This is a genomic window from Pedobacter sp. NEAU-ZC8 (assembly GCF_059278965.1).
On sequence record NZ_JCAJXC010000016.1, the window covers coordinates 57,672 to 111,058 of the forward strand.

Below are 53,387 nucleotides of genomic sequence, written 5' to 3' on the forward strand. Positions count from 1 at the left end.
CTGGGCATCAAGCTCATACTGCTCTGGAAGTACAGGCTTGCTACTGTTTAGCCGCTCCAAAGCGAGCACAAGCGCACCGCAGCTGTTGGTTAGATGCTGCTGACCAGGACGGCGCATTTCACCAAGCAACCCTTCATCGGTAATACCGATATGGGGACCATAAAAAATAAAGGCATCGCCCCCATCAGGTACGTGATGCGCAAATGCCACCAGACCCGTGATTCCTGCATACGGTAAGCCGCCCAGGCCGCCTAAAGTAAAAGGCCTCGTAAGTACGCGACGGAAGTCCGTTGATACATTGATGTCATCACAGCAGAGCGATGTTGCGAACAAGATCTTGTCCATCTCCGAACCATACTCACCAGAAATAAATTTTAAATAGGTTTCTGTGATTTCAGCGCCAGTTTTGGCGTTTGGAAAATGTTGTTTTATCAGGGGCTCAATCATCATGATTTTCAGTTAAGGTTAGCTTGGCGCACAAATATACGAGCTCACAAAGCAAAATTTAAAAACCCTTGTATACAAAAACAGCCTGTATAAACAGGCTGTGGAGCATTAAGTATCATCACTGCTACTTAGCAGAATTTTTCTTTTCTGTAACCTCGGTACGAATTTCCTGAGCCAAAACTTTTAGATCCTGCATCGCTTTACGAAGCCTGGTACCGGCAGCGTTGTTTCCTGCATTGTAGAACTTTTCTGCATCCGCTTCTACTGAAGCTAATAATTCTTTAACTTTTGTAAACCTCTCCATATTTTAATTATTTAATTATGATTCAAATATATAATATTTGGGAAATAATACTCTAGCATAAAAACCTAAAAATATTGATTAAAATATTATTTAATGAGGTTTAAAACTATTATCCATTAAATTTGGTTTTAAATAAAGGTTAGTCATAAATCGATTTAGATGAATAAACATATACAAATTGTTGAAGACGATGGCGACATCAGATTTATTGTTGAATACATATTAGAAGACGCGAATTACGTTGTTGAATCCTTTGAAAATGCTACCACCTTTATTAACCGGGAACGTGTTGAAGATGTTGACCTCATTATACTTGACGTCATGCTGCCGGATGGAAATGGGATTGATTTATGTAGGAACTTAAAGCTCAGCGAAAAAACCGTTAATATTCCGGTAATAATTATGTCGGCGCATGCTGGTTCGCAATCCGTTCTGGAGGAAGCTTGTGCAGATGATTTTATCAACAAGCCTTTTGATCTGGATAATTTTTTAACAAGGGTTAAAAAGATCCTGAATTAATCCTTTTAACCCCTGTGCTGAGTACTATCCTGTAAACTCATTGCTCCTAAAACCTATCCTATAGAATATACAATTTCGGATTACCCTTTCGCTTAGCCATAATCGGTGAAGTGCTTTTTATATAAGTGGTTTTTGAGTTGGTAGTTTGTTTTGAATTCAAGCTAAAGGTATCCTCCTGGCTGAGAACCGCTTTTTTCTTGCTTGAGACTTCCGGTTGACTTATTAGCGTTTTCATGACATTGAATTTGCTACACAACAACTCATCATTGTTTTGGTTTAGAAAAAATTCTCAAATTTTCATAAAAAGTGTAACATATTGATTTTCAATATGGATTTTTAATCATCAACGTTTCACGTTTGAAGGGCTACCGGCAGGTAACTATAGCAGCAAATGACTCGCTAGTCCGAGTAGAAGAAAAAAGCCAAAGATATCAGTGAAGGTTGTAATGATAATTGACGAAGCAATCGCCGGGTCAATACCCACCCGCTTTAAGAGTAGCGGAATGGCTGCACCGGCAATTCCAGCCACAATCAAGTTACCGGTCATCGCGAGAAAGATGACCAATCCCATAAGATGGTTGCTATCAAAATACAGGGAGAACCCAAATACGATCAGTCCAGTTACCCCGCCGTTAATCAAACCTACGGTGAACTCTTTAAGAACCGTTCTGTATGCTTGCCGGTCCGTAAGATCGTAGAGCGAGATCCTCCTTACGGTAACTGCGAGAGCCTGTGTAGCGGCATTACCACCCATTCCTGCAATGATGGTCATATACGCCGTCAGTACAGCAATCTTTGCTAAGGTGGGCTCATAAAATCGAACAACTGCCGAAGCCAGAAATGCTGTTCCGAGATTGATGATTAGCCATGGCAATCTGGATTTAACAGCATCCAGCCAATTACCACTCAGTTCCTCATCCTCACTTACACCGGAGATCTTCAGAATGTCTTCTGTGTTTTCATCCTCCAGTACATCGATTACGTCATCGAACGTCACCCTGCCCAAGAGCTTCATGTCACTCGTTAACACCGGAATGCTCGTTAAATTATACTGTGAAATTAAGCGCGCTACTTCCTCCTGATCGGTATCAGGACTTACCCAGACAATGTCTGTTTTCACAAGTTCGGAGATATTAAGGTTACCTCGGGCTTTAATAAGGTCTTTCAGTGAAACAATCCCCTGGAAGGTATTGACGTCATCTACTACATAAATGGTGTAGAACTCCTCCATGTCCTCGCTCTGACGGATAATTTCATCAATTGCGTCCTTCTTGGTCAGATTTAAATTGATGCGGATAAACTCCGTATTCATCAAGCCACCAGCGGTGTCTTCCTGATAGCTTAAGAGGTTACGGATGTTTGAGGCGTCATCTTCACTCAAATCGTCCAAAAGCTCTTGCTGCTCATTATGCTCAAGCTGTGCAATGATGTCGGCAGCATCGTCATAGTCAAGCTCTTCGACAATCTCCGTGCGCTTGTCTGGGTGTAACTTCAGCAGGAGTTCTTCCGGGTGCGTTTCCTCATGCATTTCGGATATTACCTCGGAGGCAATTTCAACAGGCAGCAGGTTAATGATGCGTCGGCGGTCTTCATCTCCAAGACGCTCAAAAAGGATTGCGATTTCAGATGCGTGGTATTCCGCAAGTACAGCTTGGAGCTGATTATTGTCGCCGCTAAGCGCCAGTTTTATTTTGGAAAAATCTGTTTTATCGAGCTCGAAGGACTGCATGGCTCGCTAAGGTAGTAAAATATGGCCGAAAGCTGTTCATGCCTACTTAAACCAGCCTTTTTTCTTAAAATATATCAGTTGAATCACAGCAATCAATATCATCAACGCTACCGCATACAAATAGCCGTAAGGTGCGTAAAGTTCCGGCATATTCATCGGCATCGTCTTCCCTGTAATTGGATCCTGCCTGGCGAAGTTCATCCCGTAAATACCGGCAATGAAAGTGAGCGGGATGAATATTGATGAAATAATGGTCAGCACTTTCATGATCTCATTCATCCGGATACTGATCATACTGAGGTACATATCGATATTACTGATGGATATCTCTTTTAAAGAGTCGATCAGGTCAATTGCCTGAATACAATGATCATAAGCATCTTTAATAAACAACTTGGTTTGATCCTGGATAAAGGGGCTGTCGGACCGGATGATGTCATTTAACTTGTCCTTTTCGGGCCAGGCCACCCTCCTGATGCTAATCAGATGGCGTTTTATCATTTGGGTATCGTACATGATGGAACGTTCGGGTTTTTCCATCAACCGGTCTTCAAGTGCATCCAGTTCGTCGGCCCAACTCCCAAGGATCTCAATATAGGTGTCTATAACCACATCCATAATGGCATACATGATGTAACTGGCGCCACCGATCCTGATATTACCCTTGCCTGCTTTTAATCGCTCGCGAACCGGCTGGATGCAATCTTCGTAATTCTCCTGAAAGGTAATCAGCGCATTGCCGATCAGAATAAATGACACCTGCGTATTCTCCAGCTCCCGCTCCGCATTGAAGATTAACATACGGCTGGTTGCAAAGGCATAATTGGCGAACTCCTCGAATTTCGGCCGCTCATGCGTTCTGGTGATATCTTCTAAGGTCAGCTTGTTGATTCCAAATTCCTGCTGCAACAGCTCAAACATTGGGATAGATTTGAAACCCTTTATATCGATCCAGATGATCTTGTCAGTATCATTTACCAGAGGCAGCACCTCGCTCAGACTTGGGATGACCTGGCTGCTATAACTCTCCGCCGAAATGTTATGAAGTGTAATCCGTGGCTCCAGCGAACGTTCATCCAGATATATCGCACCTGGGCTTGAACCGGTATCCGGCTGACATCGTTGATTAACCTCTAATTTCTTGTGGCGCTTGCTCATTACAGATATAATTTGGCCTGAGGACCTTGACTAAACAAGAGATCTACAAAACTCATGTTTGGTAAAAAGCCATTCCGGTCATCAAATACCTGAAAGTAAGGCTTCAGGTTTTGATTATTTTCAGTTTTAAATCGTCCTGCATCCCGGTAGTCTACCGCAGCCGGCAACTCTTTTATATATTCCTGGCTGAATTTAAGATCCGGTTGTTGTTTGATCTGTTTGAAGAGCCATTGCAACAGTTCCAAATTATAGTCGAACAGGTACTTGGTCTGTTTATGATAAAAGGAAGCAATCTCATCTTCGTAGTACTCGAAATAGGCAGAGTTCCTATAGCAGGTCTGCAGGCTCATCCAATGTAACCGCTGCCATTTAAAGTCGTAGCTGATCCGGACATCCTTAATTTTTGTATGATACTTAGATCCTTTTATTACCGGAATAAATAGATTCAATGGGCCATTCGGCGAGGCTACAGTAGCCCGGTTACGAAATGTCTGCTTTGGAAAATGCTCCCACTTTTCAATTTCAAACTCAAAATTAACGGCTTTCAATGCAGAAAAGTAGCTTACCGGCGGAAGATAAAAAAGGGGAAATGTTGCGATACTTTGCATTTGATAAATTATGTTTGCAGTCTCAAGCCACAAATTAATGATAAAAAAAGCGCATTCTTTTACTGAAAAAAAATTCTTGTTTTAAATGGAGCCGAGTGTTGCTGTAGTCATTTTAAATTGGAATGGCCTTTCATTTCTGAAGTCGTTTTTGCCGCAGGTTTTAGGTACTGATTATAATAATCTCCAGGTTATTGTTGGTGACAATGCTTCTACGGATGGTTCTGTGCGCTTCCTTCAGGAAAGCTATCCAGGAATAAGGGTTATACAAAACCCGGTGAACCATGGATTCGCGGGCGGTTACAATCAGGTATTGAGTCAAGTTAACGCGGATTATTATGTGTTGTTAAACTCGGATGTGCAGGTCCCGAAAAACTGGATCAGGCCCATCATTGAGGTTATGGAGAAAGATCCGATGATTGCAGCTGCACAGCCCAAGATCAAGAGTTTCAATGAACCTTTAAAGTTCGAGTACGCAGGCGCGGCAGGCGGCTTTCTGGATAAGTTTGGCTTTCCATTTTGCAGAGGTAGAATATTCGATGTCATTGAAGACGATCAAGGTCAATATGATGATGCGGTTGAAATATTTTGGGCGAGCGGCGCGGCATTGTTTGTAAAGAGCGCCTGCTGGAAACAGGTTGGCGGATTGGATCCCGATTTCTTTGCACACATGGAAGAAATTGATGTTTGTTGGCGACTGAAGAACTTGGGTTACAAAGTCGTTTATTGCCCCTCGGCTGAGGTTTTCCATGTAGGTGGTGGAACCCTCAATTCAACCAATCCGTTTAAAACCTACCTTAACTTCAGGAATAACCTGTACTTACTTCAAAAGAACCTGCCTGCAAAGGAAATGTACACCATGCTTTTTGCCAGAATCTGGATAGACTTCATTGCATGGATACACTTTTTACTGAAGGGCGAATTCAAGTTTGCCTGGGCAATTAACAAAGCACACTTTAACTTTTTTCAGCACTATCGAAAAACAGCAGGTAAACGAACAACACAACAGTTACCTTTTCAAACTCTGACTGGCGTGTACCATGGAAGCATCGTTTGGGCATTCTTTATTAGTAAGATCAAGTTGTTTAATAAGCTTAACTTCCAGACCGCTCCTGTAAAAAAGAAGTGATTGCCAGACGATATCCGTCCATTCCGAATCCTGTGAGCACACCTTTACAATTTTTTCCGGTTAAAGACACATGCCGGTAAGATTCACGGGCATATATATTTGAAATATGAACCTCAATAACAGGTGTCTTAATGGCTGCAATAGCATCTGCAAGCGCAACCGATGTATGCGTGTAACCGCCAGCATTAAGGATGATGCCGTCGTATGAAAATCCCACTTCATGAACTTTGTTAATTAGTTCGCCCTCTACGTTACTTTGGTAGTAGTCTATGGAAAGGTCCGGAAAGTTCTTGCGCAGTTCTTCCAGGTAGCTATCAAAGCCCTGATTTCCATAGATGCCCGGCTCCCGGAGCCCAAGCAGATTTAAGTTGGGGCCGTTTATAATTTGTATCTTCATCGATCAAACTTAAAAGTTAAAACCAATAGTAGAAAATATTTAAGTGATTAAAGCGGCTTATATCAGGGAATATAGTAGGTACCTGCGCCTGGAACGTGGCTTGTCAGGGAATTCCATTAAGGCATACATCAACGATGTAAACAAACTACTGCAGTTCCTGGAACCGGCCGGCAAGCTCCCAGCCAAGGCCACACACCAGGATCTTATTGATTTTATTACCTGGCTTAATGAACTCGGCATGCTACCGAACTCCCAGGCAAGGGTGATCTCTGGATTGAAATCCTACTTTGGGTTTCTGTGCCTGGAGGAGCTTGTGGAAGATGACCCGACTACCTTACTGGAGCTGCCCAAAATCAGCAGAAAGCTCCCGGATGTATTGAGTATTGTGGAGATCGATCAACTCCTGCTTGCCATAGACCTATCCAAGCCTGAAGGTGTTCGAAGCAAGGCCATTATAGAGGTGCTATATGGTTGTGGACTCCGGGTCTCAGAACTGATCTCGCTTAGGATCTCAGATATCCATGCGGATGCTAACTATATTCTGGTTGAAGGGAAAGGCAGCAAACAACGAATTATACCGATTGGCAGTGTTGCGCTAAAGCACCTGACCATTTACCTGAACGAAGTCCGGAACAAACAAAAGATTAAACCGGGTATGGAGGACTATGTATTTCTGAATAAGTTTGGGAGCACGCTTTCACGAATATCCGTTTTCACCATGATTAAATCGCTGGCGGAAAAGGCTTCGTTGCAGAAGTCGATCAGTCCGCATACATTCCGGCACTCCTTTGCAACGCACCTCATTGAAGGTGGAGCAGATCTACGGGCGGTACAGGCTATGCTTGGGCATGTAAGTATTACCACGACCGAGATCTATACCCACTTGGACCGGGAATATCTGCATTCGGTTATCCGGTCATATCATCCGCGTAATTAGTGATTAATGTACACAGCTCAGGATCCGGAGCTTTTGTTGCAGGTCATGGATCAGCTGGATATCGCTGAAACCTTTTTCCGCCATTAATGCCACCATCTCGCGGCCCAGGTATTCGTTAATTTCGAAGTACAGGCGTCCACCTTTAACCAGGTTCTTTAATGCAAAGTCGGCGATTGCTCGATAAAAGATCAAAGGATCTTCGTCAGAGACGAATAATGCGGTGTGTGGTTCGTAGGCCAGAACATTGTGGTGCATGTCCCGGCGCTCCTCGTTCTTCACGTAAGGTGGATTGGAAACGATAATGTCGTATTGTTCTTCGGATTGGTAGGTCAGGATGTCTGCCTGGATAAAGGAGACATCGACAGCATTGATTTTCGCATTCTCTTGAGCCACAGCTAACGCTCCATCTGAGACATCGAGCGCAGAGACCTCAAACTGAGGCAGATTTTTTTTTATTGCTATGGCGATACAGCCGCTGCCGGTGCCAATATCCAGCAAACGTTTCTTTTGCAGACCCATCCCCCGTTCTGTCCTGATGATCAGGTCGACCAGCTCTTCAGTCTCATCACGTGGTATCAGCACATTTGCATTCACTTTGAAGCGTAGCCTGTAGAACCAGGCCTCCTCCAGGATGTACTGAATTGGTTTTCCGGAACAAAGGGCGTCGAGTACCGCTTGCATTGCCTCTCTGGTTTGTGTTGGTACCTCCTGCAGCTGATGTTCCAGAAACTGCATCCTGGTAAAACCGGCGATCTTCTGAAGTGCTATATAGAAGAGCCCGGAGCACTCCTGATCCTGATAAATTTTTTCCAGAGACTGGTTGAACCGTTCCTTCAGCGCCTTGTAATTCATAGCGGGTAAAAGTAACTAAATCGAACAATATAACTACTTTTGCCTCGATGGTTCATGAAGATTATATGCGACGCTGCCTTGAGCTAGCGGAACTCGGGATCAACGATGTTAGTCCAAATCCGATGGTTGGCTGCGTCATTGTTTCAGAGGGTAAAATCATTGGCGAAGGCTTTCACAAGAAAATCGGCACTGCTCATGCGGAGGTAAACGCAGTGAATGATGTAATTGAACGATACGGGGAGCGCGCACCGGCAATGCTGAAGTCGGCAACGGTATACGTAAGCCTGGAGCCTTGTGCACACTTCGGCAAGACGCCTCCCTGTGCCGACCTGCTGATCCGGCATGAAGTGAAAGAAGTCATCATCGGCAATGCGGATCCATTTCCCGCAGTAAACGGCAAAGGAATAGAAAAGCTGAAAGCTGCCGGCATTAGAGTGCAGCAGGGTGTTCTTGAAGAGGAAGGTCGTGTGTTGAACAAACGATTTTTCACCAGAGTAGAGAAGCAACGCCCATATATAATTCTAAAATGGGCGCAAACTGCGAACGGTTACTTTACCCCGCTGATCAATAAAAAACAATGGATCAGTAATCCACTTTCCAAAAAGCTGGTGCACAAGTGGCGCGCCGAAGAAGACGCCATATTGGTGGGCAAGAAAACAGTGATGACGGATAACCCGGAATTAAATACACGGGAATGGCCGGGATCTAATCCGATACGTATCGTCATTGATAAGAAACTAGACATTCCTCAAAGCAGCCATGTTTATAACGATCAGGTTAAAACTATTTTCCTTAATGAGGTAAAAACTGACGTTGAGGGAACCAACCATTTCGTGCAAATGGAAGACATGACCTTTTATCTTCCACAGAAAATTGCATTTCAGCTTTATCTGATGGACATACAATCTGTCATCATCGAAGGTGGGGCAAACATTCTGAATCAATTCATAGCTGCTGGTCTCTGGGACGAGGCTAGGGTAATCAAGTCAAGCACAAACTGGCAGGAAGGGATCACCGCGCCGCAGATTAATGGCTATCTTGAAGAAATAATCCCGCTAAACACGGACACGCTGTTTATACATCAGAATCGCGGATAGTATGATATATGTTCTGATAAGCATTCTCTGCAGTGTAACCGTTGGCGTATTATTTAAACTGGCCGCACGCTACAGCATAAATGTGCAGCAGGCCATCGCCTGGAACTACCTGACAGCGATATTACTGTGTATATTTTTTTTTAAGCCCGACATTCATACGCTTAAACTGCCTGCTTCAGCCCTCTACTACCTGCTTGGTATACTTCTGCCGACCATCTTTTGGATCTTGTCGCGATCAGTAAGGGAAATTGGAATTGCCAAAACTGACATCGCACAGCGTTTATCTCTGGTCCTGCCGTTACTTGCAGCATACCTGATTTTCCAGGAGAGGTTTAGTGCGGTTAAAATTGCAGGACTTCTGCTGGCCTTCGTGTCAGTGTTCCTGATGTTGTTTAACAAAGGCAAAGGTCATCGGAATTCATCCATCTTCTTCCCCTTGATGGTGTTCCTCGGTTTCGGCACGGTCGATATCCTGTTCAAGAAATTAGCGACCGATACAACGATGCCTTATACCAGCATTTTGCTGGTCGTTTTCTGTATCGCTTTTCCGATTGCGATGCTCTCGGCCAGCTACCAGGTTCTTAAATCTAATCAGCGTTTTGCAATCGTTAATCTATTATATGGCATTCTGCTCGGCCTCTTCAATTTTTCAAATATTTTCTTTTACCTGAAAGCGCATAAAGCATTTGCTCAACAGCCCTCAGTCGTATTTGCATCCATGAATATTGGTGTTGTTGTACTTGGTACCCTTCTAGGTTATTTCATGTTCCGGGAAAAGTTAAACAAGCTAAACTTTGTCGGCGTTGCACTTGCCGTTATTGCAATTATTTTGATCACGCTTGCTCAATATTATGGAAGCTAAGGACCAATATAAGACGGTAGAACAGCCTGCAACGGGAATTTTCAGGGATAAGGGCAGTAAGTTCATGGCTTATATATATCCCATTTTAGCTGAAACGGAGATTAAGCCGATCTTGCTGCAGTTGAAGGCTGAACATCCTAAAGCGCGGCACCACTGCTGGGCTTACCGGCTGGGTATGGACACCAGCAATTACAGGCTAAATGATGATGGCGAACCCTCTGGTACTGCAGGGCGCCCAATTTTGAACAGTCTACTATCTACTGAACTGACAAACGTTTTTGTTGTTGTGGTCCGATATTTCGGCGGCACGCTATTGGGTGTTCCCGGATTGATCAATGCCTATAAATCGGCAACCATTGATGCTATTGAAAACAGCAATATCATTGAGAAAACCGAAAATCTGGTTTATAGTGTCAGATGTGATTACCTGCAACTGAACCAGGTAATGCGAATCATTAAAGAAAGCTCGCTAATTGTAAAATCACAAACGTTTGATTTAGAGTGCAGCTTTTTGTTAGAGGTAAGGAAAGCGTTGGCTCAGGAACTCCTTGGGAAACTAGATCAGGTAGATCAAATAAAGATTGAGCAGCTCTGATCAGGAATATTAGTCGGGAATAAACGTACCTTTGCACCGAAAAATTTACTATGTCCCTAATTTCAGAATCCGATCTAATCATCAATCCGGATGGCAGCATTTACCACCTGAACCTACTTCCTGAAGATCTTGCTGATACTGTTATCACCGTAGGCGACCCCGAACGAGTGCCGGAGGTATCCCGCTATTTTGATCACGTAGAATTAAGAAAAGGAAAGCGCGAATTCATCACACATACTGGTTATCTCGGCAAAAAGCGGTTAAGTGTTGTTTCAACCGGCATTGGAACAGACAATATTGATATTGTTTTCAACGAGCTTGATGCATTGAAGAATATCGATTTTGAAACTCGCCAGGTGAAACCAGAACTTAGCGTACTCGACCTCATCAGAATAGGTACTTCAGGTGCCATTCAGCATGATCTTCCGATCGGCACCATTCTGGCCTCCTCCCATGGTTTAGGTTTAGATTCACTGATGAACTTCTATTCAGCTGTCCCGGATGCTGACACGGATCAGCTGTTAACGGCGATCAAAGAACATTTAACAGGAATGGAGGCTGTTCAAGCTTACCTTAGCCCGGCAAGTGCTTCACTGATGCAACAAATTGCAGCTGACCTGCCTCAAGGAATCACAGTCACTGCTCCTGGCTTTTATGCTCCTCAAGGAAGGCAGGTACGTGCTACGGCGAAATTCCCTGACCTCATCACACAACTGGGTAGTTTTAAGAAAGAGAATGTGCGAATTACCAACCTGGAAATGGAAACTGCTGGTATTTACGCATTGGCAAAAATACTTGGACACCGTGCACTGTCAATAAATGCAATCCTTGCCAGCCGCGTGAAACTTGCCTTTAGTAAAAGTCCACAGGTGATCGTGGACCAGGCCATTCAGCACGTATTAGAAAGAATATAAAAACTTAAGAATTCATGAACAACAAGAAATATACTTCCCTTATCTTGATCCTGGGGTCATTGACGGCGTTGGGTCCTTTTTCCATCGATATGTATTTGCCTGCTTTTCCAGTGATCGCAAAAGATCTCCATACCAGCACGGAACAGGTTGCGATATCACTCTCCAGTTTCTTCATTGGGATATCTTTAGGGCAATTGCTTTATGGTCCCCTGCTCGATCGTTTTGGTCGTAAAAAGCCGCTTTGCCTTGGATTAGCATTATACATTCTAGCATCGCTTGGCTGTGTATTTGTTACCTCTTTAAATCAGCTCATCGTACTGCGTGCTGTACAGGCACTTGGTAGTTGCGCAGCAGCTGTTGCCTCCGTGGCGATGGTTCGAGATCTCTTTCCAGTAAAGGATAGCGCCAAGGTTTTCGCCTTATTGATGCTGGTCGTTGGTGTGTCGCCAATGTTGGCCCCTACCGCTGGAAGTTATGTGACGATCCTTTTTGGCTGGCATGCGATCTTTATCGCGCTTATTGCACTTGGTGTATTGAACCTGCTTGCAAGCATTTTCTGGCTGCCGGAGAAGTATCAACCAGATCCAAGTATATCTCTAATGCCTGCGCCAATTATCAAAACCTTTCTGTCAGTAATTGCAGAGCCTTATTTCTATACTTATGCACTTACCGGAGCAATGGCATTTTCCGGTTTATTCGCCTATGTTGCAGGTTCACCGGTCGTGTTTATGGAAGTGTTTGAGGTTAGTACAGAGCTATATGGTTGGATCTTTGCCATCCTGTCCATTGGATTGATTGGCTCGAGTCAGATCAACAGCAGGCTTGTAAAGCGTTATAAAAGCGAGCAGATTGTTTTTGTGGCGCTCAGTGTTCAGTTGGTATTAACCCTTTGTTTTTGCGCAGGCACTTATTTTAACCTGTTGAATTTGTATGAGACCATTGCATTGCTTTTCTTATTCCTCTGCTGTTTAGGGTTTATAAATCCAAATACCTCTGCCTTGTCCCTTTCTCCTTTCAAGAAAAATGCTGGTAGTGCATCCGCATTGATGGGCGCCATACAGATGGGGATTGGTGCACTGGCATCTTCGCTGCTGGGTATGTTCGAAACAAAATCCGCATTTCCAATGGTTGGTGTAATGGCCGGTTCAACGATCATCGCTATGGTTATCCTGCTTAGCGGGCGAATGAAATTAAGTAAAACAATAGCATAATCTGGGTGTTGAAAGGATGATCTAACACCTAAAACCTATGTTTAACAAACTACAACACACTGTTGCCTTAGCTGCAGGCAAAACCATATTAAACGGAACCGATGAGGTGAGGCTAAGTACTGGCAAGCGCATGATCTCAATACTGGCAGGTGCATTCATCTTCAGAAGAGGATTAAAGAACCTCACAAAGAGCCCCATTATTGCAGTACAGGAGCTTGCCTTAGGCGGGTTACTGCTGTATAATGGTGCAACCGGTGAAAATAAGTTAGGCAGTAAAGCGCGACAGCCTTTATACGGCAGCCCATATAAAGCCCTGGAGAATCAATCTATGCCGAATTTGTATCGGGTTAAATGACGCAATCGTCATTTAACCCGATACAAATCTTATAGAAAGCTGCGCCATTTCGCATCTACGAAATTCTTTAGTCGTCCGCTGATCTTTTTTTCGGCTTTATATTTAAGCTGGCGTATACGCTCTTTGCTATAACCCAAGATGGCCGCAATTTCGGCAGCAGTCATTTGGTCCTGACCATGCAGTCCATACGAGTAGCTAATAATTAATGCTTCCCGCTTCGGAAGGGTAGCAACGATGTTTTGGACATTGAGCAGGTTAGAGCCTTTTACGAGTCTTTGTTCCGCATTATCGCTTTCATCAGCCAACTCATTTCGATAATCTACTTCGGTTTCCCCAGAATCGATGGAAATGGTTCTTCCGTGATATTCGAGACCTTTAGCAATTTGCTTTTCAGGCATAGCAACAAGCTCACTTATTTCGGATATCGAAGGAAGACGGTAGTGTTCTTGTTCGAATCTATCAATTCTTGATTCCAGAAGTTTCCTCATTGCAGTCTTATTTCTCGGAATCGTAACAACTGTTCGAAGACTCTTCATGCCCTGCATCTTTTGCTTGATATCCCAGGTTCCCAGAGTATTAAACTTACAACCAAATCGTATGTCAAAACGCATTGCTGCGGAGATCAAGCCGCGATTTCCCTCTGCGATGTAGTCCATCAACTGTGTACGGTCATACGCGAACCGAAGTGCAAGAAAGACCACAAACCGGAGGTTTGCTGTGACCAGTTCCTTGTACGCGCGCGGATCCTTATCGAGAATTCTTTGACCGATCGCTTGTTCTTCCTGCTGAGACAATAACCGGTACTTCTTAGTTTCCCGGATGTAAATGTTAAAAAGTGGATCTTCTGAAAACCACAGTGAGCTTGGCTTGGCAACCATAATGCGTTAATTTATTTGGTTTTTTAATTTATTAGTTAACACAAGATAAACTATGTTTCTTCATAAACAAAAATATTTAATATAATTTTCATCATTTATGTTTCATTTAAATTAGGTAATCTAAAGATTTACTGGTTTGCCTTAAACTTGATTTGCAACCCAATCCTTAAGTTCAGCGTGGATAAACCTATACTATTATTACAAGTTGCTGACTTCCTTAGCTAACACATTCCTTCAAAAACATTTACTTTTGTATCACATTGAATTACTATGAGTAAAAAGGGCAGAATTTTGGTCGCCATGAGTGGTGGAGTGGATAGTTCGGTAGCTGCAGTGATGTTACATGAACAGGGTTATGAAGTTATTGGCTTAACCATGAAGACATGGGATTACGCAACTTCCGGCAGCAGCAGTAAAGAAACTGGTTGCTGCAGCTTAGATAGCATCAATGATGCGCGTACCCTTGCCGTTAATTATGGATTTCCACATTATATATTAGATATCCGGGATGAATTTGGCGATTATGTTATCGACAATTTCGTTGATGAATACCTCGCTGGGCGCACACCAAATCCTTGTGTGCTTTGCAACACCCATATCAAATGGGAAGCTTTGTTAAAAAGAGCGAACAAGCTGGATTGTGAATTTATCGCAACGGGCCACTATGCTAACATCAGACAGCATGATAATGGGCGTTACGTGATATCTAAAGGTAAGGACGAAAACAAGGATCAGTCTTATGTGCTTTGGGGCGTTTCTCAGGAAAACCTCTCCAGAACGCAATTTCCTTTAGGGTCATTTGCTAAATCTGAAATCCGCCAGATGGCACTAGATATGGGACAGGAAGAACTGGCAAAGAAAAGTGAGAGTTACGAAATCTGTTTCGTGCCCGATAATGATTATCGCTCGTTCCTAAGACACAAAGTTGAGGATCTAGAGGATCGTGTAGCTGGAGGAAACTTTATTCTGAGCAATGGTATGGTTGTAGGGCAACATAAAGGTTATCCTTTTTACACCATCGGTCAACGTAAAGGACTTGGTATTGCCTTGGGCGAACCGATGTTCGTTACCCAGATCCTGCCTGAGAGCAATACAGTGGTTTTGGGTCGTGCTGACGAACTGGAACGGCGTGAGGCAATGGTCCGGAACGTGAATCTTTTGAAGTATGAAAGCATCAATGAGCCAATGGAAAATGTAATCACTAAAATCCGTTATAAAGATGCTGGTATGTTAAGTACCATTGTACAGGAAAAAGAAAAGATGCGGGTTGTGTTTGACCACTCCGTTTCTGCAATTGCGCCGGGACAGTCTGCAGTATTCTACGAAGGCAATGACCTTCTTGGTGGTGGCTTTCTGTGCTAGTACCGGATTTCAATTACCATTGAATAAGCATAAATAAAAAGGCCTGCAACGCTGATGTGTTGCAGGCCTTTCTTATGCATGGCTGTTTGTATTAAACTACAGCTTTGCCGTAATCTCCTCGCTAAGTGGCTTAACTTTCGAGCGGAAGCGATGAACCAATTTGCCGTTTTCATCAATGAGAAACTTCTCGAAGTTCCAGTTAATTTCTCCTTTAAAATCTGGATTCTCCTGGCTCGTCAGATAAGCGAATAAAGGATCAATATCACTGCCCTTAACACTCACCTTTTCACTTAACAAAAATGACACACCGAAGTTCGCTTCACAGAATTCTTTGATCTCTGCATTAGAGGCAAGCTCTTGGCCACCGAAATTGCCGGCTGGAAATCCAATTAACACGATTTCTTTGCCATATTGCTGATGTAGTTTTTCCAGCTCCTCATACTGCGGAGTAAAGCCGCACTTCGACGCCGTGTTTACGATAAGAATCTTCTTACCCTTAAATTTCGATAAGGAAATCTCCTTTCCATCTATGGTTTTCATTTTGAAATCATAAACGCTTTTTGGTGGGCTGAAGAACAGTCCGATGAGTACTAATAGTATATTCATTGCTTTTGTTTTTTTAGGTTAACAACATAGGTGGTGGCTCTGTTTCAGACTGAGAACGTAATGTAAAGATACAGGACAAATTACCATTAAATGAAGCCAGAATTTTGAATTCTGTTTTATTTATAGCTTTATTTGCAGAAAAACGTTCTGAATGGCGAAAAATTTATTGATAGTTGAGTCCCCTGCAAAAGCAAAAACCATAGAAGGATATTTAGGCAAAGATTTCCTGGTTAAGTCAAGTTACGGCCACATACGTGATCTAGTGAAAGGTGATATGGCAATAGACATCGAGAACAACTTCACCCAAACCTACGAAGTACCTGCTGACAAAAAGCAGGTCGTGGCGGAACTAAAGAAGCTAGCAAAGAACGCAGAAATGGTATGGCTCGCATCCGATGAGGACCGCGAGGGTGAGGCCATTTCATGGCATCTATTCGAAACCTTGAACCTTAAGGAAGACAAAACCAAAAGAATTGTATTTCATGAAATCACCAAACCTGCCATATTAAGAGCTATTGAAGCACCCCGAACCATCGACTATAATCTTGTCCATGCCCAACAAGCAAGGCGTGTACTTGATCGATTGGTCGGATTTGAACTTTCCCCTGTTTTATGGAAGAAAATCAAGCCTTCATTGTCTGCAGGACGGGTACAATCCGTAGCGGTACGGCTGATTGTTGATCGTGAACGTGAAATCAATAAATTTGCCGCTACTGCGGCGTTCAAAATATCCGCACAGTTCAGTAATGGTAACCCTAAGGAGATTGTGCGTGCAGAGCTACCTCAACGGTTTAGCCAGGAAAGTGAAGCGGAACAGTTCCTGAAGGACTGTATCGATGCAGAATTTAAAGTGGCTTCCCTGGAAACTAAACCAGCCAAAAGAAACCCGGCTGCGCCATTTACAACCTCTACCCTACAGCAGGAAGCGTCCAGAAAATTAGGTTATAGTGTTTCCAGAACGATGCAGATCGCACAGCGGTTGTACGAAAGTGGAAAGATCACCTATATGAGAACCGACTCTGTAAACTTATCAGAAACGGCGGTTCAGGCAGCAGCACAGGAGATCAAATCTGCCTATGGTGAAAAATATCACCAGCCAAGAGTTTATAAGACGAAGTCTGCAGGTGCACAGGAGGCGCATGAGGCCATAAGACCAACATACTTTGATCAACATACCGTTGCGGGTGATAGTTCCGAGCAGCGGCTGTATGAGCTGATATGGAAGCGCGCTATCGCCTCTCAGATGAGCGAAGCACTGTTTGAAAAAACCACCGCACAAATTGCAGTAAGCAGCAGACCTGAACATTTGATTGCGGAAGGCGAAGTCCTAAAGTTTGATGGTTTCCTTAAAGTATATCTCGAATCCAGTGATGATGAGGATAATGAAGAAGGTTCCAACAACAACATGTTGCCTCCAATCAGCAAAGGCCAAATCTTATCACTTCAGCAAATGAATGCCATTGAGCGTTTCTCCAGACCGCCGGCAAGATATACTGAAGCAAGCCTTGTAAAAAAGCTGGAGGAATTGGGTATCGGTAGACCTTCCACCTACGCTCCTACCATCTCCACCATTCAGAACCGTGGATACGTCGTTAAAGAAGACCGCGAAGGCCGCCAACGTACTTTCAATACCATAACCCTATCAAAAAATACACTTAGCAAACAGACCAAGACCGAAGTGACTGGCGCTGAAAAGTCGAAGTTATTTCCAACTGACATCGGCGAAGTCGTTAATGATTTCCTGGTCGAGCATTTTAAAGATATTGTAGATTTCAACTTCACAGCTTCAGTGGAAAAAGAGTTCGACGAAATTGCCCAAGGACTGAAGCAATGGACAAATATGCTTCACGCTTTTTACAAGCCATTTCACGAAGAAGTTCAGGTAACACTGGATACTGCAGATCGTGCGAATGGAGAACGCTTGTTGGGTGTAGATCCAGAAACTGGGAAGAACGTGTATGCGAAGGTCGGTAAGTTTGGGCCGCTTGTTCAGATCGGTCAATTGGATGATGAGGAAAAGCCTAGATATGCCAGCATATCCAAATCCCAAACCGTAGGTACCATTACCCTTGAAGAGGCACTCGAGCAGTTCAGACTACCCTTCCAGTTAGAAGACTACGAAGGCAAAGAGGTTTCTGTAGGTGTAGGCCGATTTGGGCCTTATGTAAAGTGGGGTGATGCTTATATATCTGTACCTAAAAATGAAGATCCTCTAACCATTGATTTTGAACGTGCAACAGAGATCATTCGTGAGAAGGTATCGGCGGATGCTCCGGTAGCGGAACATGAAGGCATGCCGGTTACAAAGGGTACCGGGCGCTTCGGACCATTTATCAAATGGAACAACCTTTTCATCAATGTACCCAAAGCCTACGATTTTGATAATCTGACTAAAAAAGACATCACTGAACTGATCCAAAAGAAAGTGGAGAAAGAAGCAAATCGCTTCATTCAGCAATGGCCGGAGGAAAAGATTGCGATTGAAAATGGTCGTTGGGGACCGTTCATCCGCTTCGGCAAGGAAATGCTGAAGCTTCGGAAAAACCCTGCCTCGAACGATAAATATACACCTGAGGAACTAGCCGCGCTTAGCCTTGAAGATGTTAAAGCCTTGATTAAGGAACAAGTGCCTAATGCATTTGAAAAGAAGGCAAAAGCAACCAAAAAAACCACAGACGCAAAACCTGGCGCAAAGAAAGTAGCGGCACCAAAAAAGGTGGCAGCGAAAAAGCCTGCAGCTAAGAAATAATCGAATTGCGAAGATGAAGAAGGACCTGCCACAGAATATAGTTGAAGATGTTGCCATAGCCGTTGTGCTCATGAACGATACCCCTGAACAAGCCAGCTGGAGCGTTTACCTGGTTAATTACAAGGGCGAGAAGCTGGAGCATGTGCTGGTAAGTTCAAAAGGTTATGGCGAGAAAGATGGGAAGATGGTGAAGACCTCTGTATTGAGGCACTCACTTCGGGACGTCGCTCCGCAGTCTTTCGCTGTGATTGAAGCCATCGACCCGGCAGTGTTCGGCCTGACGAACGAATACCTGCTTAGCTTCTACATCGATGGCACCATCTATGACAAGAAGTTTATCTTTCTGCCAGAAAGCATTGTCGACGCTAATCTGATGCACATTCCGCTGATCAATAAGCCTGGGGTGATGATCAAGTAAGATTACCCTTAAGAGTTTCCTTCCCGATGCAGTAGCGTTCTGGATGCGGCACCGAGGCTGATCAGGTAAAGTCCCGTAAACAGGCTGATAGAATAGATCAACGCCAGGCCCCCAATCGGCTCGGCGAATTTGTGATAGGCAAACAATCCCTCCCCAAACATATACAACAGTACACCAGCAAGTACCATCCAGAAGCTGTTTGAATTTACCCTCAGATTTCTAAAACACGCCATCATAAACATCAGACTGCTGGTAAACACACCAATCATCACGGGCAACTTCAAAATACCAAGATGAGCACGCATGGCAAGATAATACCCCAGGCTGAACAGAAATGCCAGTGTAATTGCAATTCTCGCGCCGCGCTTATCAAGTTCAGGTGCCGAGCGAAAGTCGAGGTAAAAAGCGCTTATAAAGAAGAGCTGTGGAAGCAGGAAGAACAACATGGAGGGAAATAAAACCTCATAGCGATTGCCGGTAAGCGCAAAATAACTGTAACCGACCAAGGTTACGAGCAAAGCTGAGCATATACGCTTATGGAATCTTCCTTTAAGTCTGGAACGCGTGAAAAGGAACACCAGCATTCCCGACAGCGCAGCAATGTTTAAGAAATCCATAAACCCAAAAGCACCTAATGAAAAGAGCCCGATCTGAAGAACGATAAAAAGAAGTATAGGAATTGCTAAGTTACGGACGCTAACTGCCATTGAAGCTGGTAAATTGCTGCATAAAAAAGTCAACCATGCTGTAGCACAATTGACCATTTATTTTGAAAGTTATATGATAACTTAGAAACTTCTTTCTCTGTTGTTGTTACGCTTGAAACCGCCGCCAGCATTTCCACTGTTACCTGGTTTTTCCTGCGCTTCAGCAACCTTAATACGGTTACCATTATAATCTCCGCCATTCATTCTTTTGATCGCTTCTCTTGCCTCATCATCATTCGGCATTTCTACGAAACCAAAACCACGACTCTGACCAGTCTCACGATCTTTGATAATCCTAAGTGACTTAACTGGACCAAAATCGCCGAATACGGCTGTTAATTCTTCTTCCCCTACTTCTAAAGGAAGTCCTGTAATAAATATCTTCATTAATGTTTAAAAATTTACACAAAGGTAATTAAATTAATGCGCTAAATTGCAATTCGATTGTAAGTTATCACAGTATTTTAAGCCCTTTTTCTTTAATAACTGGTTTACTATCTGATTAACTCAAGGTCGCCTCGAGTGTGATCTCTAAATTATATGCTTTACTCACCGGACAGTTTTCTTTTGCCCCCTTCGCAATCTCCTGAAACTGGTCTTCACTAATGTCCGGGATGCTTGCTGTCGTCACCAGGTGTGAACTGGTGATAACCCCATTGTCCAAAGACACCGTAGCCTTAGTTTCCAGGTTTGTTGGTGTAAAACCTGCCTCAGTAAGGTCAGCACTTAATTTCATCGTGAAACATCCAGCATGTGCCGCCGCCATTAGTTCCTCGGGGTTTGTACCCACGCCCTCCTCAAAGCGACTCTTAAATGAGTATTGCGTTTTGTTCAGGGTAGTACTTCCAGTGGTAATCGTTCCGCTACCTTCTTTTATAGTTCCGGTCCAAATTGCAGTTGCATTGCGTTTCATACGTTATCTTAATTTAAGTTTACTGACCATAGATAAACAGCTAAGATTATCAAAGGTTTTCTAATTATAAACTTTTTTAAACTATTTATCCTTCTTCCGGTTGCGGTTCAATTTGATCTTAATTTTCCCGTCTTCCCCATCCACAGCCACCAGATGAAGCACGATCCCGCTCATCCTGTTTTCGAGCTGCTCTTCCCTGGAGCTGCCAAGATCCTTCTTCGGATTTCGTAAGGGTACATCCATGGTGATGTTGGTGCCTTTATTCATCGCGTAAATACCAGCGACATCAAGATTCAGCACACTGGAACTAATCTTCATCGGTCTGATGTTGATCTTCTCTCCCCTTACATCCAGAGCACCGCCGAGATCACTGAAGGTAATATTGTTCAAATCCCGCAATGGGAAGGCGAACTTTCCGACATTGATCAGCGGCTGAAAATTCAACAAGGCACCATTCTTCAGATTGAAAGCAATGAGCCCGCTCAAAGAATTAGGCATCAGCACACCGCGATTGGAGATCCGCCCGTTTAACTTAACCTTTGAAAACAGATTCCCAGAAATGTTCTTATAAGTAATCGATTGAAGACCAAAATTATCAAAACCATAAAACAGGCTCTTTACATTGGCATTCGCGACGATCGCATCGATGGCAAACCGGGTGGCATCGCCGGTCTGATACAGGTTACCTGTTACGTTTATTGACCCATTTGCATGTTTAACCCGCGTATTTTTAATCTGAATACCTTGCTCCGACACATACAACTGCGCAGTTGCATCCGTAGCGAGAAACTTTTTGTAATAGATTTTGTCGACCGCTAAATTCAGGTTTACCTTGCTTTTATTGAAAACGTTGTTCAGATCTCTGCCAAAGGTACCTTTGCCTCTGCTCTTTACCTGAGTTACATTAGGCCGTGCATTTAAAAAGCCCAGGAATTCACCCAAATGAAGCTGAGGGCTTTTAACATTCCAGTTCAGCACAATTTTTTCCGGGGCAGTATAATAGAGGTTTAGAAAGTTCCGGATGCTTCCCTCCATCAACAAAACGCTTTTTCCACTCTGAAGTCGCAAATCACTAATAAACAAATCCGGCCCGGTAAATTTCAAGGATATCCCGGTGTTCTTGAATCGAAGGTTTCGAGGTTTATAGTTTACATCGGCATTCTTGATATTTACATAACCGGTGAAATATGGCTTGCGTAGCATCAGATCAACCAGATCTGCACTATAGGTCAAGTTCAGATCTGCCTGGCCACTGTTGAATTCCAATAACTCCTCCCCCACGATTGCATTCAGTTTAGCAATATCAAACCTGGAACGAACCACGCCCGTAGCTACTGGTGCCTTGAAGTTATTAATGAAGGCGGTATCTATGGTAAATGGGATCTTCTCATATGAACCCTTAAAGTTGTACAGCTTGATCGCTGAATTTTCATCACTTAAGCCTCTACCGGTAAAGAAGTTGTTGGTATACATGCCTCGAAAGCTACAGCTGTCCACGACACCGCCCGGTGTACGCAACACGTTGTTCTGCACATCAGCGATCACACTAATGTTCGGATCACCCCCCGGCCCCATATCGCCTACGATATCACATTTTACATCGATGGGGTTCTTCAGATTAAATTGATCAAGACGTTGTTTGATGTTCGGCGCCAGCAGTGCAGCTGCATTGCGCCAGCTGATCTGGTTCGCACGTATGTTTATTGCGAAAGCCGTAGGATCTTTGCTGGTGTTAAAGGTGGCACCAATAACAAAGTCATTTACCCCAATTTTCAACTTATTGGGCGCCACACGAATGATGGATTTCTCCTCGTCGAAACTTACGTCAAAAGGTCCAGTTAGACGCTGGTCCTTGATAAAGCTTCCTCTTCTCGTATTAAAAGCCAGCGAATTTACCATAACATCAAGGTCTAACCGGGCTTTCCATCCTTCTGAAGGATAATCTACCTTCCCTTCCAGCTTGGTCACGAGAAATTGAAAAAGCTTATTTCCTTTCTCATTGTTCACCACGAGTTTTACGTTCTTGAGCATCATTTTTTTGATCTCCGTGGAAGATTCAGATGATTGTGCTTCAGTTGCAGGCTTCTTTGCTTTTTTCCTGAAAACGGTCGTATTGGTGTATCCCGTCGAATCGGTGTACAAATAAGCGGAGGCATCAGCGATGTCAATTTTGTTAATCTCTACGGCCCCACGAAACAAGGCGAGGGAATTAACCGTAATCCGGATGTCTTTTGCTTGCAGCAAGGTGTGTTTATGCTCATTCCAACGTTTGTCTTTCAATTCAACGTTGTTAAGCCTGAGCGAGATGCCGGGAAGGCCACTAAGTAGTGTGGGTTCCATACTTCCGATTACAAGAAAACCATCCAGGTTCTTGTTAAGCTCCCTTGTAACCGAAGCAAGAATTGAAGCCTTATTGGAGCTGACATAAATGGCCAACGATATAAAGGCGACTATAAATAGGATAATTAAAACTAAAAGCGTTTTTAAAACAGTCTTAAACCAGTTCGGCATATATATCGATATAAATATCAATATAAGGTTTAAACGGTCAAATTGTTCTAAACAACAGGTACTTCAGTTCTTAATTTTAATGCATGTGAAGTTTGCGTTCTCAGCGTTTCCATCAGAACAGGATCCTCACTTAAGGTTTGACCATAAGAAGGAATCATCTGGCTAAGCTTTTTCTGCCATTCCGGTTTTGCAACATATTGTGGAAAGCAGCGTGTCATCAGCGTCAACATGATAGATACTGCAGTCGAAGCACCTGGAGAAGCCCCAAGAAGTGCGGCAATAGAGCCATCGGCAGCAGAAACGACTTCCGTACCGAATTCCAGAATACCGCCGTGTTTGTCATCCTTCTTGATCACCTGAACACGCTGACCAGCAGTTTCAAGTTCCCAGTCTTCCGCTTTCGCAGTAGGCAGATATTCACGCAAGGCCTGCAGGCGGTCGTCTTGCGACTGGCGCACCTGATTAATCAGGTATTTTGTAAGCGGGATGTTATCCAGACCTGCCGCGATCATCGGCATGATGTTATTCGGCTTAATAGATAGTGGTAAATCCAAAAGCGATCCGTTCTTCAAAAATCTTGTAGAGAATCCTGCATACGGGCCAAACAATAAAGCTTTTTTACCGTCGATCATACGAGTATCCAGGTGCGGTACCGACATCGGAGGTGCGCCTACAGATGCTTTGCCGTATACCTTAGCATTGTGTTGTTCAATGACTTCTGGATTGGTACATTTCAGCCACTGACCACTTACCGGGAAGCCGCCAAATCCGTTTCCTTCAGGTATGCCTGATTTTTCAAGTAAAGGCAATGAACCACCACCAGCGCCAATGAACACGAATTTTGCGTATACATTGCGTTTCTCGCCAGTAATCTCATCCTTAACACGAACCTGCCATAATCCATCCTTTTGCTTAAGCTTTTTAACCTCATGGCTAAAGTGCATCTCAACCTTATCTTGCTCCTGCAAGCGATTGAACATCATCCGGGTTAAAGAACCAAAGTTCACGTCAGTGCCAAGCGTCATACGTGTAGCAGCTACCGGCTCTGCAGGATTCCTGTCCTTCATTACCAGGGGCATCCACTCACGCAATTGTTCAGGATCTTCGGAATATTCCATTCCATGAAAAAGCGCGCATTTCTGCAATGCCTCGTAACGTGTTCTCAGAAATCTAACGTTTGCTTCACCCCACACAAAGCTCATGTGTGGAATGCTTCGGATAAAGTGTTCCGGTGAATCTACCAGTTTTGATCGAACCAGGTAGGACCAGAATTGTTTTGATACTTCAAAGGATTCAGCAATTGATACGGCTTTCGAGGTATCAACAGATCCATCAGGCTTCTGCGGTGTGTAGTTCAACTCGCAAAAAGCCGAGTGTCCGGTACCTGCATTATTCCAGGCATCAGAACTTTCCGCCGCAGCGACATCCAGTCTTTCAAAAATTTCAACCGTCAATCCTGGTTCAAGTTCCTTAAGCATTACACCTAAGGTTGCACTCATGATTCCGGCGCCGATTAATACAACATCTACAGTCTTATCAGATTTATTTTTAGTACGGGTCACAGTATTCTTTTTTGAGCAAATTTACAATAAAAACCAGGCCACAAAAACCATTGGTATGTAATTTTAGCTTTATAGAACAAGCGATCAGAGATTTTACACTTTTAATATTTAATTTATCCATTACATAACGCAATTAGCTTTTTTAGCTGTAATCTTGCAGATTCTTAGCGAAAAAAGAATTATTAAGCAAAATGGAAGTAAAAGATAGCAACGGAAATCTCCTTAAGGACGGAGATTCAGTCATTCTAATCAAGAGTTTACCGGTAAAAGGAACTTCTATCACCTTAAAAAAGGGAATGGTCATTGAAAATATCCGTCTTACCGACGATGATGCTGAAGTTGAATGCAAGGCAGAAAAAATGCGGGTGGTATTGAAGACTGCTTTTTTGAAAAAAGGCTAACCAATGGTGTTTATCCAGGTTAAGCATATTACTACTTTAACCTTCCTGCTGATTCTCTTTTCCGGAAGCCTCTTTTCCCAAACTACAAAGGTTTCAGGAACGGTCACAGAAGCTTCTACAGGTCGGCCTATGCCCTACGTAACCGTATCCCTTACTGGAACACCGGCAGCAACAAAGACAAACAACCAGGGCAAATACGAGATCGCCGGACCATCTACAGCAGCTAAAGTTCAATTTCACTATATTGGATATAAAAGCCTAAGTATCAATATCAAGCCTGGCACCGAGCAGGTCGTTAACATCCGCTTAGCTGAAGATACGCAAAGCCTTAACCAGGTAGACATTACTACCGCAAAACACGGGCGCTACCGTAATAAGGATAACCCGGCCGTGGAGCTCATCCAGAAGGTGATCGCGCATAAAGATCTTAACCGGATGGAAAACTTTCCGCAACTTAGTTATAGACATTATGACCGGTTACAGGTATCCTTAAGCAACCTCAACGCAAACTACCGGAACAAGAAGATCTTCCGAAACTACCAATATCTATTTCAAACACAAGATTCCAGTCGCATCGGCGGAAAGTTGTTGCTGCCGATTTACCTCCAGGAGAAGCTCAGTCAGAAATACCAGCACAAAAATCCAGACCTGGACAAAACTGTACTGTTGGCCAATAAGCAGGTTAAGTTCGACAGCCTTGTGATCGATAACCAGGGGCTCGCAAACTACCTGGAAAGAATGTATGAGGATGTAGATCTTTACGACAATAATATATTGATTGCAACGACCCAGTTTCTGAGTCCAATTGCATCCTTAGCACCCTCGTTCTATAAATTCTTTATTACAGACACCATAAACACCGCTACATCAAGGCTAATTGAATTATCCTTTATGCCAAGAAACCCTGCCGACCTACTACTGAATGGGAAGCTGTATATTGCGGATGACGGCAGCTATGCTTTAAGTAAAGCATTCATCACCATCAGCAACAAGGCGAACCTGAATTTCGTTCGCGGTGTGGAGCTTAGTCAGGAATTCAGTCAAATGCCGGATCGGAAATATTACCTGCATAAAAGCAATATGATCGTGGATTTTGGCATCAGCCAGCAAAGAGGCCGCGGATTTACCGGACAGCGAACGCAAGTGATCGATCAACTTGAAACCCAAATTCCTAACACGGACAGTGTTTTCTCCGGAAAAAAGCTCGCCGTAGCTCCCGGGGCGTATAATCGGTCGGATGTCTTTTGGTCTCAAAACCGCTTAGAGCAGGTACCCGATTCAACCTTAAAGATATACCGAAACATTGATTCTCTTGGGAAGAGTAAACCTTTCAAAAGAGTGATGACCGTTGCCGGCATTCTGTTCAATGGCTATTATAATGCCGGCTTGTTCGAAGTTGGTCCGATTTATACCTTTTACGGTTTCAACAGCTTAGAAGGTTTGAAGCTACGTCTTGGCGGACGAACAACCACGGCATTCAGCACACGGTACTTCCTGGAAGGTTATGTCGGTTATGGATTTAATGACGAACGCTGGAAAGGACTTGCAAGTGTTGCCTATTCACTGAACAATAAATCAATTTACACCTATCCACAGAGCTTCTTGCGTGCAAGCGTCCAGCGCGACACCTATGCGCCAGGCCGGGAACTAAGAGGCAATACCGAAGACGACTTTATATCCTCCTTCAGACGGGGTGTGAACAACCGCTTCTTGTACAACGACTTTTACAAATTCGAGTACGTGCAGGAATTTGAAAATAGATTCTCATTCAACCTGGGCTTCAGACGATGGACACAAAGGCCGGCGATGGCGCTACGATATTTCAACGGCAACAACGAAACCCTGGATGCAATTACAAGTACCGAATTCAACCTTTCCATGCGGTACGCCCCTCAGGAGAAGTTTTATCAGGGTAAACGCAGCCGGGTGGCGGTAAACAATAAATATCCGATCTTTAACCTCCGCTATGCAGCAGGGTTTAAAGGACTGCTTGGCGGCCAATATAGCTACCACAACCTTTCCGGCACCGTCGACAAGCGGTTCTATCTGTCCCAACTGGGCATCACGGATCTTAAAGTTGAAGGTGGCTACATATTCAACAAAGTACCCTATCCCCTGCTAGCCATCCACAAGGCCAATCAAAGTTATGCCTATCAGATCAATGCTTTCAACATGATGAACTTCCTGGAATTTGTAAGCGATCACTATGCGAGTATTAACATCGACCATGGTTTCGGTGGTTTTTTCCTCAACAAGATACCACTGATAAAACGTCTTCAACTGCGTGAGCATGCCTCCTTAAAAGCCGTATACGGTGGCGTTCGGGATGAAAACAATCCTGACCTCGACCGCTCCCTATTACAGTTTCAAACGAATACACTTGGGCAAAAAACAACCTACACTTTTGGCAATGTACCCTATGTAGAAGGTAGCGTTGGCTTGGGTAATGTTTTCAAGTTCCTACGACTGGATCTGGTAAGGCGTTTCAACTACCTTGATCATCCGGATGTGCCGAAATGGGGACTACGTGCGAAGTTTAAGGTCGACCTGTAACAGCTGATTACCCCTACTATTTTTCAGCCTTTTTTCCTGAACCACCTGTAATCGCTTCTCCGGCTTCAAGAATGATGTTACTTTCCGGCTGTTTCTTATGCTGTTCCATTCCTGTTGTACTAGAACTCATCCCATCAAGCATCGCTTTAGACAATAGGCCGAAGAAGGACATGTCTGGCGGACGATTGATGTTGATTGGGCCTTTCTTGAACTTCCCTCCCTTTGTAGGATTATCGTTCGGAAGCATCATGTTGCTCAGCGCGGAAACGAGCTTTCGCTCTTTAATTACGTCGTTTTCGTCATCCTTCTTTAATACGGCATATTTCATGTCCTGATAATAAAGATCGACCTTTCCCTTCGCATGCTGTTCATTAGCATCAATATGGAAGTACATTTTATTGATCATTCCAGACTTCACCGCCATCAGTGCATAGGGTCTGGCAAAGCGGTTCATTACCCTGGCGTCTACGGCGCCCATACGTGCAGTATAACTGAAAGCCCCATTGGGATCAGCCAGATTGAATTTCATATCAGCCTTAGTTGATGCTGCGCCCATCATCTTGTAGCGCATTGAGGCCGACATAAACTTATTTGCTGCAATCGCCTCCTTGTTGTTGGTGATGTTGTAGATCTCACCGACACAGTTATTGATATCCAGGCTGGAAAGTTTATCTGACTTCATCGCCAACACTTTAAAATAAGTATCAGCATTCCCGATGCGCATCGTATCAATGGTTAAATCAAATGCCAGCAGCTGTAACTGTTGGTTTGGATATGGGTTGGATCGCCGTTCGGGCAATCTCCGGGTATAGTTGTAGTTATTATAAACCTCTACCAGGCTGTATCCAACATCCATACGCCCAATATGCAGTTGCTGTTTTTCCAGTATTCGGTCCAGATCAATCCTGTGCATTGTCAGGTCTTTTTTCAAAATGTAAACCCGCTCCTTCGCATGTTTCGCCTTTTGATAGAAGGCCTTCCGGCTTAGCCTTGGTGTAAGCTCCAATCGTTTGATGGTAGCCTTTCTGCTATCCGGAAGAAAAGCGATGTCGTTTGCCTGAAGGTAATACAGGCTGTCACGCGTTGCCAGTCGGTAGGCTTTCACCCGAACAAGGGTACCTTTTTGCCCTGCGGAATCTCTTTCTTCGGCGGTAAGACCGGAAAGGTCTACATTGATGTTTTTGATTGCCGTGCGTTTCGGTTCATCATCGTTTTGATTAACATAGACAAAGGTTAGATTCCGCATTGATGTACTTTGAATATTTGACATCTTAAGCAGGCTTTCTACAAGCGAAAACAAACGACCAGGCTTCTCCTCTGCCCGCGAGTTGTTGTACGTTTGAAGCTTGTTATGAACCCGGATATCTGCACTGTCTATCAGCATACGTGCCATATTCATGCGCATGCCCTGCTGTCCACGAGCGATCTTTAAGCCAGACATTACCATCGTGCCTACATTCATATGGAGCACGTTATTGGGAGCACGATTTGCTTTAACAAGCCTTGCAAGTACAGCACTGTCGGGAATCAGTTTAAAATCGTTGATCCTCCCCGTTCCGGAATCCAGGTTGATGTCAAACCTGGAAAATGAGACGCGGTACAAGCTGTCGCTTGCTTCAATAATCATATCTACAAACGTTTCACTTAGCTTGCGTTCCACCTTAGAATTCGGCTTCGATAGATCATCTTTCACATATCTCCATCCCAAATAGCCTCCTAAGCCCAAGAACAAAAGTATGCCCAAAACCCAGTATGCGGTTTTCTTGCTCGATTGCGTCATAATACCTTGATTTACAAGAGCTGTATCAAAGTTTAATCCACAGCAAAACAAAACTCCTCTATATTGAAGATCAGGTAATTACCTATCGTAGATATCAAAGAAGCGGGCGTATATGAGGCTAAATCTTTGCGATGCGTTTCCCCAGCAACCAGAATAAATAACTAAATATCGGTGCAGCAAGGATGTCGGCCGTATAATGCACACGCTGAACCATGAGTAATACGGCAAGCACAGCAGTAGCAGCAAAAGCAAGATACTTTTCCCATTTCTGCTCCAGGCAAAGTGCAATGAGGAATAAAGTGGCAGTATGGCCCGAAAAGAACAGATCTTTGGTGATCAGTTCGGTGCCATAGAAGAATACAGAAAAGGGATCTTCCAGATGCAGAATACCGATCGGCGGTTCAAGTGGAATTAGATAAATAGTGATCATCCGACCGAGACACAGAAATATGTAGGCCCACAACCCGGTAATGCAAAAGACAGTTTTTTCAACCATACGCCAGATCATCAATGCCATGAAAGGATAAAGCATCAGAAATATGTAGGGAGAAACATCGCTGACCGGAAATGCGTTAAGCACCCAGTCGTTGAGTATTATACCTTCGCGAACTTGTATGTAGAGGAAGAAGTCGGGGACAAACACCAGTATTCCGGCGAGGATAATTAAGCCTGAAATTAGCTTAACACGAAAAGCAGGGTACTCCCAGGCACGTTGCCAGGAGATCGAGTCATATTGCATTAATTCTGGAAGTCATATAGATATAAGCAACAAATATATGCTTTGCTTCTTACCTTTTAAGTCAAAGTCAATGTTGAATATCACAGTTGACCGATTCTGACAATCCCGTGGCCCGAACTGTACCTAAACAATACGGCTTCATGCTTGTTGAATTAATAAAAAACAGAACCTATGGAAAATATCGAAAATAATGACCAGCACCAACCAAAGGAGGGCCAGCAGATTACGGATGATAATCAAAAACCGGCAGAGCAAGTTGAACAATCAGACAACATTATCGGAGATGTTCATCCAACTGAAAGAAGCGATACCTTTCAGGAGCAAAATAATGCAGAAATAGAGAACCAGTCTGATGCAAGTGAAATCTCAGGTGAAAACCTGTAAACTTAAACGAACGCCATAATCATATGGCGTTTTTTTTTTGCAAAAAGGGCTAAAAAAAAGAAAGGGTTGCTCCATCCAGACGCATCCCTTTTCTAACCAAATATAAACCTGTATGAACGGGTTTTCCTTTAAGTCCTGATGTAATGATTGATGATCAATGCAGCACCAGGGTTTGTAATTTCAAATTCTTAAGGTTGTTTTTACCTTGTTTGCTGATACAAATATAGTAGGTTTTTCTTAGTGTACAAAATACACTAAGAAAAAATTTAAAAAAAAATTTAGTCCCGCCGAAAGTTGCGGATAATCATGCGTTTACGAATTCAGTTCTCTACTGTTAATTTTTTGCAGATAAGCTTTTGGTCATTTATTAATCTACCTAAACAATCATTTAACGTTTTTTAACTTAGCGATAAGCTGGAAATTTAAATATTTGCCTGTAGCATTTACCGGGCTTGCTGCGTATTAAAAGCAGCTACTCGAGAATACATTTTTAAACAAAAAAAAACAGATGAAGATTTTTACCAAGCTTTACCCGAACAAGATCAGCCAGATTGCGGCTATTCTATTGCTTACTGCGTTTGCATTATCCTTTAGCTCCTGCTCGAAGAATGAAACAGAAATCCCTTCAATTTCAGGATTGATGGTCGTCAATGCTGCTCCAAATTATGGTACTTACAATGTGTATATCAATAATACGAGCGCACCGGTCAACACGAAAGGTGCTCTACCCTTCCTTGGCTCTATCTCACCGTATTTCAATATCACGCCGGGGGCAAATGCATTAAAATTTACCACGGCCAGCAGTGTCGAGAGTGTTTACACCGAAACGACTAACCTGGAAGCAGATAAGGCTTATACCTATTTTCTAATCAACGATGTACCAAACCTTTCAGGTCTACTGCTTCAAGACGATCTATCGCTTAATTCAGCGGAGAAGGCCTTTGTGAGGTTCGTCAATGTATCACCTAATGCGGGAAATCTAGACCTTGCTATTGACAGCGGCTCCACACTCGTGGCAGACAAAGCGTTCAAGGCAGCTAGTGAATTTATGAGTATTGATCCTAAACCATACAATTTAGTGATTAAAAGTAAGTCAACCGGGCAGGTTTTAGCAACGCTAAAAAATGTGATACTTACCGCTGGAAAGATGTACAGCATCGTCGCTGCGGGGATGTCAAACCCGACTGAAATTCAGCAGCCATTGAAATTACAGGTGATTACCAACCGGTAAAATTTGAATCTTCCAGCACATTAACGAAGCCTCATCATGCCCTCTAACCGGTGTTGATCCAGCTATAGGCGGTTCAACCCCGGTTAGAGGGCGGCTGGAGGGCGGGTTAAGGGCGGGTCAACGCCATTGCAGGCCCATCACCTGGAACATAAAAGCCCATTTATCAGCGATCTCGGCGACTACCTTATCCATAGGCTTGCCTGCACCATGTCCGGCGTTTGTTTCGATCCTGATTAATACTGGTGCCTCCGCAGATTGTACCTGCTGCAGTCTGGCGATAAATTTGAAACTATGTGCCGGGACAACGCGATCATCATGGTCACCGGTTGTGACGAAAGTTGCTGGATAAGCAACACCTTCCTTCAGGGCATGCAGCGGACTATATTGATACAGGTATTCGAACATCTCTTTAGAATCAGACGCTGTGCCGTAGTCATAGCTCCATCCTGCGCCTGCAGTAAACTGATGATATCGCAACATATCTAACACACCCACTGCTGGTAAGGCCACTTTGAAGAGTTCCGGCCGCTGTGCCATGGTCGCAGCAACCAACAGCCCGCCATTTGAGCCACCCATGCTGGCCAGGTAATCCGAAGAAGTGTACTGCCCGGCAATCAGGTATTCCGCCGCCGAGATAAAATCATCAAAAACATGCTGCTTGTTCATCTTAGTACCGGCGAGATGCCAATCGTCGCCATACTCGCCCCCACCTCTCAGGTTGGCCACCGCATAAACCGCTCCCTGTTCCAAAAGCACGACAATTGAATTACTGAAGGCAGGTGTCAGATTAACATTGAAGCCACCATAACCATACACCACCGTTGGATTTTTGCCGTTCCGCTCCAATCCCTTTTTATGTGTAATGATCATTGGAACCCTAGTTCCATCCTTAGAAGTATAGAACACCTGGTTTGATTCATAACCCGAGGGGTCAAAGTCTACACCAGACTTCCGGTAGAGTTCGGACTGTCCGGTAAGCACATTGTAGCTGAAAATCGTAGCTGGAAAAATATAGGAAGTGAAGGTATAATATAGCGTCCTCTCCTCTTTTTTGCTATGAAAACCGACTGCGGTACCTGGCCCCGGAAGTTCAATTTCCTTTTCCAGAATACCATCCAGGCTATACTGCTGTACCATAGAAATGGCATCCTTTAAATAGTTAGCGAAGATTTTTCCAGCTCCGGTGGATGGTGTCAGTACGTTTTCCGTCTCAGGAATCAGCTCCTGCCAATGCTCAGGACCTGGCTGCTGTGGATCAACGGTGACGATACGACCGTTAGCCGCATCAAGATTTGTATAGATGTATAGTTTACCATTTTCATGAAGAAGCACTTCATGGTTTTTCTCTAGATTGTCAATGACCGTTACAATCGCAGCTTCCGGCTGAGACAGGTCTTTAATGTAAAGTTCATTTCCGGAGGTGGTGTTCGCTGCAGAGATTACCAGATACCGCTCATCTTCTGTTACCCCAGCACCAATATATCTCCGCTGAACCTGATCTCCAAAAACCAGCTGATCCTCCTCTTGCGTTTTACCCAATTCATGAAAATACAGCTTATGTTGGTCCGTTCTCGCAGAAAGCTGACTTCCATCCCTCGGCTGCTCGTAAGTACTATAATAAAATCCAGTGTTGCCATACCAGGCGATACCGGAGAATTTCACATTGTGTATGACATCACCCGTCGGCTGCTTCGTTTCCGTATCGATGACCACAACCCTGGTCCAATCGGATCCGCCTTTGGAAATCCGGTAGGCGGCTAAACTGCCATCTTTAGAAAAACTAATGCCTGCAAGAGCATCACTCGCATCTGCAGAAAAGGTATTAGGATCAAGAAATACCTCGGCTTCTTCATCAGCTGAGCGCTGTCTGAAAAGCACACTCTGGTTCTGCAAACCTGTATTCCTGTAAAAATAAGTGTATTTACCTTCTTTAAAGGGCTGGGAGAATTTTTCGTAGTCCATCAATTTGAACAACCGCTCCTGGATTGCTGCCCGAAAAGGAATCTTGTCGAGGTAATCGTTTGTACATTTATTCTGCTCAATTACCCAGGCCTTTGTTTCTTCGGATTGATCATCTTCGAGCCAACGAAAAGGATCGCTGACTTCCGTACCGAAATAAACATCTTTAACATCAACCGATCGAGTGAATGGATACTTCATAAAAGTTTAGGGTTAAATTTAGGTGAAATTATGCTTCAGCAACTTCAAGCGTTTTCTTATGCTTAAAGAACAGTTTGGACACCGGAATAAGCATCAACCCGCATATGCCGAAGATTACGAAAGATACCCGAAGGTTAAATGCATGTGCCAGGTAACCGATTAAGGGTGGCCCTAGCAGCATGCCAGTGATCGAGTAGGTTGCGATGATGGACACAGCCATCCCTGGTGAATACTTCCGGGATGCACCTGCAAGCGCATAGGACATTGGAATAACGGCGGCAGTACCGAAACCCACGAGTGAGAAACCGATCATGGCCGTCCAAAAAGTTGGAATAATCACCGCCATGGCGATACCAGTAACCACGCATAAAGCACTCATGACATAGGTGTTCGGCATTCCGATGATGGCAATGATCTTGTCGGACAAAAACCGCGAAGCGGCCATAAATGTCATAAAGATCAAATATCCGTAAGTAAAAATTTCAACGTGCAGGATCTGCTGGAAATAAATTCCACTCCAGTCGAACATGCCCCCTTCACATATCGCCGAGAGAAAAGCCACCACGCCCAAATAAAATATGTAGGGATCCGGCTTACCTAAGATGATCTTGTTCCCTTTTTCCGCGCGGTCATTTTTCAACAGATACTGGTACGATACTAGGGTCAGTATCAGCGCGACAACACCAACCATGATGAAGTGCGTCTGTATCGAAGTGCCAAGGTTCAACATCAATGTCGAGAACAGGATACCAAAAATGCCCCCAGTGCTCCAGAAGCCATGAAAGGATCCCATGATCTTATGCTCATAAAACTTTTGCAGGGAAATGGCCTGTGTATTTACTGAAATGTTGTAGATCCGGGTGGTGAAGGAGAACAACAAAACTGCTACTACCAGGGTAAATACATTATGTGAAAAGCCAATCAGCGCGAGGGCAAAGGTGTTCAACGCAAAGCCAATAATTAATGGTACCCTACTATTGTATTTCGATACCAGCCAGCCGGAGATCGGCAGTCCAAGTAAGGAACCAATTGGCATAGCAAGCAAAATAGAACCGAGTTCTGCATCATTAAGATCGAAGGCCATTTTGATGGTGGGAATCCTCGAGGCCCAGGTGGAGAAACTAAATCCAGAGAGAAAAAAGAACAAACTGAGGAATATACGCTGGGTAGTTTTAGAAATCATGGGGCAAATTTATCAATTTTTGTTTCCTGTCAATTTTTATACCTATTTATGTGCCCTTTATGATTTAAGCCAAACAGAAGGGGTAAATTTTTACTTGTAAGAAGCAAATTAACTGGCAATGGAAAAGAATATGAATATTGGATTTATTGGACTGGGGAATATGGGTGTACCAATGGTGAGAAATCTGATCAAAGCGGGTTACGAAGTAAAGGTTTACAACCGGAATGAAAGTAAGGCAAAAGATTTCGCTACCGAGCAGGGCATTCAGGCTGTGGCAGCGCCTGCCGATCTACTGCCGGATGCAGATGTCATCATCAGCATGCTTAGTGATAACAATGCCGTTAAGGGCGTATATACCGGTGAAAAAGGCATCTTTAAAGCCCGTCCTGAAAAAGATCTTGTTGTTATCGATATGAGCACGGTTGCACCTGAAACCAGCAGGCAGCTTGCCAGTGAGGCAGCGGCTGCTGGCATAGACTATGTCGATGCACCGGTATCCGGAAGTGTTAAACCTGCTACCGATGCGCAGCTGGTGATCATGGCAGGTGGAAAAGCCGAGGTCTTCGAGAAGATCAAACCAATACTGCTGGCACTCGGCAAGTCGGCAACCCTTTTGGGCGATCATGGATCAGGCAACGTTGCCAAGCTCGCCATTAACCTGTTTCTCGGCATCACCATGCAGGGGCTTTCGGAATCCGTAGTCTTTGCAGCGCAACATGGCATTGAACCGGCAGCCTTACTCCCGCTGATCAATGAAAGTGCCGTTGGAAGTGGCATTACGAAGATCAAAACCACAAACATTGTGAACCGTGATTTCAGTCCGGCATTTGCGTTGAAGCTGCTGCGTAAAGACATCAGACTGGCAGAAGACCTAGGGCTACAATCCCCTGCTGGACTGACATTGGCACATACGCTCCAAGCTGCTATCGAAAGTGGATTTGGCGAAGAAGATATGGTGGCCATCTTTAAGCAGGTTGAACAAGGCCATAATAAATAATTATCTTTGCAGCATGATAGCAATCGGACAATACAATGATCTAAGGATTTCGGGTAAAACAGAAAAGGGACTGATCTTAACAGACGGCGATAAAGAAGCCTTATTAAACTATACGGAGGTTCCTGCAAACTTTGAAATTGGCGACATCATCAATGTTTTCGTGTACATCCATAAAGATGGAAGTTTGGTGGCCACTACCCGTCGCCCCTTAGCCTGTGTTGGCGATTTCGCGTATCTGAGTGTAGTTGACGAGGCTGGCGACGGCGTATTTATGGATCTTGGCATTGGCAAGGATGTTTATGTACCTCAGCGGGAACAAAAACGTCCCATGTTTAAAGGTGATAAGCATGTCGTTTATGTATATCTGGATGAAAGTAATGACCGGATGTTGGCTTCGTCGCGCCTAACGAACTTTGTGGAGGAAGAGGATATAGATCTGGAAGAAGGTGATGAAGTGAGTTTGTTGATTGTAGATCGCTCTGACCTCGGCTTCAATGCTATTATTGACAATAGATATATCGGGCTGCTATATGCAAATGAACTGTTTGATGAGCTGCAACCTGGAGAAGTAAGGAAAGGCTGGATAAAGAAAATTCGTGTGGAAGGAAAGATTGACCTGAGCCTGCAGCCAATGGGTTATAGCCATATCCTGGATTCCAAAGACATCATTTATAAAGAACTTAAGGAAAGTGGCGGCATCATTCATCTTGGAGACAAAAGCTCACCGGATGACATCTACCATAGATTTAAGATCAGTAAGAATGCTTTTAAGAAAACCATTGGCGCACTGTACAAAGAACGACTGATCACGATTTCAGATCATGAGATCAAAATAGCCGTCGACGACACCGCAGAGTAATTAAACATTTTTGAAAACAGATTGGGTAAAGTGTTGTTAATCATTAATAAAACAAACGATTATGAAATACGACAAAATGTTATCCAAATGCGTTTCTCAGGAGTCAGATTCTTCTAAGGCTATAGTTGCACTGCTAACCGGCCTTGCGGTTGGTGCAGTGTTAGGTGTATTATTCGCGCCAAGCAGTGGAGAAGAAACCAGAACGCTGATCTCTGACAAGGCGAATGACCTGACCGGAGATTTGAAGGAGAAATATCAATCTGTAAAGGAAAAGATCGTTGCGGGAAAAGATGATCTGACCGATCTTAAAGATCGTACAGTTGAGCGCGTGAAATCAAAAGCGAGTGACTTAAACCAGGAGTTTAAGGCCTATAAGGAAGATGCAAAAGCAGATATCAAACAGGCATCTGATGATTTAAACGATAGTGTACAAAATGCATAAATAGTATCACAATTTTGATTAGCCGGTTCCGACCGGCTTTTTTTTGCGCTGAGATTTGCTATTTTCGCAATACATGATACCTATTAACTCTAAGCTACCCGGTACAGCCAATACCATCTTCTCTGTAATGACGAAATTAGCAGAAGAAAATCAGGCAATAAACCTGTCTCAAGGATTTCCAGACTTTGATACGGATCCGAAACTCATTGCAATGGTGACCGACTATATGCAAAAGGGCTATAATCAATACGCCCCAATGGCGGGTGTACCCGCATTGAGGTCGCTGGTAGCTGAAAAAACCAATCGTCTATATCAGTCAGACTACAACTCGGATACAGAAGTAACCATTACCGCTGGCGGCACGCAAGCTTTATTCTCTGCCATTGCTGCCTGCATCAACCCTGGTGATGAGGTCATTATATTTGAGCCAGCATACGACAGTTATGCTGCTGCAATAAGGATGCATGGCGGATTGGTTAAGACTTACGAGATGGTACCGCTGGATTATGGAATTGACTGGGATATTGTGAAGCGGCTCTTCAGTGCGAACACGAAGATGATCATTCTGAATAGTCCGAACAATCCGACCGGCAGTGTGCTGTCTGACAATGACATGCAGTGTTTGATCAAACTAACCAGGGGTACCGACGTATTGATTTTGAGTGATGAGGTATATGAGCATATTATTTACGACGGCTTAAAACACCTGAGTATCGCGGCATATCCGGAGTTAAAAGAACGAAGTTTCCTGGTTGGTTCTTTCGGAAAGGTCCTGCATGCTACAGGCTGGAAAGCTGGATATTGTCTGGCACCGGAAAACCTGATGCGCGAGTTTAGGAAGGTACACCAGTTTAGTGTGTTCAGTGTGCATACACCTGTGCAATATGCAATTGCTGAATACCTGCAAGATGAATCAAAATATCTTGATCTGGCAGGCTTCTTTCAGGAAAAGCGGGATCACTTCAGGGCGCTGATGAGTCAAACACGCTTTAATTTATTACCTTGTAAAGGATCTTACTTCCAATGCGTGACCTTCGACCATCTTAGCGAGGAAACAGATGTCGAACTTGCAACCAGGCTGGTAAAAGATTACGGCGTTGCCAGCGTACCGGTTTCGGCATTCTTCATCAGGAACACGGATCACCATGCTCTACGTTTCTGCTTCGCAAAAAAGAAAGAAACACTTGAGCAGGCGGTAGAAAAATTAATGCACTTCTAATTAAACATTGTAAATGGAAAATCCTGATTACTTAAGCATAAACAACCTAAAAGTCACAGTTTTCCAGGCCTACCTTTTCTGGGAGAATACCGACAAGAACTTGCAGAACTTGTCCCTTCGCCTGAACTTGGGGGTTAAAGAAAAAACAGATCTCATCGTTCTACCGGAGATGTTTAACACCGGCTTCAGCATGAATGCCGCCGCGCTTGCGGAAAGCATGGACGGAAAAACAATGACCTGGTTAAAAGATACGGCAAAGCGCTACGATTGCGTGGTTACAGGCAGCCTGATCATTTCAGAGGAAGGAAAATTCTATAACCGTATGATCTGGATGATGCCCGACGGCAATTTCGAGAAGTACGACAAACACCATCTTTTTAGCCTCGCTGAGGAAGATAAAAGCTATACGGCAGGTCAGGATCAGGTGATCGTTGACCTGAAAGGTTGGAAAATCCGGTTGGCCATATGTTATGACCTTCGTTTTCCGGTCTGGCTCCGCAATAAGGATGCAGCGTATGACATCCTACTGGTAATTGCAAGTTGGCCGGATAAACGTGCAGGACATTGGAAGGCACTGATACCAGCAAGGGCAATTGAAAATCAGTGCTACGTCATTGCGGTGAACCGGGTGGGTCACGACGGTAATGAGATCTATCATAGTGGGCATTCGATGTGCCTGGATGCAAATGGCGGAACCGTGTACTACAAGCCTGAAGATGAAGACCTTTACACCTTTAGCATCACCTACCCTGAGCTGGTAAAAAACAGACGCAGCTTTCCATTTTTAAGAGATGCTGATGCATTTGAACTTAAATAAGCATTCGCAAGCGTTACAGCAGATTATTTACCTATAAATAACCGGGGCAAAATCCTATATTTGCGCAAAGATGAAGCACATACGTAATTTTTGCATAATTGCACATATAGACCACGGCAAGAGCACTTTAGCTGACCGTTTATTAGAATACACAGATACGATTACCCAGCGGGAAGCACAAGCTCAACTGCTTGATAACATGGATCTTGAGCGTGAACGCGGTATTACCATTAAAAGTCACGCCATTCAGATGAACTTCATTGCTGAGGGGCAGGAATATGTGCTAAATTTAATTGATACACCCGGACACGTGGATTTCTCTTATGAGGTATCCCGTTCTATTGCTGCCTGTGAAGGCGCATTATTAATCGTTGATGCCTCCCAGGGCATACAGGCACAAACCATTTCCAACCTTTATCTTGCTTTGGAACATGATCTGGAAATCATTCCGATCCTGAACAAGATGGACCTTCCGGGCGCAATGCCTGAGGAAGTTAAAGATCAGATTGTAGATCTGATAGGCTGTAAGCGCGAAGAGATCATTCCTGCATCCGGCAAAACGGGTATGGGTATCCCGGATATCTTAAAAGCGATCATTGAACGCATTCCCGCTCCTGTTGGTGATCCGGAAGCTCCGCTACAAGCGTTGATTTTTGACTCTGTATTTAACTCTTTCAGAGGTATTATTGCCTACTACAAAGTTGTAAATGGAGAGATCAAAAAAGGAGATAAAGTAAAGTTCATCAATACCAATAAAGAATACCTGGCAGATGAAGTTGGCGTATTGAAATTAAACATGTTACCTAAACCGGTGGTAAAAACCGGTGACGTAGGTTATATTATATCTGGTATTAAAGAAGCACGTGAGGTAAAAGTTGGCGATACCATCACCAACGTTGCACGTCCTTCACTAGAAAGTATTCAGGGATTTGAAGAGGTGAAACCCATGGTATTCGCCGGTATCTACCCTGTTGACACGGATGAGTTCGAGGAACTTCGTGAAGCGATGCATAAACTGCAGCTTAACGATGCGTCCATCGTGTTTGAACCCGAGAGTTCAGCGGCCTTAGGTTTCGGTTTCCGCTGCGGTTTCCTTGGTATGCTCCATATGGAAATTATTCAGGAAAGACTTGAGCGCGAATTCGATATGACCGTGATCACTACGGTTCCGAACGTATCTTACATCGCAAAGACCACCAGAGATGAAGAAATTCAGGTAAATAATCCTTCAGATCTTCCCGACCCAAGTAAACTTGAGTATGTTCAGGAGCCGTTTATCAAGGCGAACATAATCACTAAAGCAGAATTTGTTGGTCCGGTAATGTCTTTATGTATTCAGAAACGTGGTATCATCGTTAACCAGTCTTATCTGACTGCTGATCGTGTGGAGCTGGTATTTGAGATGCCGATGGGTGAAATCGTATTTGATTTCTATGATAAATTGAAAACAATTTCTAAAGGTTATGCTTCTTTCGATTATCATCAAATTGGCTACAGACAATCTGACCTGGTTCGTCTTGATATTTTGTTAAATGGTGAACATGTAGATGCATTATCCTCATTGATCCACAGAAGCAATTCTTATGATTTCGGAAAACGTATTTGCGAGAAGTTGCGGGAGTTAATTCCAAGACAACAGTTTGAAATTGCAATACAGGCGTCAATTGGTGCTAAGGTAATTGCCAGGGAGAACGTGAAAGCAATGCGAAAAGATGTTACTGCAAAATGTTATGGTGGTGATATTTCCCGTAAACGTAAGTTGTTGGAAAAACAGAAAAAAGGTAAGAAACGTATGCGTCAGGTGGGTAACGTGGAGATTCCACAAACCGCATTCATGGCAGTACTTAAACTAGACTAAGCTTATTTAAATAACATGCAACTATTAGACGGAAAACACGCCTCCGAGCAGATCAAAAATCAAATTGCCGAAGAAGCAGCACGCTTTTTTGAAGAAAGTGGCAGAAAGCCTCACCTTGTAGCCATCCTTGTAGGTAATGATGGTGGCAGTGAAACTTATGTAGCCAGCAAAATGAAGAACTGTGAAAAGGTGGGTTTTAAATCGTCACTGATCCGTTATGATGTTGATGTTACCGAGGAAGCATTGCTTGAGCAAATCAGAAAGATAAACCTTGACCCTGAGGTTGACGGCTTGATTGTTCAACTTCCTTTGCCCAAACATATTGATCCGGAAAAGGTCACTGAAACTATAGATCACCGCAAGGATGTAGATGGTTTCCACCCTGTAAACCTTGGAAGGATGATGCGTAACCTACCCTGCTTTATACCGGCAACGCCGTATGGCATTTTGTTGATGCTGCAGGCGTATAATATCGATACCACCGGAAAGCACTGTGTTGTGGTTGGACGAAGTAATATTGTAGGCAGTCCGATGAGTATTCTTATGGCTCGAAACGCCAGCCCTGGAAACTGTACCGTGACTTTAACACACAGTAAAACCAAAGATCTAAAATCAGTTGTGCTCCAGGCAGATATCATCATCGCTGCGATTGGGAAAAAGAACTTTGTGACGGCGGATATGGTTAAACCTGGTGCGATAATCATCGACGTTGGCATTAACCGCGAAACCTCAGATGTTACCAAATCAGGTTACAAGCTGTATGGTGATGTTGACTTTGAAAATGTAGCGGAAAAAGCATCCTGGATCACTCCGGTACCAGGTGGTGTAGGATTGATGACCATTGTAGGGTTATTGAAGAACACCCTCGCTTCAGCAAGAAAAGAGATCTACTAGACCAGCAAGTTTCATTGCTGCGTCATTAATATGTACTGCGCCCGGGACTAAAAGTCCGGGCGCATTTATTTTGTTAACTTTGCAGCTTATTATGGCGCATCAGATACCGACAGACGGAACGTTGCTTCCTTTGATGGAAGAATTTTATACAATACAAGGTGAAGGTTACAACACTGGCAAGGCGGCCTATTTCATTCGCCTTGGTGGCTGCGATGTAGGTTGCCACTGGTGTGATGTTAAGGAAAGCTGGGATGCGGAATCTCATCCCCTGACCCATGCAGATGAAATTGTAGCAAAAGCGGATACCTATCCTGGGCGTGCAGTGGTGATTACCGGTGGCGAACCGTTGATCTACAACATGGATTATTTGACTGCAAAACTGCAGGAAAAGAAGATCCTGACCTTTATAGAAACCTCCGGTGCATACCCATTGTCAGGTTCCTGGGACTGGATTTGCCTTTCACCAAAGAAGTTTAAAGCACCCCGGCCCGATATTACACCGTTTGCGAACGAGCTTAAGGTGATCGTATTCAACAAAAGTGACTTTATGTGGGCAGAGAAATATGCCGAGTCGGTAAGTCCTACTTGTAAACTATACTTGCAACCGGAATGGTCGAAGCGGAATGAGGTTACACCATTGATCATCGACTATGTGATGGCTAATCCAAAGTGGGAAATTTCGTTACAAACGCACAAATTTCTGAACATCCCCTAAGCCAGGGTGCTTTTTTATATATTTAGCTTATTAAATATATAGAATGAAGGGAATCTTGTTGCTATGCTTATTTATTGGAATACAGCTTTCGGCAGCAGGACAACAGTCGGGCAATACGCAGGCGCAGCGAAGTTTTAGTAACGCGCAGGCGTTTTTGGACAAAGGCGCCTATGAGGATGCAGCCGTACAACTACAGCAAGCAATAGATAAAGATCCTGATTTCCAACTGGCTTACCTGCAGCTCGGTGATGTTTACAGACGTCTAAAAACTTTTGACAAGAGCACAGTGATTTATCTGAAGGCACTGGAGCTTAACACTCCGGTAGATTCGCGGGTATACTATTCCCTGGGTGAGTCACAACTGCTCACCGGTGACTATACCAACGCCCAAAAACATCTGAACCTTTTCATATCAAAGTATGAAGGCAAGGACCAGAAAATCCTGGTCCGCGCAAAGAAGTACCTCGACGACTGCAGTTTTGCAATTGAAGCGCTAAAAAATCCACAACCCTTTCAGCCCCAGAACATGGGTGGGAATATCAATTCCAAATACCGGGAGTACTTTCCAGCCATCACAGCGGATGGTCGTACCATGATTTACAGCCGGGTGATTGACGGTAATGAAGATTTCCTGATCAGTACACGCAGTAAATCTACAGACTGGACCGAGGCGGTGCCGCTAAGTACGAATATAAATACGAAGGAATACAACGAAGGTGCGCAGTCGCTTTCACCCGATGGGAAATATCTTTTTTTCACGGGCTGCAATCGCCCGGACGGTTTTGGTAGCTGTGACATCTATGTAAGTCATAAATCTGGAAAAAAATGGGATCGCCCCTTCAATCTGGGCAGTGTGGTTAATTCAAAATACTGGGACTCCCAACCTGCGGTCAGCCCCGATGGTAACACGTTATATTTTTCAAGTAACCGACCTGGTGGTCTTGGTGGTTATGATCTTTGGAAAACACAGTTAAAGAAAGATGGTACCTGGAGTACACCGGTTAATTTAGGGCCAGAGATTAACACGCCCTATGACGAACATACCCCTTTCGTACATCCAGATGGGCAAACCTTGTACTTCTCGTCTGATGGTTGGCCAGGGATGGGAAACAAAGATATCTTATACAGTAGAACTGATGTGAGCGGGAACTGGAGCAGGCCTGTTAACCTGGGTTACCCGATAAACAGTTATCATGAAGAGACCGGTTTGATTGTAACACCTGACGGCCTGAATGGGATATTTTCGACAACGCTCACAGATACTTTCGGTGAGCTGGATCTATATTCTTTTAAAATACCGGTAGTGGCAAAACCTAAACAGATCTCTTATGTAAATGGAACCGTATATGATAAGGAATCTAAACAGCCACTTGCGGCAGAGGTATTGGTTGTAGACCTTAAAACTAAAAAAACGCAATTCAATGATTTTACCTCTGCTGAAACAGGGGATTTTCTCGCCGTAATGCCTGTCGGCAGCAACTACTCGCTGAATGTGTCGGCAAAAGGCTATTTATTTTACTCTGATCATTTCGAGTTGCAGGAGAAGAATGGCAATAAGCCGGTGGAGTTGATCGTGTATATGGAACGGATTAAGACTGGAAGCAATTTGACGCTAAAGAACATATTCTTCGACACCAATATGGCGACGCTGTTACCCCCATCCTTAACCGAGCTAGAAATTCTCCTTGGATTACTACGGGAAAATCCAAAGATGACCATTGAGATACAGGGACATACCGACAATACCGGAAATGACGTCCAGAATATGGCACTCTCTAATGCCCGGGCTAAGGCGGTGTACAACTATCTCCTGGAGCAAGATGTTGAGGCTGAACGCTTGAAATATAAGGGATATGGGAAAGATAAGCCTATAGCCAGCAATGCCAGCCCTGAAGGGCGGCAGAAAAACCGGCGGACCTCATTTGTGGTTACCGGAATTTAATGAGGCACAAAAAAAGCGGTTAGATAACCGCTTTTCTTAACCTTACCAGTTGGGTAAGTAGTTCTTCTAAATGATCCAGATGAAGCATATTTGCACCATCGGATTTTGCACATGCAGGATCTGGATGTGTTTCTATAAACAGGCCATCTGCACCAACTGCGATAGCAGCTTTTGCAATGGTCGCGATAAGCTCTGGTTTGCCTCCGGTAACGCCCGAACTTTGATTTGGCTGCTGTAAAGAGTGCGTGCAATCCATCACCACCGGAACGTTGAAGCTTTGCATCTCGGGAAGGCCACGGTAATCAACGATCAAATCCTGGTAGCCAAAGGTATTTCCTCGATCTGTTAAAATTACCCTATTGTTACCCGATTCTACAATCTTTTCCACGGCAAACTTCATGGAACCAGCAGAAAGGAACTGTCCTTTTTTTACATTGACGACCTTATTCGTTTTGGCGGCAGCAATTAGCAGATCGGTTTGGCGGCATAAAAATGCAGGGATCTGTAGCACATCGACATAGGCAGCAGCCATAGCAGCTTCTGCACTTTCATGGATATCCGTTACAGTTGGCACCCCAAAGGTGGTACCAACTTTCTCCAGGATTTTAAGGGCCTTTTCATCACCTATTCCGGTGAAAGAGCTCCCTTTAGAACGGTTTGCTTTACGGTAAGAGCCCTTAAAGATGTAAGGAATCTGAAGCTTATCCGTAATGCTTACGATTCGTTCGGCAATGCGTAAAGCAATCTCCTCACCCTCTATCGCGCAAGGACCAGCCATCAAAAAGAAATTGTTGCTGTCGGTAAATTTTAGTTTATCTAGCTCAAAATTGATCATCGTTCATTAGTTTCCAAGTTCAGACATGAACTTAATTCGCATTAGTTGTATTTCTTCGCGTGTATAATCTGTTTCACCAAGATCTTTTAGCGCAGCATCAATAGAATCGTTTTCTGCGGTACGGAAGTAATCGAATACTTCATCCTGGCGATCATCATCCAACACTTCATCAACAAAATAGTTGAGGTTCAGTTTTGTTCCGGAGTTCACGATTGCTTCGATCTCCTTCAGGATATCATCATAGGTGATGCCTTTAGCGCGGGCAATGTCGTCCAGGCCAATTTGACGGTCTACATTTTGGATGATCGACACCTTTAGCTGGGATTTGTTGGCCTGGGTTTTAATGATCAGATCAACAGGACGTTCGATGTCATTATCGGCAACATACTTTTTGATGAGTTCGATAAATGGTGCGCCGAACTTCATTGCTTTTCCATTTCCAACGCCAGAAATCTGCTTCAGTTCTTCCATGGACACCGGATAATGTGTACACATCTCTTCTAGAGATGGATCCTGGAAAACAACGAACGGTGGAACATTCTTCTGTTTGGCTATCTTTTTACGAAGGTCTTTCAGTAACTGCAGCAACTGGGTGTCTAGTACGCCTGCGCCTTGTTTTGCGTCGTCCTCATCGTCCGTGTTGTCACTTTCAATTGGTTCCCGAAGGATAAATTTCAAGGCATAGGGATTGTCTATGAAGTCTTGCCCGGTCTTGGACAGACTTAGCAGGCCATAATTATCAATGTCTTTTACGAGGAAGTTGTTCAGGATCGCCTGTCTCACCAAAGACTTCCAAAGGTTTTCACCCTCGATTTTGCCCAGCCCAAACTCTGGCAGTTTCCTATGCTCGTAAGCAATCGTTTGTGCCGTCTCAGTGCCCATGATGATGTTCAAGATATGGGTATCATCGAACTTCTCACCGCTGCGCTTAATCAGCTCCAACAAACTTTTCAGATTCTCCTCGGCGTCGAAGTAGGTTTTTGTCCTTCTGCAGTTATCGCACATGCCATTACAGCCAGCTTCGTTAAAGTTCTCGCCAAAGTAGTGCAATATCTGTTTTCTACGGCAAACACCTGATTCCGCATAGTCAATAACCTCTTTCAGAATCTGTGTGCCGATTTCACGTTCAGACACGGGCTTGTCTTTCATGAATTTCGCAAGCTTGTCGATATCTTTCTGTGCGTAGAAAGCAATGCAAACCCCTTCGCCACCATCTCGCCCGGCACGTCCGGTTTCCTGGTAGTAGCCTTCCATACTTTTAGGTATGTCGTGGTGAATTACAAAACGTACATCAGGCTTATCGATCCCCATACCAAAAGCTATGGTCGCAACAATAACTTCCACATCCTCCATCAGGAATTTGTCCTGCGTCTCCGCACGTACCTTCGGTTCCAATCCGGCATGGTATGGCAAGGCTTTGATGCCATTGAGGTTCAGCGCCTCGGCAACTTCCTCAACTTTTTTCCGGCTAAGACAGTAGATGATTCCCGATTTACCTGTATTCTGCTTGATGTACCGAATGATCTCCTTTAGCACATCCCGCTTAGGGCGGATTTCGTAAAACAAGTTAGGCCTGTTAAAGGAAGATTTGAATAAGGTCGCATCGCCCATCTGAAGGTTTTTGATGATATCAAGTTGCACCTTCGGCGTTGCAGTTGCAGTTAATGCGATAATGGGGATATCAGGTCCGAGACCGGCGATTACCTGGCGTATCTTGCGGTATTCCGGGCGGAAATCATGGCCCCACTCTGAAATACAGTGTGCTTCATCAACCGCAACGAAAGAAATCTTTATAAGTTTTAGGAACTCTACATTGTCCGCTTTAGAAAGCGATTCCGGAGCAACATAAAGCAGCTTGGTTTTACCATTTAGCAGGTCACTTTTAACCTGATTGATCTCAGATTTATTTAACGAGGAATTTAGGAAATGGGCGATGCTGTCGCTTCCGCCAAATGCGCGCAGCTGATCAACCTGATTCTTCATTAAAGCAATTAGTGGAGAAATAACGATGGCGGTGCCTTCACTCATCAAGGCAGGGAGCTGGTAGCAGATTGATTTGCCTCCACCAGTAGGCATTATAACAAAGGTATTCTTCCGCTCTAGAACATTGGTAATGATCGGCTCCTGATCACCTTTAAAATTGTTGAAACCAAAAAAGGTTTGCAAGTTGTCAAACAACGACTTTTTCACATCCATCCTGTGTATAAAATATTCAGTGCTATATTTGATTCAAAATAACATAATTTTGCACGGATAAAAGCATTCGGACTCTAATAAATTCTCTTTGAAAAGTAAAAAATCAACTTACGAAATCGCAGTAAACACATTGCAATTAGAGGCTCAGGCCATTCTAAACCTTATTCCAAATGTGAACGAGGACTTTAAAAGAGCTGTCGAAATCATCGCTGAAATTCAGGGTCGTGTCATTGTCACAGGTGTGGGAAAAAGTGCCATTATTGCACAAAAAATTGTCGCAACTTTCAATTCTACCGGCACGCCAGCAATATTCATGCATGCCGGCGATGCGGTTCATGGAGACCTTGGAATGATCCAGAAAGATGATGTTGTCATTTGCATTTCAAAGAGCGGTAACACACCGGAGATCAAGGTGCTGGCACCATTGCTGAAGCAGTCTGGCAACCTGCTAATTGGCATGGTTGGTCAGCTACAATCAGACCTTGCAAACCTTGCAGACTTGATTCTGAACACCAGTGTTGAGAAGGAAGCTTGCCCACATAACCTTGCCCCAACAACTAGTACAACGGCACAGTTGGCCATGGGCGATGCACTTGCGATCTGTTTGTTAGAAACGAGAAACTTCAATGAGGATGACTTTGCACGTTATCATCCGGGTGGATCTTTAGGGAAGCGTTTATACCTGAAGGTTGCTGAGCTTGCCTTAAAAAATAAACGGCCTGAGATCCAGGCGACTGCATCGGTTAAAGACGTCATATTTGAAATCAGCCAAAACAGACTTGGTGCCGTAGTGATTTTAGAAGGAACAAAGGTTCTTGGCATCATCACCGATGGTGATATCAGAAGAATGTTGGAAAAGCATACGAATTTGCTTAATATTAGCGCAAAGGATATCATGACCCTGAACCCTAAACAAGTGGATAAGAATATGCTGGCATTCGATGCTTTACAGATAATGAAAGAAAATAGCATCACACAACTGCTGGTTATGGATCAGGATAATTACTTTGGTATTATTCATCTGCACGACCTTTTGCAGGAAGGAATTATTTAATAACGCTCTTGACATATAAACTATGAATAAAAACAACTATGCATTGATCATGGCCGGTGGCGTAGGCAGTCGCTTCTGGCCGGTTAGCAGAACAAATTTCCCAAAACAGTTCATTGATTTTTTTGGAGTGGGAAAGACGCTGATCCAAAGCACCTATGATCGCTTTCTGAATATATGCCCAGCAGAAAACATATTTATCGTTACAAATGAGATCTATGTCCCGCTGATCAAAGAGCAGCTTCCTGCTCTTGCCGACAATCAGATTCTTGCAGAACCGATCATGCGGAATACGGCACCTTGTATCGCCTATGGTTCCATGAAGATTGCTGAACTTAACCCGGATGCGATTATCGTTGTTGCACCTTCAGACCATACGATTGCTAACCAGAATGCATTTCAGACCGCTATTGAACAATCTCTTCTTGCAGCTGCAGAAAATGATTCACTAATTACGCTGGGTATTAAGCCGAGTCGTCCTGATACGGGTTACGGTTATATCCAGTATACAGAACAGAACTTACCGACAGACGACCAAATTCATAAGGTAAAGTTGTTCACCGAAAAACCCAATCTGGAGCTGGCACGCACCTTTATACAAAGCGGCGACTTCCTTTGGAATGCAGGTATTTTCATCTGGTCTGTGAAAGCCATTAACAATGCTTTTAAAAAGCATTTACCGGAGATGCACGAAATTTTCGCGCTTGGCGCTTCTGTGTACAATTCAGTAATGGAAAAGGCATTCATTTCTGACGCATATCAGCAATGCACGAATATCTCTATTGATTTCGCGATTATGGAAAAGGCAGAGAATGTTTATGTGTTACCGTCAGATTTCGGTTGGTCGGACCTTGGTACCTGGTCTTCCATTTACGATATGGCAGAAAAGGATTATGTTGGCAATGCGGTTATTCCATCGGAGCAGGTCATGATGTTTGATTCTTCAAATTGCATGGTGAACATGCCTAAGGAAAAGCTGGTAATTTTGCAGGGCTTGCACGACTATATTGTGGTCGAGTCTAATGATATTCTATTGATCTGTCCAAGAACAGAAGAAGAAAGCGTTAAACAGATTGTTGCGGATGTAAAAGGTAAATTCGGTACCAGATTTATCTAGCGAAATAGAACACTTAAATAAAAAGGCCGGCAATTTATGAAGTTGCCGGCCTTTTGTATGAGGTATGCTTTGCTTTATGGTTGCACTGAAGAACGTTGTCTTATCGCCTCGTATAAAATTACGCCAGTAGATACAGATACGTTAAGTGAACCAATTTCACCAAACATCGGGATCTTAGCAAGGTGATTAGCCATACGCATGATGTCGTTTGAAATGCCTTCATCTTCGGCACCCATTACAATGGCCGTTGGAACGGTATAATCGGGAGCATAGATAAGGTCGCTGGTTTTTTCAGTACATGCAACGATCTGTAGCCCACATTCCTGAAGGAAAAGTGCTGTTTTATGCAGGTTTGGATGACGACAAACGGGAATGGTAAAAAGCGCGCCCGCTGAAGTTTTTATGGCATCTGCATTGATCTGTGCTGTATTCTTGGTCGGGACGACAATGGCATGAACACCTGTACAGGCCGCAGTTCTGGCGATTGCCCCCATGTTGCGCACGTCGGTAATACCATCTAGTATTAAGATCAGAGGGGTCTCTCCTTTCTCGTAGATCGCGGGAATGATGTCTTCAATTTTTTGAAAGGTGATGGATGAGATTACTGCGATAACGCCCTGATGGTTTTTCTGGGTCATGCGGTTAAGTTTCTCCACGGGCACATTATGAACCGGAACGTCGAGGTTTCTCAGGTGACTTTTTAGTTCAACAATCAGCTCGCCGTTCAAACTGCGTTGCAGATAGATACTTTCGATATCCCTGCCCGCCTTAATCGCTTCGATTACAGCACGTATACCAAATATAAACTCATTATTTTCTTTAGGTCTTGCAGACCTTTTGAACTGCTCCATTCTTTATAAATTATCCTGCAAAAATACTTTATTTTTTTCGTTTTGTCTTCATGCACCAGGTCTTGCTTTAAGACATCATGTTTTCCTTTGAGGGATATGATTATGTGCAAAAAGAAATCTCGTATGCAGGGTTATTTTCCATAATTTTGTATTATGATAATTGACAATGCAAACCAGGGGCAGGAAAGGTCTAGCTTTACTTCGCGCAAGAACAGGTTGACCAATTCTGTAAGCACCATGGGGAAAATTCCGCCGCAGGCGATTGACCTTGAAGAAGCCGTTTTAGGTGCTTTAATGCTTGAAAAGGATGCCCTGTCCACAGTAATTGATATTCTTAAACCTGAAGTTTTTTATCAGGAGTCACATAAAAAAATATTTGAAGCAATACAGCAGTTGTTCCAGAAGTCGAAGCCGGTTGATATCTTAACAGTAACCTCCGAGCTACGAACATTGGGCCTGCTTGAGATGGTTGGTGGCGCGTATTATATCACCAATTTAACTAACCGTGTCGCGTCTGCAGCGAATATCGAGTACCATGCCCGGATCATTTCACAGAAGTATATTCAGAGGGAACTTATTCGCATCTCTTCTGAGATCATTCAAAATGCCTACGAGGACACTACTGATATTTTCGATCTCTTAGACCATGCGGAAAAAAATCTTTTTGATATCGCGCAAAACAACCTTCGGAGAGATACCCAGAAGATGGATGAGATCATCAAACAATCATTAGCAACACTTGAGGAGCTCAGAACCAAAACTGACGGACTTACTGGTGTACCATCTGGTTTTACCGCACTTGACCGGATTACTGGTGGTTGGCAGAAGTCCGATTTGGTTATTATTGCGGCTCGTCCGGCGATGGGTAAAACAGCCTTCGTTTTGAGTTGCGCACGAAATGCCGCTGTAGATTTTAAGAAACCCGTGGTGGTATTTTCTTTGGAGATGTCCTCTGTACAGCTTGTTAATCGTCTGATCTCTGGGGAAACCGAGATTGAACAGGAAAAGATTAGGAAGGGGAATTTGGCCGAATGGGAATGGCAACAATTACACAGTAAAATTGGCACGCTGACTGAAGCACCTCTGTTAATTGATGATACTCCTGCCTTAAACATCTTTGAGTTTCGTGCGAAATGCCGAAGGTTGAAGTCACAGTACGATATTCAGATGATCATTATCGATTACCTTCAGTTGATGCATGGAAAAGGTGAAGGTGGCGGTGGAAATCGTGAGCAGGAGATTGGTAGTATTTCAAGGGCTCTGAAATCTGTGGCAAAAGAGCTGGACGTACCCGTGCTTGCACTATCACAGCTGAGTCGTGCGGTTGAAAACAGGCCGGGTCAGAATGGTAAACGACCACTCCTATCCGATTTAAGGGAATCTGGATCTATTGAGCAGGATGCCGATATGGTACTTTTCCTTTACCGCCCGGAATATTATGGCATTACAGAAGATGAACAAGGCAGATCGCAGGCTGGTGTTGGTGAGGTTATCATCGCCAAACACAGGAATGGTGAAACTGGTATTGTACCACTACGCTTCGTAGGTAAATATGTGAAGTTTCAGGATCTGGAAGAAGATTTTGCGCCGCAGAATTCGTTCTCTTCGGACAGCCCCGGTGCGGGTCTGGCGCCGTCTCCTGACTTTGATCGCTCCTCATTCGGGAATGTCATCATCAAGCCGTCCCGCATGGATGACATGCAGGATGAAGATGCTCCATTCTAATCATTTACACTGCTGAGATTTAATAATATATCGAGTAGGAAGGTAATCATTATTTGATTACCTGTCCCCTCACACCACCGTACGTGCCGTTCGGCATACGGCGGTTCATTAAACATAAACAGCTTTAGGGGTTACTATTTCTTTTAGACATAGTAGCCCCTGTTTCTTTAGAAATGCATTGTTAAGAGTCCGGGTCAGTATCGGGCTGTGTACGGTTCGCCAATGGCCTTTTCGGGTATTTCCCCATTGATAAGCCTGATCAGGGTGAACCCCAAGTTTCTCGAGTTGCTTAACGCGGGTCTTTACCTGCTTCCATTGTATCCAATAACATAGCCTGACTCGACTGCGGACCCACTCATCAAGTTCTCTGAATACAGTATGAGCTTCGCTCAGCTTGAAGTAGTTCCCCCAACCCTGGTTCAGCTGCCTGATTTGCATCATCCGATCCTCGATCGGGTAAGGTTTTCTGCGGCAGGTAATCTCCCTGATTTTATCCTTGTAAGTGCTAATGCTTTTACGGTGTACCGTAATGCCTTTGCTACCTTTCTTGTGATAAAAGGTAAAGCCCAGTAGTCTGGTTTGCCATGGACGGGTAACCACGCTCTTTTCCACGTTTACTTT

50 protein-coding genes (1 of these 50 only partly in view) are annotated in these 53,387 nt (G+C 43.9%); 28 read left to right on the top strand and 22 right to left on the bottom strand.

The window, feature by feature from the left end; translation table 11 throughout:
* Both AC5WJX_RS13470 and AC5WJX_RS13475 read right to left on the bottom strand, forming a co-directional pair.
* Window positions 1–450: the 5' portion of a hypothetical protein gene (locus AC5WJX_RS13470; RefSeq protein WP_494484929.1), read on the bottom strand. The gene continues 303 nt to the left of window position 1, outside the view; 450 of the gene's 753 nt are visible here — the first part of the coding sequence; it begins with the start codon at window positions 448–450; its stop codon lies off the left edge, out of view.
* Window positions 451–571: 121 nt separating this feature from the next.
* Window positions 572–751 carry a BF3379 family histone-like protein gene (locus AC5WJX_RS13475; RefSeq protein ID WP_494484930.1) on the bottom strand — a complete coding sequence of 60 codons (180 nt, stop codon included), beginning with the start codon at window positions 749–751 and terminating at the stop codon, window positions 572–574.
* A 159-nt stretch (window positions 752–910) separates the two neighbouring features.
* On the opposite strand from AC5WJX_RS13475, the gene AC5WJX_RS13480 reads away from it, so the two are divergent.
* Window positions 911–1,270: a response regulator transcription factor gene (locus AC5WJX_RS13480; protein WP_440429536.1), complete on the top strand. Its 360-nt coding sequence runs from the start codon at window positions 911–913 to the stop codon at window positions 1,268–1,270.
* Window positions 1,271–1,649: 379 nt separating this feature from the next.
* Here the strand turns inward: AC5WJX_RS13480 and mgtE are convergent, their stop codons facing one another.
* From mgtE to AC5WJX_RS13495, 3 genes are read right to left on the bottom strand one after another with little or no spacing between them, the layout of a single operon-like run.
* Window positions 1,650–2,999 (bottom strand): magnesium transporter, encoded by a 1,350-nt coding sequence (gene mgtE / locus AC5WJX_RS13485; protein ID WP_494484931.1) that lies wholly within the window; start codon window positions 2,997–2,999, stop codon window positions 1,650–1,652.
* A gap of 42 nt (window positions 3,000–3,041) precedes the next feature.
* The gene (gene corA / locus AC5WJX_RS13490; RefSeq protein WP_494484932.1) at window positions 3,042–4,157 is read right to left on the bottom strand and encodes a magnesium/cobalt transporter CorA; all 1,116 of its coding nucleotides are present in this window, start codon (window positions 4,155–4,157) and stop codon (window positions 3,042–3,044) included.
* Complete coding sequence (locus AC5WJX_RS13495) at window positions 4,157–4,765, bottom strand: WbqC family protein (RefSeq protein ID WP_440429539.1); 609 nt, start codon at window positions 4,763–4,765, stop codon at window positions 4,157–4,159. Before AC5WJX_RS13495 ends, corA begins: the two co-directional genes overlap by 1 nt.
* 85 nt (window positions 4,766–4,850) lie before the next feature.
* On the opposite strand from AC5WJX_RS13495, the gene AC5WJX_RS13500 reads away from it, so the two are divergent.
* The gene (locus AC5WJX_RS13500; RefSeq protein WP_494484933.1) at window positions 4,851–5,891 is read left to right on the top strand and encodes a glycosyltransferase family 2 protein; all 1,041 of its coding nucleotides are present in this window, start codon (window positions 4,851–4,853) and stop codon (window positions 5,889–5,891) included.
* On the opposite strand, the gene aroQ is transcribed toward AC5WJX_RS13500, so the two are convergent.
* The gene (gene aroQ / locus AC5WJX_RS13505; protein WP_440429542.1) at window positions 5,857–6,288 is read right to left on the bottom strand and encodes a type II 3-dehydroquinate dehydratase; all 432 of its coding nucleotides are present in this window, start codon (window positions 6,286–6,288) and stop codon (window positions 5,857–5,859) included. The two genes, AC5WJX_RS13500 and aroQ, sit on opposite strands and share 35 nt — an antisense overlap.
* A 43-nt stretch (window positions 6,289–6,331) precedes the next feature.
* On the opposite strand from aroQ, the gene xerD reads away from it, so the two are divergent.
* Entirely contained in the window at window positions 6,332–7,225 is an 894-nt protein-coding gene (gene xerD / locus AC5WJX_RS13510; protein WP_494484934.1) for a site-specific tyrosine recombinase XerD, read from the top strand.
* A 3-nt stretch (window positions 7,226–7,228) separates the two neighbouring features.
* Here xerD and prmC read toward each other — a convergent pair whose 3' ends face one another.
* Window positions 7,229–8,077 carry a peptide chain release factor N(5)-glutamine methyltransferase gene (prmC, locus tag AC5WJX_RS13515; RefSeq protein ID WP_494484935.1) on the bottom strand — a complete coding sequence of 283 codons (849 nt, stop codon included), beginning with the start codon at window positions 8,075–8,077 and terminating at the stop codon, window positions 7,229–7,231.
* A gap of 47 nt (window positions 8,078–8,124) precedes the next feature.
* Here prmC and ribD point away from each other — a divergent pair, with 47 nt between their 5' ends.
* Genes ribD through AC5WJX_RS13545 form a run of 6 tightly spaced genes read left to right on the top strand, consistent with a single transcriptional unit; the run spans window position 8,125 to window position 13,111 of the window.
* The gene (gene ribD / locus AC5WJX_RS13520) at window positions 8,125–9,174 is read left to right on the top strand and encodes a bifunctional diaminohydroxyphosphoribosylaminopyrimidine deaminase/5-amino-6-(5-phosphoribosylamino)uracil reductase RibD (protein WP_494484936.1); all 1,050 of its coding nucleotides are present in this window, start codon (window positions 8,125–8,127) and stop codon (window positions 9,172–9,174) included.
* A 1-nt stretch (window position 9,175) separates the two neighbouring features.
* Window positions 9,176–10,036, top strand: coding sequence for an EamA family transporter (locus tag AC5WJX_RS13525; RefSeq protein ID WP_494484937.1), 861 nt, complete (start codon window positions 9,176–9,178; stop codon window positions 10,034–10,036).
* Window positions 10,026–10,631, top strand: a complete 606-nt coding sequence (locus AC5WJX_RS13530; RefSeq protein ID WP_494484938.1) for an IMPACT family protein — start codon at window positions 10,026–10,028, stop codon at window positions 10,629–10,631. Before AC5WJX_RS13525 ends, AC5WJX_RS13530 begins: the two co-directional genes overlap by 11 nt.
* A 50-nt stretch (window positions 10,632–10,681) precedes the next feature.
* The gene (locus tag AC5WJX_RS13535; protein ID WP_494484939.1) at window positions 10,682–11,545 is read left to right on the top strand and encodes a nucleoside phosphorylase; all 864 of its coding nucleotides are present in this window, start codon (window positions 10,682–10,684) and stop codon (window positions 11,543–11,545) included.
* A gap of 14 nt (window positions 11,546–11,559) precedes the next feature.
* A complete protein-coding gene (locus AC5WJX_RS13540) occupies window positions 11,560–12,756 on the top strand; it encodes a multidrug effflux MFS transporter (protein WP_494484940.1) in 1,197 nt (398 codons plus the stop codon).
* 37 nt (window positions 12,757–12,793) lie between these two features.
* Window positions 12,794–13,111, top strand: a complete 318-nt coding sequence (locus AC5WJX_RS13545) for a hypothetical protein (protein WP_440429554.1) — start codon at window positions 12,794–12,796, stop codon at window positions 13,109–13,111.
* Between the two features lie 29 nt (window positions 13,112–13,140).
* On the opposite strand, the gene AC5WJX_RS13550 is transcribed toward AC5WJX_RS13545, so the two are convergent.
* Entirely contained in the window at window positions 13,141–13,989 is an 849-nt protein-coding gene (locus tag AC5WJX_RS13550; protein WP_440429555.1) for a sigma-70 family RNA polymerase sigma factor, read from the bottom strand.
* A 270-nt stretch (window positions 13,990–14,259) separates the two neighbouring features.
* On the opposite strand from AC5WJX_RS13550, the gene mnmA reads away from it, so the two are divergent.
* On the top strand, window positions 14,260–15,351 hold the full coding sequence (mnmA, locus tag AC5WJX_RS13555; RefSeq protein WP_440429557.1) for a tRNA 2-thiouridine(34) synthase MnmA: 1,092 nt from the start codon (window positions 14,260–14,262) through the stop codon (window positions 15,349–15,351).
* Between the two features lie 96 nt (window positions 15,352–15,447).
* On the opposite strand, the gene AC5WJX_RS13560 is transcribed toward mnmA, so the two are convergent.
* A complete protein-coding gene (locus tag AC5WJX_RS13560) occupies window positions 15,448–15,957 on the bottom strand; it encodes a glutathione peroxidase (protein ID WP_494484941.1) in 510 nt (169 codons plus the stop codon).
* A 151-nt stretch (window positions 15,958–16,108) separates the two neighbouring features.
* On the opposite strand from AC5WJX_RS13560, the gene topA reads away from it, so the two are divergent.
* Both topA and AC5WJX_RS13570 read left to right on the top strand, forming a co-directional pair.
* Window positions 16,109–18,706 (top strand): type I DNA topoisomerase, encoded by a 2,598-nt coding sequence (gene topA, locus AC5WJX_RS13565; protein WP_494484942.1) that lies wholly within the window; start codon window positions 16,109–16,111, stop codon window positions 18,704–18,706.
* Between the two features lie 13 nt (window positions 18,707–18,719).
* The gene (locus AC5WJX_RS13570) at window positions 18,720–19,124 is read left to right on the top strand and encodes a hypothetical protein (RefSeq protein ID WP_440429561.1); all 405 of its coding nucleotides are present in this window, start codon (window positions 18,720–18,722) and stop codon (window positions 19,122–19,124) included.
* An 8-nt stretch (window positions 19,125–19,132) separates the two neighbouring features.
* Here the strand turns inward: AC5WJX_RS13570 and AC5WJX_RS13575 are convergent, their stop codons facing one another.
* From AC5WJX_RS13575 to AC5WJX_RS13595, 5 genes are all read right to left on the bottom strand, one after another.
* On the bottom strand, window positions 19,133–19,831 hold the full coding sequence (locus AC5WJX_RS13575; RefSeq protein ID WP_494484943.1) for a lysoplasmalogenase family protein: 699 nt from the start codon (window positions 19,829–19,831) through the stop codon (window positions 19,133–19,135).
* 81 nt (window positions 19,832–19,912) lie between these two features.
* Entirely contained in the window at window positions 19,913–20,218 is a 306-nt protein-coding gene (locus AC5WJX_RS13580; protein WP_440429563.1) for an RNA recognition motif domain-containing protein, read from the bottom strand.
* A gap of 115 nt (window positions 20,219–20,333) precedes the next feature.
* Window positions 20,334–20,744: an OsmC family peroxiredoxin gene (locus tag AC5WJX_RS13585; RefSeq protein WP_494484944.1), complete on the bottom strand. Its 411-nt coding sequence runs from the start codon at window positions 20,742–20,744 to the stop codon at window positions 20,334–20,336.
* A gap of 81 nt (window positions 20,745–20,825) precedes the next feature.
* Entirely contained in the window at window positions 20,826–23,255 is a 2,430-nt protein-coding gene (locus tag AC5WJX_RS13590) for an AsmA family protein (protein WP_494484945.1), read from the bottom strand.
* Window positions 23,256–23,302: 47 nt separating this feature from the next.
* Entirely contained in the window at window positions 23,303–24,817 is a 1,515-nt protein-coding gene (locus tag AC5WJX_RS13595; protein ID WP_440429566.1) for a malate:quinone oxidoreductase, read from the bottom strand.
* A 191-nt stretch (window positions 24,818–25,008) separates the two neighbouring features.
* Between AC5WJX_RS13595 and AC5WJX_RS13600 the strand changes: the two genes are divergently transcribed.
* Both AC5WJX_RS13600 and AC5WJX_RS13605 read left to right on the top strand, forming a co-directional pair.
* Complete coding sequence (locus AC5WJX_RS13600) at window positions 25,009–25,218, top strand: PhnA domain-containing protein (protein ID WP_494484946.1); 210 nt, start codon at window positions 25,009–25,011, stop codon at window positions 25,216–25,218.
* Window positions 25,219–25,221: 3 nt separating this feature from the next.
* The gene (locus tag AC5WJX_RS13605) at window positions 25,222–27,771 is read left to right on the top strand and encodes a DUF5686 and carboxypeptidase-like regulatory domain-containing protein (protein WP_494484947.1); all 2,550 of its coding nucleotides are present in this window, start codon (window positions 25,222–25,224) and stop codon (window positions 27,769–27,771) included.
* 16 nt (window positions 27,772–27,787) lie between these two features.
* On the opposite strand, the gene AC5WJX_RS13610 is transcribed toward AC5WJX_RS13605, so the two are convergent.
* The gene (locus AC5WJX_RS13610; RefSeq protein WP_494484948.1) at window positions 27,788–29,551 is read right to left on the bottom strand and encodes a hypothetical protein; all 1,764 of its coding nucleotides are present in this window, start codon (window positions 29,549–29,551) and stop codon (window positions 27,788–27,790) included.
* A 118-nt stretch (window positions 29,552–29,669) separates the two neighbouring features.
* Window positions 29,670–30,290 carry a phosphatase PAP2-related protein gene (locus AC5WJX_RS13615; protein WP_494484949.1) on the bottom strand — a complete coding sequence of 207 codons (621 nt, stop codon included), beginning with the start codon at window positions 30,288–30,290 and terminating at the stop codon, window positions 29,670–29,672.
* 171 nt (window positions 30,291–30,461) lie between these two features.
* Here AC5WJX_RS13615 and AC5WJX_RS13620 point away from each other — a divergent pair, with 171 nt between their 5' ends.
* Together AC5WJX_RS13620 and AC5WJX_RS13625 are read left to right on the top strand one after the other, a co-directional pair.
* Window positions 30,462–30,674, top strand: a complete 213-nt coding sequence (locus AC5WJX_RS13620) for a hypothetical protein (RefSeq protein ID WP_494484950.1) — start codon at window positions 30,462–30,464, stop codon at window positions 30,672–30,674.
* A gap of 508 nt (window positions 30,675–31,182) precedes the next feature.
* Window positions 31,183–31,905 (top strand): DUF4397 domain-containing protein, encoded by a 723-nt coding sequence (locus AC5WJX_RS13625; RefSeq protein ID WP_494484951.1) that lies wholly within the window; start codon window positions 31,183–31,185, stop codon window positions 31,903–31,905.
* A 117-nt stretch (window positions 31,906–32,022) separates the two neighbouring features.
* Here AC5WJX_RS13625 and AC5WJX_RS13630 read toward each other — a convergent pair whose 3' ends face one another.
* Window positions 32,023–34,065 carry a prolyl oligopeptidase family serine peptidase gene (locus AC5WJX_RS13630; RefSeq protein ID WP_494484952.1) on the bottom strand — a complete coding sequence of 681 codons (2,043 nt, stop codon included), beginning with the start codon at window positions 34,063–34,065 and terminating at the stop codon, window positions 32,023–32,025.
* A gap of 28 nt (window positions 34,066–34,093) precedes the next feature.
* The gene (locus AC5WJX_RS13635) at window positions 34,094–35,248 is read right to left on the bottom strand and encodes an MFS transporter (RefSeq protein ID WP_494484953.1); all 1,155 of its coding nucleotides are present in this window, start codon (window positions 35,246–35,248) and stop codon (window positions 34,094–34,096) included.
* Between the two features lie 118 nt (window positions 35,249–35,366).
* Between AC5WJX_RS13635 and AC5WJX_RS13640 the strand changes: the two genes are divergently transcribed.
* From AC5WJX_RS13640 to AC5WJX_RS13680, 9 genes are all read left to right on the top strand, one after another.
* Window positions 35,367–36,245 carry an NAD(P)-dependent oxidoreductase gene (locus AC5WJX_RS13640; protein WP_494484954.1) on the top strand — a complete coding sequence of 293 codons (879 nt, stop codon included), beginning with the start codon at window positions 35,367–35,369 and terminating at the stop codon, window positions 36,243–36,245.
* Between the two features lie 13 nt (window positions 36,246–36,258).
* On the top strand, window positions 36,259–37,104 hold the full coding sequence (locus tag AC5WJX_RS13645) for a CvfB family protein (protein ID WP_440429577.1): 846 nt from the start codon (window positions 36,259–36,261) through the stop codon (window positions 37,102–37,104).
* 61 nt (window positions 37,105–37,165) lie between these two features.
* Window positions 37,166–37,546, top strand: coding sequence for a YtxH domain-containing protein (locus tag AC5WJX_RS13650; RefSeq protein ID WP_494484955.1), 381 nt, complete (start codon window positions 37,166–37,168; stop codon window positions 37,544–37,546).
* A gap of 73 nt (window positions 37,547–37,619) precedes the next feature.
* On the top strand, window positions 37,620–38,765 hold the full coding sequence (locus AC5WJX_RS13655) for a methionine aminotransferase (protein ID WP_494484956.1): 1,146 nt from the start codon (window positions 37,620–37,622) through the stop codon (window positions 38,763–38,765).
* 13 nt (window positions 38,766–38,778) lie between these two features.
* Window positions 38,779–39,582 carry a nitrilase family protein gene (locus AC5WJX_RS13660; protein ID WP_494484957.1) on the top strand — a complete coding sequence of 268 codons (804 nt, stop codon included), beginning with the start codon at window positions 38,779–38,781 and terminating at the stop codon, window positions 39,580–39,582.
* A gap of 70 nt (window positions 39,583–39,652) precedes the next feature.
* On the top strand, window positions 39,653–41,440 hold the full coding sequence (gene lepA / locus AC5WJX_RS13665; RefSeq protein ID WP_494484958.1) for a translation elongation factor 4: 1,788 nt from the start codon (window positions 39,653–39,655) through the stop codon (window positions 41,438–41,440).
* Window positions 41,441–41,455: 15 nt separating this feature from the next.
* Window positions 41,456–42,334 (top strand): bifunctional 5,10-methylenetetrahydrofolate dehydrogenase/5,10-methenyltetrahydrofolate cyclohydrolase, encoded by an 879-nt coding sequence (locus AC5WJX_RS13670; RefSeq protein WP_440429582.1) that lies wholly within the window; start codon window positions 41,456–41,458, stop codon window positions 42,332–42,334.
* Window positions 42,335–42,425: 91 nt separating this feature from the next.
* Window positions 42,426–43,049: a 7-carboxy-7-deazaguanine synthase QueE gene (locus tag AC5WJX_RS13675; protein ID WP_494484959.1), complete on the top strand. Its 624-nt coding sequence runs from the start codon at window positions 42,426–42,428 to the stop codon at window positions 43,047–43,049.
* Between the two features lie 43 nt (window positions 43,050–43,092).
* Entirely contained in the window at window positions 43,093–44,991 is a 1,899-nt protein-coding gene (locus tag AC5WJX_RS13680; protein ID WP_494484960.1) for an OmpA family protein, read from the top strand.
* A gap of 19 nt (window positions 44,992–45,010) precedes the next feature.
* Here AC5WJX_RS13680 and kdsA read toward each other — a convergent pair whose 3' ends face one another.
* Both kdsA and recQ read right to left on the bottom strand, forming a co-directional pair.
* Window positions 45,011–45,826, bottom strand: a complete 816-nt coding sequence (kdsA, locus tag AC5WJX_RS13685; RefSeq protein WP_494484961.1) for a 3-deoxy-8-phosphooctulonate synthase — start codon at window positions 45,824–45,826, stop codon at window positions 45,011–45,013.
* A 6-nt stretch (window positions 45,827–45,832) separates the two neighbouring features.
* Entirely contained in the window at window positions 45,833–48,022 is a 2,190-nt protein-coding gene (recQ, locus tag AC5WJX_RS13690) for a DNA helicase RecQ (protein WP_494484962.1), read from the bottom strand.
* 88 nt (window positions 48,023–48,110) lie between these two features.
* Between recQ and AC5WJX_RS13695 the strand changes: the two genes are divergently transcribed.
* Together AC5WJX_RS13695 and AC5WJX_RS13700 are read left to right on the top strand one after the other, a co-directional pair.
* Complete coding sequence (locus tag AC5WJX_RS13695) at window positions 48,111–49,076, top strand: KpsF/GutQ family sugar-phosphate isomerase (RefSeq protein WP_494484963.1); 966 nt, start codon at window positions 48,111–48,113, stop codon at window positions 49,074–49,076.
* A 22-nt stretch (window positions 49,077–49,098) separates the two neighbouring features.
* Entirely contained in the window at window positions 49,099–50,190 is a 1,092-nt protein-coding gene (locus tag AC5WJX_RS13700) for a mannose-1-phosphate guanylyltransferase (RefSeq protein ID WP_494484964.1), read from the top strand.
* A gap of 74 nt (window positions 50,191–50,264) precedes the next feature.
* Here AC5WJX_RS13700 and rlmB read toward each other — a convergent pair whose 3' ends face one another.
* Window positions 50,265–51,041, bottom strand: a complete 777-nt coding sequence (gene rlmB, locus AC5WJX_RS13705; protein ID WP_494484965.1) for a 23S rRNA (guanosine(2251)-2'-O)-methyltransferase RlmB — start codon at window positions 51,039–51,041, stop codon at window positions 50,265–50,267.
* A 153-nt stretch (window positions 51,042–51,194) separates the two neighbouring features.
* On the opposite strand from rlmB, the gene dnaB reads away from it, so the two are divergent.
* Window positions 51,195–52,766, top strand: coding sequence for a replicative DNA helicase (gene dnaB, locus AC5WJX_RS13710; RefSeq protein WP_440429591.1), 1,572 nt, complete (start codon window positions 51,195–51,197; stop codon window positions 52,764–52,766).
* A gap of 108 nt (window positions 52,767–52,874) precedes the next feature.
* Here dnaB and AC5WJX_RS13715 read toward each other — a convergent pair.
* A partial coding sequence (locus AC5WJX_RS13715) for a group II intron maturase-specific domain-containing protein (protein ID WP_494483672.1) occupies window positions 52,875–53,387 on the bottom strand: 513 nt, incomplete at its 5' end.

Excerpts from the sequence above, each read along its gene's own strand:
- AC5WJX_RS13475 (WP_494484930.1), bottom strand. The coding sequence starts at position 751 with ATGGAGAGGTTTACAAAAGTTAAAGAATTATTAGCTTCAGTAGAAGCG.
- AC5WJX_RS13480 (WP_440429536.1), top strand. The coding sequence starts at position 911 with ATGAATAAACATATACAAATTGTTGAAGACGATGGCGACATCAGATTT.
- mgtE (WP_494484931.1), bottom strand. The coding sequence starts at position 2,999 with ATGCAGTCCTTCGAGCTCGATAAAACAGATTTTTCCAAAATAAAACTG.
- corA (WP_494484932.1), bottom strand. The coding sequence starts at position 4,157 with ATGAGCAAGCGCCACAAGAAATTAGAGGTTAATCAACGATGTCAGCCG.
- AC5WJX_RS13495 (WP_440429539.1), bottom strand. The coding sequence starts at position 4,765 with ATGCAAAGTATCGCAACATTTCCCCTTTTTTATCTTCCGCCGGTAAGC.
- AC5WJX_RS13500 (WP_494484933.1), top strand. The coding sequence starts at position 4,851 with ATGGAGCCGAGTGTTGCTGTAGTCATTTTAAATTGGAATGGCCTTTCA.
- aroQ (WP_440429542.1), bottom strand. The coding sequence starts at position 6,288 with ATGAAGATACAAATTATAAACGGCCCCAACTTAAATCTGCTTGGGCTC.
- prmC (WP_494484935.1), bottom strand. The coding sequence starts at position 8,077 with ATGAATTACAAGGCGCTGAAGGAACGGTTCAACCAGTCTCTGGAAAAA.
- ribD (WP_494484936.1), top strand. The coding sequence starts at position 8,125 with ATGGTTCATGAAGATTATATGCGACGCTGCCTTGAGCTAGCGGAACTC.
- AC5WJX_RS13525 (WP_494484937.1), top strand. The coding sequence starts at position 9,176 with ATGATATATGTTCTGATAAGCATTCTCTGCAGTGTAACCGTTGGCGTA.
- AC5WJX_RS13530 (WP_494484938.1), top strand. The coding sequence starts at position 10,026 with ATGGAAGCTAAGGACCAATATAAGACGGTAGAACAGCCTGCAACGGGA.
- AC5WJX_RS13535 (WP_494484939.1), top strand. The coding sequence starts at position 10,682 with ATGTCCCTAATTTCAGAATCCGATCTAATCATCAATCCGGATGGCAGC.
- AC5WJX_RS13540 (WP_494484940.1), top strand. The coding sequence starts at position 11,560 with ATGAACAACAAGAAATATACTTCCCTTATCTTGATCCTGGGGTCATTG.
- AC5WJX_RS13545 (WP_440429554.1), top strand. The coding sequence starts at position 12,794 with ATGTTTAACAAACTACAACACACTGTTGCCTTAGCTGCAGGCAAAACC.
- AC5WJX_RS13550 (WP_440429555.1), bottom strand. The coding sequence starts at position 13,989 with ATGGTTGCCAAGCCAAGCTCACTGTGGTTTTCAGAAGATCCACTTTTT.
- mnmA (WP_440429557.1), top strand. The coding sequence starts at position 14,260 with ATGAGTAAAAAGGGCAGAATTTTGGTCGCCATGAGTGGTGGAGTGGAT.
- AC5WJX_RS13560 (WP_494484941.1), bottom strand. The coding sequence starts at position 15,957 with ATGAATATACTATTAGTACTCATCGGACTGTTCTTCAGCCCACCAAAA.
- topA (WP_494484942.1), top strand. The coding sequence starts at position 16,109 with ATGGCGAAAAATTTATTGATAGTTGAGTCCCCTGCAAAAGCAAAAACC.
- AC5WJX_RS13570 (WP_440429561.1), top strand. The coding sequence starts at position 18,720 with ATGAAGAAGGACCTGCCACAGAATATAGTTGAAGATGTTGCCATAGCC.
- AC5WJX_RS13575 (WP_494484943.1), bottom strand. The coding sequence starts at position 19,831 with ATGGCAGTTAGCGTCCGTAACTTAGCAATTCCTATACTTCTTTTTATC.
- AC5WJX_RS13580 (WP_440429563.1), bottom strand. The coding sequence starts at position 20,218 with ATGAAGATATTTATTACAGGACTTCCTTTAGAAGTAGGGGAAGAAGAA.
- AC5WJX_RS13585 (WP_494484944.1), bottom strand. The coding sequence starts at position 20,744 with ATGAAACGCAATGCAACTGCAATTTGGACCGGAACTATAAAAGAAGGT.
- AC5WJX_RS13590 (WP_494484945.1), bottom strand. The coding sequence starts at position 23,255 with ATGCCGAACTGGTTTAAGACTGTTTTAAAAACGCTTTTAGTTTTAATT.
- AC5WJX_RS13600 (WP_494484946.1), top strand. The coding sequence starts at position 25,009 with ATGGAAGTAAAAGATAGCAACGGAAATCTCCTTAAGGACGGAGATTCA.
- AC5WJX_RS13605 (WP_494484947.1), top strand. The coding sequence starts at position 25,222 with ATGGTGTTTATCCAGGTTAAGCATATTACTACTTTAACCTTCCTGCTG.
- AC5WJX_RS13610 (WP_494484948.1), bottom strand. The coding sequence starts at position 29,551 with ATGACGCAATCGAGCAAGAAAACCGCATACTGGGTTTTGGGCATACTT.
- AC5WJX_RS13615 (WP_494484949.1), bottom strand. The coding sequence starts at position 30,290 with ATGCAATATGACTCGATCTCCTGGCAACGTGCCTGGGAGTACCCTGCT.
- AC5WJX_RS13620 (WP_494484950.1), top strand. The coding sequence starts at position 30,462 with ATGGAAAATATCGAAAATAATGACCAGCACCAACCAAAGGAGGGCCAG.
- AC5WJX_RS13625 (WP_494484951.1), top strand. The coding sequence starts at position 31,183 with ATGAAGATTTTTACCAAGCTTTACCCGAACAAGATCAGCCAGATTGCG.
- AC5WJX_RS13630 (WP_494484952.1), bottom strand. The coding sequence starts at position 34,065 with ATGAAGTATCCATTCACTCGATCGGTTGATGTTAAAGATGTTTATTTC.
- AC5WJX_RS13635 (WP_494484953.1), bottom strand. The coding sequence starts at position 35,248 with ATGATTTCTAAAACTACCCAGCGTATATTCCTCAGTTTGTTCTTTTTT.
- AC5WJX_RS13640 (WP_494484954.1), top strand. The coding sequence starts at position 35,367 with ATGGAAAAGAATATGAATATTGGATTTATTGGACTGGGGAATATGGGT.
- AC5WJX_RS13645 (WP_440429577.1), top strand. The coding sequence starts at position 36,259 with ATGATAGCAATCGGACAATACAATGATCTAAGGATTTCGGGTAAAACA.
- AC5WJX_RS13650 (WP_494484955.1), top strand. The coding sequence starts at position 37,166 with ATGAAATACGACAAAATGTTATCCAAATGCGTTTCTCAGGAGTCAGAT.
- AC5WJX_RS13655 (WP_494484956.1), top strand. The coding sequence starts at position 37,620 with ATGATACCTATTAACTCTAAGCTACCCGGTACAGCCAATACCATCTTC.
- AC5WJX_RS13660 (WP_494484957.1), top strand. The coding sequence starts at position 38,779 with ATGGAAAATCCTGATTACTTAAGCATAAACAACCTAAAAGTCACAGTT.
- lepA (WP_494484958.1), top strand. The coding sequence starts at position 39,653 with ATGAAGCACATACGTAATTTTTGCATAATTGCACATATAGACCACGGC.
- AC5WJX_RS13670 (WP_440429582.1), top strand. The coding sequence starts at position 41,456 with ATGCAACTATTAGACGGAAAACACGCCTCCGAGCAGATCAAAAATCAA.
- AC5WJX_RS13675 (WP_494484959.1), top strand. The coding sequence starts at position 42,426 with ATGGCGCATCAGATACCGACAGACGGAACGTTGCTTCCTTTGATGGAA.
- AC5WJX_RS13680 (WP_494484960.1), top strand. The coding sequence starts at position 43,093 with ATGAAGGGAATCTTGTTGCTATGCTTATTTATTGGAATACAGCTTTCG.
- kdsA (WP_494484961.1), bottom strand. The coding sequence starts at position 45,826 with ATGATCAATTTTGAGCTAGATAAACTAAAATTTACCGACAGCAACAAT.
- recQ (WP_494484962.1), bottom strand. The coding sequence starts at position 48,022 with ATGGATGTGAAAAAGTCGTTGTTTGACAACTTGCAAACCTTTTTTGGT.
- AC5WJX_RS13700 (WP_494484964.1), top strand. The coding sequence starts at position 49,099 with ATGAATAAAAACAACTATGCATTGATCATGGCCGGTGGCGTAGGCAGT.
- rlmB (WP_494484965.1), bottom strand. The coding sequence starts at position 51,041 with ATGGAGCAGTTCAAAAGGTCTGCAAGACCTAAAGAAAATAATGAGTTT.
- dnaB (WP_440429591.1), top strand. The coding sequence starts at position 51,195 with ATGATAATTGACAATGCAAACCAGGGGCAGGAAAGGTCTAGCTTTACT.